Annotated in this window: 54 protein-coding genes and 1 pseudogene (1 of these 55 running past the window's edge); 35 read left to right on the plus strand and 20 right to left on the minus strand. The window is 67.8% G+C overall.

Annotation, left to right across the window (positions count from 1 at the left end):
- Positions 1-100 precede the first annotated feature (100 nt).
- Positions 101-622: a phosphotriesterase family protein gene (locus HD557_RS28125; RefSeq protein WP_196873643.1), complete on the plus strand. Its 522-nt coding sequence runs from the start codon at positions 101-103 to the stop codon at positions 620-622.
- A 123-nt stretch (positions 623-745) separates the two neighbouring features.
- On the opposite strand, the gene ald is transcribed toward HD557_RS28125, so the two are convergent.
- The 4 genes from ald to HD557_RS09040 are packed head-to-tail and all read right to left on the minus strand — an operon-like array spanning position 746 to position 5,390.
- Entirely contained in the window at positions 746-1,861 is a 1,116-nt protein-coding gene (ald, locus tag HD557_RS09025; RefSeq protein ID WP_196873644.1) for an alanine dehydrogenase, read from the minus strand.
- 13 nt (positions 1,862-1,874) lie between these two features.
- Positions 1,875-3,242, minus strand: a complete 1,368-nt coding sequence (locus HD557_RS09030) for an aldehyde dehydrogenase family protein (RefSeq protein ID WP_196873645.1) — start codon at positions 3,240-3,242, stop codon at positions 1,875-1,877.
- Positions 3,239-3,979, minus strand: coding sequence for a gamma-glutamyl-gamma-aminobutyrate hydrolase family protein (locus HD557_RS09035; protein ID WP_196873646.1), 741 nt, complete (start codon positions 3,977-3,979; stop codon positions 3,239-3,241). The genes HD557_RS09030 and HD557_RS09035 overlap by 4 nt, the downstream gene beginning before the upstream one ends.
- A gap of 37 nt (positions 3,980-4,016) precedes the next feature.
- Positions 4,017-5,390: an aminotransferase family protein gene (locus tag HD557_RS09040; protein WP_196873647.1), complete on the minus strand. Its 1,374-nt coding sequence runs from the start codon at positions 5,388-5,390 to the stop codon at positions 4,017-4,019.
- 312 nt (positions 5,391-5,702) lie between these two features.
- Between HD557_RS09040 and HD557_RS09045 the strand changes: the two genes are divergently transcribed.
- Positions 5,703-6,968, plus strand: coding sequence for a glutamine synthetase family protein (locus tag HD557_RS09045; RefSeq protein WP_196873648.1), 1,266 nt, complete (start codon positions 5,703-5,705; stop codon positions 6,966-6,968).
- 17 nt (positions 6,969-6,985) lie between these two features.
- Here the strand turns inward: HD557_RS09045 and HD557_RS09050 are convergent, their stop codons facing one another.
- Entirely contained in the window at positions 6,986-7,648 is a 663-nt protein-coding gene (locus HD557_RS09050; RefSeq protein ID WP_196873649.1) for a TetR/AcrR family transcriptional regulator, read from the minus strand.
- Positions 7,649-7,885: 237 nt separating this feature from the next.
- On the opposite strand from HD557_RS09050, the gene HD557_RS09055 reads away from it, so the two are divergent.
- Genes HD557_RS09055 through HD557_RS09075 form a run of 5 tightly spaced genes read left to right on the plus strand, consistent with a single transcriptional unit; the run spans position 7,886 to position 12,812 of the window.
- Complete coding sequence (locus tag HD557_RS09055; protein ID WP_196873650.1) at positions 7,886-9,160, plus strand: FAD-dependent oxidoreductase; 1,275 nt, start codon at positions 7,886-7,888, stop codon at positions 9,158-9,160.
- Positions 9,157-9,609, plus strand: coding sequence for a flavodoxin domain-containing protein (locus HD557_RS09060; protein WP_196873651.1), 453 nt, complete (start codon positions 9,157-9,159; stop codon positions 9,607-9,609). Before HD557_RS09055 ends, HD557_RS09060 begins: the two co-directional genes overlap by 4 nt.
- A 29-nt stretch (positions 9,610-9,638) precedes the next feature.
- Positions 9,639-11,132 carry an APC family permease gene (locus tag HD557_RS09065; RefSeq protein ID WP_196873652.1) on the plus strand — a complete coding sequence of 498 codons (1,494 nt, stop codon included), beginning with the start codon at positions 9,639-9,641 and terminating at the stop codon, positions 11,130-11,132.
- A gap of 26 nt (positions 11,133-11,158) precedes the next feature.
- Positions 11,159-12,400, plus strand: a complete 1,242-nt coding sequence (locus HD557_RS09070) for a cytochrome P450 (RefSeq protein WP_196873653.1) — start codon at positions 11,159-11,161, stop codon at positions 12,398-12,400.
- Positions 12,401-12,455: 55 nt separating this feature from the next.
- Entirely contained in the window at positions 12,456-12,812 is a 357-nt protein-coding gene (locus tag HD557_RS09075; RefSeq protein WP_196873654.1) for a cupin domain-containing protein, read from the plus strand.
- A 77-nt stretch (positions 12,813-12,889) separates the two neighbouring features.
- Here HD557_RS09075 and HD557_RS09080 read toward each other — a convergent pair whose 3' ends face one another.
- Together HD557_RS09080 and HD557_RS09085 are read right to left on the minus strand one after the other, a co-directional pair.
- Positions 12,890-13,657, minus strand: a complete 768-nt coding sequence (locus HD557_RS09080; RefSeq protein ID WP_196873655.1) for a FadR/GntR family transcriptional regulator — start codon at positions 13,655-13,657, stop codon at positions 12,890-12,892.
- 120 nt (positions 13,658-13,777) lie between these two features.
- Entirely contained in the window at positions 13,778-15,229 is a 1,452-nt protein-coding gene (locus HD557_RS09085; RefSeq protein WP_196873656.1) for an APC family permease, read from the minus strand.
- A gap of 312 nt (positions 15,230-15,541) precedes the next feature.
- On the opposite strand from HD557_RS09085, the gene HD557_RS09090 reads away from it, so the two are divergent.
- On the plus strand, positions 15,542-16,393 hold the full coding sequence (locus tag HD557_RS09090; RefSeq protein WP_231380237.1) for a patatin-like phospholipase family protein: 852 nt from the start codon (positions 15,542-15,544) through the stop codon (positions 16,391-16,393).
- 62 nt (positions 16,394-16,455) lie between these two features.
- Here the strand turns inward: HD557_RS09090 and HD557_RS09095 are convergent, their stop codons facing one another.
- Entirely contained in the window at positions 16,456-18,009 is a 1,554-nt protein-coding gene (locus HD557_RS09095; protein WP_196873658.1) for a PucR family transcriptional regulator, read from the minus strand.
- A gap of 113 nt (positions 18,010-18,122) precedes the next feature.
- Between HD557_RS09095 and HD557_RS09100 the strand changes: the two genes are divergently transcribed.
- The 7 genes from HD557_RS09100 to HD557_RS09130 all read left to right on the plus strand — a co-directional run bounded on the left by HD557_RS09100 (position 18,123) and on the right by HD557_RS09130 (position 25,790).
- Positions 18,123-18,755 (plus strand): DUF1989 domain-containing protein, encoded by a 633-nt coding sequence (locus HD557_RS09100; protein ID WP_196873659.1) that lies wholly within the window; start codon positions 18,123-18,125, stop codon positions 18,753-18,755.
- A gap of 11 nt (positions 18,756-18,766) precedes the next feature.
- Entirely contained in the window at positions 18,767-20,113 is a 1,347-nt protein-coding gene (locus tag HD557_RS09105) for an amidase family protein (RefSeq protein WP_196873660.1), read from the plus strand.
- Positions 20,110-21,237 (plus strand): oxidoreductase, encoded by a 1,128-nt coding sequence (locus HD557_RS09110; RefSeq protein ID WP_196873661.1) that lies wholly within the window; start codon positions 20,110-20,112, stop codon positions 21,235-21,237. Before HD557_RS09105 ends, HD557_RS09110 begins: the two co-directional genes overlap by 4 nt.
- Positions 21,234-22,103: a polysaccharide deacetylase family protein gene (locus HD557_RS09115; protein WP_196873662.1), complete on the plus strand. Its 870-nt coding sequence runs from the start codon at positions 21,234-21,236 to the stop codon at positions 22,101-22,103. The genes HD557_RS09110 and HD557_RS09115 overlap by 4 nt, the downstream gene beginning before the upstream one ends.
- Positions 22,104-22,297: 194 nt before the next feature.
- Positions 22,298-23,734, plus strand: a complete 1,437-nt coding sequence (locus tag HD557_RS09120; protein WP_196873663.1) for a cytosine permease — start codon at positions 22,298-22,300, stop codon at positions 23,732-23,734.
- 138 nt (positions 23,735-23,872) lie between these two features.
- A complete protein-coding gene (locus HD557_RS09125; RefSeq protein WP_196873664.1) occupies positions 23,873-24,412 on the plus strand; it encodes a VOC family protein in 540 nt (179 codons plus the stop codon).
- 103 nt (positions 24,413-24,515) lie between these two features.
- Positions 24,516-25,790: an MFS transporter gene (locus HD557_RS09130; protein WP_269210634.1), complete on the plus strand. Its 1,275-nt coding sequence runs from the start codon at positions 24,516-24,518 to the stop codon at positions 25,788-25,790.
- Here the strand turns inward: HD557_RS09130 and HD557_RS09135 are convergent.
- On the minus strand, positions 25,785-26,534 hold the full coding sequence (locus HD557_RS09135; RefSeq protein ID WP_231380956.1) for an IclR family transcriptional regulator: 750 nt from the start codon (positions 26,532-26,534) through the stop codon (positions 25,785-25,787). The two genes, HD557_RS09130 and HD557_RS09135, sit on opposite strands and share 6 nt — an antisense overlap.
- Before the next feature lie 94 nt (positions 26,535-26,628).
- Between HD557_RS09135 and HD557_RS09140 the strand changes: the two genes are divergently transcribed.
- The 6 genes from HD557_RS09140 (at position 26,629) to mobF (ending at position 34,384) form a co-directional block, all read left to right on the plus strand.
- Positions 26,629-28,041, plus strand: coding sequence for an MmgE/PrpD family protein (locus HD557_RS09140; protein ID WP_196873667.1), 1,413 nt, complete (start codon positions 26,629-26,631; stop codon positions 28,039-28,041).
- Positions 28,042-28,096: 55 nt separating this feature from the next.
- Positions 28,097-28,987: an isocitrate lyase/PEP mutase family protein gene (locus tag HD557_RS09145; protein WP_196873668.1), complete on the plus strand. Its 891-nt coding sequence runs from the start codon at positions 28,097-28,099 to the stop codon at positions 28,985-28,987.
- A gap of 1 nt (position 28,988) precedes the next feature.
- Positions 28,989-30,236, plus strand: a complete 1,248-nt coding sequence (locus HD557_RS09150; RefSeq protein ID WP_196873669.1) for a 3-isopropylmalate dehydratase large subunit — start codon at positions 28,989-28,991, stop codon at positions 30,234-30,236.
- Positions 30,236-30,799 carry a LeuD/DmdB family oxidoreductase small subunit gene (locus HD557_RS09155; protein ID WP_196873670.1) on the plus strand — a complete coding sequence of 188 codons (564 nt, stop codon included), beginning with the start codon at positions 30,236-30,238 and terminating at the stop codon, positions 30,797-30,799. Before HD557_RS09150 ends, HD557_RS09155 begins: the two co-directional genes overlap by 1 nt.
- Positions 30,732-31,436 carry an MBL fold metallo-hydrolase gene (locus HD557_RS28130; protein ID WP_307785740.1) on the plus strand — a complete coding sequence of 235 codons (705 nt, stop codon included), beginning with the start codon at positions 30,732-30,734 and terminating at the stop codon, positions 31,434-31,436. Before HD557_RS09155 ends, HD557_RS28130 begins: the two co-directional genes overlap by 68 nt.
- Before the next feature lie 302 nt (positions 31,437-31,738).
- The gene (gene mobF / locus HD557_RS09165) at positions 31,739-34,384 is read left to right on the plus strand and encodes a MobF family relaxase (RefSeq protein WP_307785569.1); all 2,646 of its coding nucleotides are present in this window, start codon (positions 31,739-31,741) and stop codon (positions 34,382-34,384) included.
- Between the two features lie 25 nt (positions 34,385-34,409).
- On the opposite strand, the gene HD557_RS09170 is transcribed toward mobF, so the two are convergent.
- From HD557_RS09170 to HD557_RS28940, 4 genes and pseudogenes are all read right to left on the minus strand, one after another.
- Positions 34,410-35,330: a nucleotidyl transferase AbiEii/AbiGii toxin family protein gene (locus HD557_RS09170; protein WP_196873672.1), complete on the minus strand. Its 921-nt coding sequence runs from the start codon at positions 35,328-35,330 to the stop codon at positions 34,410-34,412.
- Positions 35,323-36,057, minus strand: a complete 735-nt coding sequence (locus HD557_RS09175) for a type IV toxin-antitoxin system AbiEi family antitoxin domain-containing protein (protein WP_196873673.1) — start codon at positions 36,055-36,057, stop codon at positions 35,323-35,325. Before HD557_RS09175 ends, HD557_RS09170 begins: the two co-directional genes overlap by 8 nt.
- A 113-nt stretch (positions 36,058-36,170) precedes the next feature.
- On the minus strand, positions 36,171-36,650 hold the full coding sequence (locus tag HD557_RS28135; protein ID WP_231381683.1) for a hypothetical protein: 480 nt from the start codon (positions 36,648-36,650) through the stop codon (positions 36,171-36,173).
- Between the two features lie 33 nt (positions 36,651-36,683).
- Positions 36,684-36,935 (minus strand): annotated as a pseudogene (locus HD557_RS28940) (helix-turn-helix domain-containing protein); the annotation flags it as partial.
- Between the two features lie 79 nt (positions 36,936-37,014).
- Here HD557_RS28940 and HD557_RS09185 point away from each other — a divergent pair.
- Both HD557_RS09185 and HD557_RS09190 read left to right on the plus strand, forming a co-directional pair.
- Positions 37,015-37,263 (plus strand): helix-turn-helix transcriptional regulator, encoded by a 249-nt coding sequence (locus HD557_RS09185; RefSeq protein ID WP_307785570.1) that lies wholly within the window; start codon positions 37,015-37,017, stop codon positions 37,261-37,263.
- Complete coding sequence (locus HD557_RS09190) at positions 37,260-38,453, plus strand: tyrosine-type recombinase/integrase (RefSeq protein ID WP_196873676.1); 1,194 nt, start codon at positions 37,260-37,262, stop codon at positions 38,451-38,453. The genes HD557_RS09185 and HD557_RS09190 overlap by 4 nt, the downstream gene beginning before the upstream one ends.
- A gap of 117 nt (positions 38,454-38,570) precedes the next feature.
- On the opposite strand, the gene glnA is transcribed toward HD557_RS09190, so the two are convergent.
- Positions 38,571-39,992, minus strand: a complete 1,422-nt coding sequence (gene glnA / locus HD557_RS09195) for a type I glutamate--ammonia ligase (protein WP_008357364.1) — start codon at positions 39,990-39,992, stop codon at positions 38,571-38,573.
- A gap of 212 nt (positions 39,993-40,204) precedes the next feature.
- Between glnA and HD557_RS09200 the strand changes: the two genes are divergently transcribed.
- The 3 genes from HD557_RS09200 (at position 40,205) to HD557_RS09210 (ending at position 42,438) form a co-directional block, all read left to right on the plus strand.
- Positions 40,205-40,678, plus strand: coding sequence for an RDD family protein (locus tag HD557_RS09200; RefSeq protein ID WP_307785571.1), 474 nt, complete (start codon positions 40,205-40,207; stop codon positions 40,676-40,678).
- Positions 40,679-40,740: 62 nt separating this feature from the next.
- Positions 40,741-41,520 (plus strand): DUF6612 family protein, encoded by a 780-nt coding sequence (locus HD557_RS09205; protein WP_196873677.1) that lies wholly within the window; start codon positions 40,741-40,743, stop codon positions 41,518-41,520.
- Between the two features lie 75 nt (positions 41,521-41,595).
- Positions 41,596-42,438 (plus strand): class I SAM-dependent methyltransferase, encoded by an 843-nt coding sequence (locus tag HD557_RS09210; RefSeq protein WP_196873678.1) that lies wholly within the window; start codon positions 41,596-41,598, stop codon positions 42,436-42,438.
- On the opposite strand, the gene HD557_RS09215 is transcribed toward HD557_RS09210, so the two are convergent.
- From HD557_RS09215 to lipB, 3 genes are all read right to left on the minus strand, one after another.
- On the minus strand, positions 42,435-43,145 hold the full coding sequence (locus HD557_RS09215) for a DUF4191 domain-containing protein (RefSeq protein ID WP_196873679.1): 711 nt from the start codon (positions 43,143-43,145) through the stop codon (positions 42,435-42,437). The two genes, HD557_RS09210 and HD557_RS09215, sit on opposite strands and share 4 nt — an antisense overlap.
- 36 nt (positions 43,146-43,181) lie before the next feature.
- Complete coding sequence (gene lipA / locus HD557_RS09220) at positions 43,182-44,144, minus strand: lipoyl synthase (protein WP_196873680.1); 963 nt, start codon at positions 44,142-44,144, stop codon at positions 43,182-43,184.
- Between the two features lie 80 nt (positions 44,145-44,224).
- On the minus strand, positions 44,225-44,962 hold the full coding sequence (gene lipB / locus HD557_RS09225) for a lipoyl(octanoyl) transferase LipB (protein WP_196873681.1): 738 nt from the start codon (positions 44,960-44,962) through the stop codon (positions 44,225-44,227).
- 143 nt (positions 44,963-45,105) lie between these two features.
- Here lipB and HD557_RS09230 point away from each other — a divergent pair, with 143 nt between their 5' ends.
- Entirely contained in the window at positions 45,106-45,861 is a 756-nt protein-coding gene (locus HD557_RS09230) for a hypothetical protein (protein ID WP_196873682.1), read from the plus strand.
- Between the two features lie 103 nt (positions 45,862-45,964).
- Here HD557_RS09230 and sucB read toward each other — a convergent pair whose 3' ends face one another.
- On the minus strand, positions 45,965-47,800 hold the full coding sequence (sucB, locus tag HD557_RS09235; RefSeq protein WP_196873683.1) for a 2-oxoglutarate dehydrogenase, E2 component, dihydrolipoamide succinyltransferase: 1,836 nt from the start codon (positions 47,798-47,800) through the stop codon (positions 45,965-45,967).
- A 227-nt stretch (positions 47,801-48,027) separates the two neighbouring features.
- Complete coding sequence (locus HD557_RS09240) at positions 48,028-49,554, minus strand: leucyl aminopeptidase (protein ID WP_196873684.1); 1,527 nt, start codon at positions 49,552-49,554, stop codon at positions 48,028-48,030.
- Positions 49,555-49,633: 79 nt separating this feature from the next.
- Here HD557_RS09240 and gcvT point away from each other — a divergent pair, with 79 nt between their 5' ends.
- Genes gcvT through HD557_RS09280 form a run of 8 tightly spaced genes read left to right on the plus strand, consistent with a single transcriptional unit; the run spans position 49,634 to position 56,767 of the window.
- A complete protein-coding gene (gcvT, locus tag HD557_RS09245) occupies positions 49,634-50,776 on the plus strand; it encodes a glycine cleavage system aminomethyltransferase GcvT (RefSeq protein WP_231380238.1) in 1,143 nt (380 codons plus the stop codon).
- A 6-nt stretch (positions 50,777-50,782) separates the two neighbouring features.
- Entirely contained in the window at positions 50,783-51,040 is a 258-nt protein-coding gene (locus HD557_RS09250) for a hypothetical protein (RefSeq protein ID WP_008357346.1), read from the plus strand.
- A 29-nt stretch (positions 51,041-51,069) separates the two neighbouring features.
- Entirely contained in the window at positions 51,070-51,900 is an 831-nt protein-coding gene (locus HD557_RS09255) for a PhzF family phenazine biosynthesis protein (protein WP_196873685.1), read from the plus strand.
- 14 nt (positions 51,901-51,914) lie between these two features.
- A complete protein-coding gene (locus tag HD557_RS09260; protein ID WP_196873686.1) occupies positions 51,915-52,709 on the plus strand; it encodes a thymidylate synthase in 795 nt (264 codons plus the stop codon).
- Complete coding sequence (locus HD557_RS09265) at positions 52,699-53,190, plus strand: dihydrofolate reductase (protein ID WP_231380239.1); 492 nt, start codon at positions 52,699-52,701, stop codon at positions 53,188-53,190. The genes HD557_RS09260 and HD557_RS09265 overlap by 11 nt, the downstream gene beginning before the upstream one ends.
- Before the next feature lie 38 nt (positions 53,191-53,228).
- The gene (locus HD557_RS09270; RefSeq protein WP_196873688.1) at positions 53,229-54,167 is read left to right on the plus strand and encodes an LLM class F420-dependent oxidoreductase; all 939 of its coding nucleotides are present in this window, start codon (positions 53,229-53,231) and stop codon (positions 54,165-54,167) included.
- Between the two features lie 15 nt (positions 54,168-54,182).
- Complete coding sequence (gene dapA, locus HD557_RS09275; protein ID WP_008357336.1) at positions 54,183-55,070, plus strand: 4-hydroxy-tetrahydrodipicolinate synthase; 888 nt, start codon at positions 54,183-54,185, stop codon at positions 55,068-55,070.
- Positions 55,071-55,081: 11 nt separating this feature from the next.
- On the plus strand, positions 55,082-56,767 hold the full coding sequence (locus HD557_RS09280; RefSeq protein ID WP_008357333.1) for a ribonuclease J: 1,686 nt from the start codon (positions 55,082-55,084) through the stop codon (positions 56,765-56,767).
- Here HD557_RS09280 and HD557_RS09285 read toward each other — a convergent pair.
- Positions 56,764-57,050: the final stretch of a lysoplasmalogenase gene (locus HD557_RS09285; protein WP_196873689.1), read on the minus strand. Its footprint extends 379 nt past the window's final position; only the last 287 of its 666 coding nucleotides appear in the window; its start codon lies off the right edge, out of view — the gene reads right to left on this strand; its stop codon occupies positions 56,764-56,766. The two genes, HD557_RS09280 and HD557_RS09285, sit on opposite strands and share 4 nt — an antisense overlap.

Consider the following 57,050-nt stretch of genomic DNA (forward strand, 5'->3'; position numbering starts at 1 on the left):
ACCACTTCTGATGGTGTCTCTACCCGATCGAGGAGAGATGGTTTCTTGCAGCGTAGTGCGCGGTCTCGATCTCGATGGGTGTGAGGTCATCGATTGACCTGTGGGTGCGCTCGTGGTTGAACCAGTGTACCCAGTGCAGGGTCTCGATCTCGACGTGCTCGACGTCGCGCCAGTGTCGCTCACCCCGGCTTTGTCGCCGGGTCCAGATGGCGTGCTCGAGGGTGTCCAGGACGAGTTCGGTGGTCATCGATGTGGCGGCTCGCCAGCCCACGATCCAGCGGGAGAAGACCGTGAGTTCGGGTGCTACCTCGAGCTCGACATGTTCGGCTACCAGTCCGGCTACGAGCCGGAGGTCGACTTCACCTACCCGGCCGACGGCGAACGGGTCAGCGCCCTCGTCCGGATTGTCGAACTCGGCATGGCCGACCGTCTGCTGCTCTCGCACGATAACATCTTCAAGACCACTCTGATGACGTACGGGGGTCACGGTTTCGGCTACATCCACCGCGTGATCAAGCCCCGGCTCGAGCGTCGAGGGGTCGACGCCGACACGCTGGATCAAGGACTGGTCCGCAACGCTCAGTCGGTGCTTCCGCTTCGCATTCCCGAACCGCCGGAGTGATCTCGACAGTTGTTTGCGCACTGCGTCACCCGATGTAGTACGTCGGAGGTGGATCGAACACGGAGCGCCGGCCAGGTCCCGGGGGAGGGAAAGTGAGACCTGGCCGGCGCGGCATGGGTGAGCTCAGCCCAGAACGTCCTCGAGCGGCTCGGTGTCGATCCCGACAGCCTCGCCGACGGGCCGGTTGGTGAGCTTGCCGGCGTGGGTGTTGAGGCCGAGGGCGAGGGTGTGGTCGTCGCGGCAGGCCTGCTGCCAGCCCTTGTTGGCCAACGCCACGGCGTACGGCATGGTCGCGTTGGTGAGAGCGTACGTCGAGGTGTTCGGCACGGCGCCCGGCATGTTGGCGACGCAGTAGAAGGTCGAGCCGTGCACCTGGTAGGTGGGATCGGCGTGCGTCGTCGGTCGGGTGTCCTCGAAGCAGCCGCCCTGGTCCACGGCGATGTCGACGAGAACGGAGCCCGGCTTCATCTGCGAGACGAGCTCGTTGGACACCAGCTTCGGTGCGGCCGCGCCGGGAATGAGCACCGCGCCGATGACCATGTCTGCCTGACGGACCTGCTCGGCGATCGCCAGCTTGGACGACGCCAGCCCGTGGACTCGGTTGTTGTAGCGCCAGAACGACATCCGCAGCTTCTCGAGGTCGGTGTCGATCAGGGTCACGTCAGCACCCATGCCGAGGGCGATGTTGGCTGCGTTCTGCCCGGCCACCCCGGCGCCGATGACGACGACCTTGGCATTCTCCACGCCGCCGACGCCGCCGAGCAGGACCCCGCGCCCGCCTTGGGCCTTGAGCAGCGCGTGCGCCCCGACCTGGGGCGCCAGGCAGCCGGCCACCTCCGACATCGGGTAGAGCAGGGGCAGCGCGCCGGAGGGCAGCTGGACGGTCTCGTACGCGATGCCGGTGACCTTGCGCGCGAGCAGCTCCTCGGTGAGCGGCTTGTCCGCGGCGAGGTGAAGGTAGGTGAAGAGCACCTGTCCCTCCCGCATCCGGTGGTACTCCTCGGCCACCGGCTCCTTGACCTTGAGGATCATCTCAGTGCTGCCCCACACCTCGTCGGCGGTGTCGAGGATCTTGGCGCCCGCGCCGGCGTACTCGGCGTCGGAGATCGAGGAGCCGACGCCGGCCCCCGCCTCGATGACGACGTCGTGGCCGTGGGAGACCAGCTCGTTCACGCCGAGTGGCGTGATCGCGACCCGGTACTCGTGGTTCTTGACTTCCTTGGGGATACCGATGCGCATGTGCTTTCCTCTCTTACGCGTTCGGAGATGTGTTGAAGAAGACGTTCTTGACTTCGGTGTAGGCGTCGACGGCGTCCGGTCCGAGCTCGCGGCCCAGGCCCGACTGCTTGAAGCCACCGAACGGGGTCGTGACCCGAACGGAGCTGTAGGAGTTCACCGCCAGTGCACCGGCGGTGAGTCCGCGAGCGACGCGTAGCGAACGCGCCGCATCAGAGGTCCAGATCGAGCCGGCAAGCCCGTAGACGGTGTCGTTGGCACGGGTGATCGCCTCCTGTTCGTCGTCGAAGGGGAGGATGGCGACCACCGGTCCGAAGATCTCTTCGCGCGCCGCCCGATGGTCGTCCTCGATGGGGTAGAGGACCGTGGGCGGGAACCAGTAGCCGTCGCCCGAGGGAGCGGACCCGCGGAAGAGAACCGGTGCTGCCTCCACGTAGTCCGCGACGGTCATAGCATGGCCCGCTGAGATGAGGGGGCCCATCTGGGTGCTCTCGGCGAGAGGGTCTCCCACCCGCAGGTTGTCGACGACATCCTGGAGCTTCTCGAGGAAGAGGTCCAGCGCGGGTCGCTGGACGAACACCCGCGACCGAGCGCAACAGTCCTGACCGGAGTTGCCGAAGACGGCACCGGCCAGACCTTGCGCGGCGGCGTCGAGATCTGCGTCCGCGAAGACGAGCGCGGCAGACTTTCCGCCGAGCTCGAGCGTGACGCGCTTGATGCCGTCTGCCGCCCTTCGCGCGATCTCCTTGCCGACGGCGGTCGATCCGGTGAAGGCGATCTTGCCGATGGTGGGATGGTCCACCAGCTGGCGGCCCAACGTCGAGCCAGGACCGAGGACGACATGGAACAGGTCCTCAGGGAGGCCGGCAGCGACGGCCAGGTCCCTCAGCCGAAGTGCTGAGAGCGGGGTCATCTCGGACGGTTTGAGGACGACGGCGTTGCCCGTCGCGAGGGCCGGGGCCACCTTCCACGCAGCGATCGTGAGCGGATAGTTCCACGGTGTGATCAGGCCGACGACGCCGATCGGCTCGCGGAACGTCATGTCGACCCCACCGGCGACGGGGATGGTCTGTCCGAGGAGCCGTTCGGGCGCCGCGGCGTAGTAGCGGAACGTGGCTGCGGCTCCGGCGACGGCTCCACGTGCGTCGTTGATGGGCATCCCGACGTTGCGTGCCTCGAGGTGAGCGATCTCCTCGAGGTTCCGGTCGATCTCGGTGGCGATGGCCAGCAGGACCTGGGCGCGCGTCTGCGGTGTCTCGCTGGCCCACTTCCGCTGGGCGGACGACGCCCGCGTGACCATCGCGTCCAGGTCGGACGGGGCGGTCTGCTCGAGCGACTCCAAGATCCGCTCTGTGGCTGGCTCGATGACGTTGATAACACTCATGACAGTGGTCCTCGGGTGGTCTGGGTCGTGGTGGACACGAAGTGGGTGAGGGCGTGTTCGAGCTCGACGGCCTCGGGGTGCCACTGCACGCCCAGGACGTACCGGGAACCGGGCCACTCCAGGGCTTCGGGCAGTCCGTCGGGCACGGAGCGCGCGGTGACGACGGCACCCTCACCGAGGACGTCCACGCCCTGGTGGTGATGGGAGTTCACGACCTGGACCCCGCTACCGGACAGCGCGGCAGCGTGCGTGTCACAGTCGACCTCGACATCGTGAAAGGTCTCGTGGTCGAGTCGTCCCGGGCTGCGGCGGTGATCTGCGAAGCCTGCGTCGGGAAGATGCTGATGCAGGGTCCCGCCCATGGCGACGTTGAGGATCTGCATGCCTCGGCACACCCCCAGGACTGGTACGTCACGACGCATCGCCTCCCGTACGAGCGCCAGCTCGAAGGCATCGCGCAGCGGCTCGGTTGCCTCGGTGCGCTCGGTTCGGGGTGCGCCGTACGATGCCGGCTCGACATCGACGCCGCCGATGAGGAGAAGGCCGTCGATACGGTCGACCAGAGGGGACGGGCGATCGACGCCACTCTGATCGGGGAGCAGGCCGATCGCCATGCCGCCGGCGGCGTGGATCTTGTCGAGATACGTGGAGGGAATCAGCGCTGCCTGCTGGTGCCAGAAGCCCCATTGGGCTGCTTCGAAGGCCGCGCAGACGCCGATGACGGGTGGATTGACCATGTGTTGCTCCGAACTGGAAGAGGTGCGGGCCGGCTGGTCACGCGATCTCGTTGGCGAACTTGTCTTCGGCCTCGGTGAGGCACCGGTCGACGATCTCGATCGCGCGCTCGGCCTCACTTCGGGTGAGGACGAACGGCGGGGCGAGATGCAGTACGTCCCAGACCCGCGTGACCAAGCCCTCCTCCTGGGTTCGCAGAGCGAGGAACTTGATGAACGGATGCGACGTGCCCCAGGCCTCCTTGGTCGTCTTGTTCTTCACGAAGTCGATGGCGCACAGCAGGCCCATGCCTCCGCGGACGTCGCCGACAGTCGGGTGGCTGCGCAGACGCTGGGCCAGCTCGAACAGATAGCTTCCGATCTCTGCCGAGCGATCGACCAGGTTCTCCCGCTCGAGGATCTCGATGTTCTTCAGCGCGGCCGTCGCGGCGACGGCGTGGCCGCCGAAGGTGATCAGGTGGTTGAGAGCCTGGCCCGACGGGCGGAAGTCGTCGAAGATCGAGGACCGAACCGCCACGGCGGCGATGGGTGCGTATCCGCTGGACAGGCCCTTGGCCATGGTCATGATGTCGGGCACCACGCCGTAGTGCTCTGCTGCGAACATCTTCCCGGTGCGTCCCCAGCCGGTGATGACCTCGTCCATGATCAGCAAGACGCCGTACCGGTCGCAGATCTCGCGCAGCATCTGCCAATAGGTCGGGCTCGGCAGGTGCGTACCGTTGGCCACCGAGATCGGTTCACCGATGACCGCGGCGACGTGCTCGGGGCCCTGGGCCAAGATCTCCTGCTCCACGTAGCGTGCGCACATGATGTCGCCCGCCTCGCCGTCGAGCCCGAAGTCGTTGCGGTAGTGGTTGGGGTTCGGAACCTTGCTGACCCCGGCCATGAAGGGGCCGAAGTACTTCTCGCTGGCGCTGCCGGTCAAGCTCGCGGCGCCGAAGGTGGTGCCGTGGTAGGAGCCTCGGCGAGCGATGATCTTGTAGCGCTTCCCGTAGCCGCGCATCACCTGGACCTGCTTGGCGATCTTCATCGCGCTCTCGACCGCCTCGGATCCTCCTGAGCAGAGGAAGACCCGATCGAGGTCGCCCGGCGTCAGCGAGCTGATCTTGTCCGCGAGCGCGATGTTGGCCGGGTTGGCGGCGTTGGACGCGGCGGTGTAGGCGAGCCGTCCGGCCTGCTCGGCCATCGCCTCGCCGATCTCCGTCCGTCCATGACCTGCAGCGACGACGAACAGCCCGGCCAGTCCGTCGATGTACTCCTTGCCGCGGGCATCGATGAGGGTGGAGCCGTGGCCTTCGACGAAGACTCGGAGCCCACCGCTCGCGAGCTCGCTCCACTCCAGGTCGTTGCTGTGCAGCCACAGGTGCTCCAGGGCCTGCGCCTCGAGCCGCTCTCCGGTGTTCTGTGAAGTCATGATGTTCTCGTCCTTCCAGCCAATGCCCGCCATATTGGATTGAGTGATGCTCCATTAGTACTCACGAAACACGACTGGAGTCAAGAAAAGATCTAAGTCTCCGGCTCCGGATGTCCGCGCCGTCGAGAATCGATTGCTAGATACGACTGCAGTCGCGTATGTTGGAACGCCAATCGATCCTTTTGTGGCGGAACCTCACTCCGCTGTCTGCGATCCCAGGGAGGCGCCTTGTCTACACAGCTGTTCGGCCATCACGGGCTGGATGCGACGAACCACTCGGAGGAAACGCCTGGCTCACGGGCCGGCGCACCGGTGGACGCGCGCTCCGTCGTCCTGCTCTTCCCCGATGTCAACGGCAACCTGCGGGGCAAGATGCTCGATCCGTCGGTCCTGCACTCGGAACAGGCGCGCGGAGCAGGTCTGCCGACCACCGACCTCATGCTTGCTGTCGACCCCGTCGACGAACCCATCACTACGCTGCCCAGCAGGGGGATCAACGCAGGATCGAAGGACCTGCTGCTGCGCCCCGACCCGTCGACCCTCCGCCCGCTGCCTTGGTTCGACAGCTCGTACGTGCTGCTCGGTGATCTTCACGAGCAGGACGGCACCCCGTGCGCCATCAGTCCGCGGCAGGTGCTGCGACGTACGCTGGGAGCGCTGGCGGATCGTGGCCTCGAGGTCAGAGCGGCTTTCGAGTTCGAGTTCCGGCTGTTCCGTGCGGACAGCTGGCAGCCGGCGACGACGGGGCTGAGCTACAGCCCGTTGGCCCTGTCTCAGATCAGCGAGTTCATCACGACGTTCCGAGCATTCGCCGACGAGCTCCGACTGGGGCTGTCGGTGCTGCACAGTGAGGGCGCGCCTGGGCTGATCGAGGTCAACGTCGAACCTCAGAGCGGGCTGCAGGCCGCGGACACCGCTGCCTTGTTGCGTTTGGCGGCGATCGAAGCCGCTGCCAAGCATGGGTTGCGCGCCAACTTCATGGCCAAGCCGGTCGCGCACGAGGAGGGTTCGAGCGCCCACGTGCACTTCTCCCTGTGGGACCACGCGGGCGCCAACGTGCTGAGGGCATCTCGTGACGATCCTGATGACGAGCTCTTCCGCCGCGTCGCCTGGGGCGTGCTCGAGCACCTGCCGGCTCTCAGTCTCCTCTACAACCCGACGATCAACTCATACAAGAGACTCGTCCCCGGCTACTTCGCGCCGGTGAGCGCCGCATGTGGTCCTGATGACCGGTCGTTCGCCCTTCGCGCTCTGCTCAAGACACCGGACTCCAGCCGGTTCGAGCTGCGACGACCTGGCGCGGACTGCAACCCGTACCTGGCTCTGGCGGCGATCGCGGCGTCGGTTCGGCTGGGGCTCGACGAGCAGGTTCCGCCGAGCCGTGACCGGCTCGACGACCATGATGAGGCGCTGCCGACGAGTCTCGAGGCGGCGTTGTGGGAGTTCCGGCAACGCGACACCCGCCTGGACGATGCGCTCGGCGCCGAGTTCTGTACGCACTACGTGCGCACGCGCGAATGGGAGCTGCACGCGTGGCAGAACGCGGTCAGCGAGTGGGAACGGCAGCGCTATGCGTAGCCGGCATCGCCGGACGGCTACTCCCCGGAGAGGCCGGCGAAGTAGTTCAAGAGCATGCTGCGTGCTTCTTGGATCACGGCGGGGTCGCCCGAGGGGTCATCGAGGAAAGCGAACTGGCACAGACGTTCGAGACTGTGGATGGCGACCGCGCACTGCAGATGCGTCAGGTCGGTGAACAGAGGCGCGTACGAGCGGAACTGAGCCACGAGCAGCTCGGCGATGTCCTCGATCGCCAAGAGGTCCAGCTCGCGTGCTCTCTGGGTGAGGTTCTGACGAACCCAGAGCTCTCTTATGAGTGGAACCCGGTGCTCTTCCACGTAATAGTCGACGAGGATGTCGATGATGGCGGTCCATCGCTTCCCGGTGCGGTTCTCGAGGGCCACCTCCAGATCGCCGACCGACTGCAGGATCCTCTGGTAGGCGAGTTCGTCGAGCACGCTGGCGGGCGATTCGAAGAAGGCGTAGAAGGAACCTCGGCTGACGCCGGACTTGTCCAGCAGAAGCGTCGGTGACTTCACCACGGCCTCGAAGCCGACTTCCTCGACCAGGTCGGCGGCGATCGACAGGACCTGATTGACCATCGCGCGCGAGCGCTCCTGCAAGGGGACCTTTCGAAGTCCGCCGGCCAACGGATGATGCCAGGTGTTGCCGACAGTTGCGCTCAGAGACCCCGCGGTCAACGATCCTCCCCTGTTCCGCTCTACGGACCGCCGCCGGGGCCGCTGTCGACCCGCGATCACAGTCCACTTTCTCCCATGACGCTAACAGGTTAACGCGACCAGAGTCGCGATGGGGGTTTGTAAAACCGAGGTTGCGTCTCTTGACGAGCCCGGCGGGCGGGAATAACGTCGATAAGACACGACTGAAGTCGCGTCTCTGGTCCGAGTTTGTCGCAGGTCTACTCCTGAGGATGAATCATGTTGGATGCGAACAGCACGCCGCCGACGGTGGCTATCATCGGTAGCGGCCCGTCGGGCTGTTACACCGCCCAGTTCCTGGCGAAGGGGATGCCTGGTGCGGAGATCACCGTGTTCGAGTCGATGCCGACTCCGTACGGGCTCGTCCGCTACGGGGTGGCAGCCGACCACCAAGGGACCAAAGGCGTCACGCGGCAGTTCGACCGGCTGTTCACCCGGGCGGGCGTGCGCTTCGCCGGCAACGTCGCCATCGGTCGCGACATCGACTTCGAGGTTCTGGCGCGCTCCTTCGACGCCGTGGTGCTGGCGACCGGCCTGCCCCTGGACCGCCCGCTGGGGATCCGCCAGGACGCACACGCCCGCGTCCTCGGCGCCGGGGCGTTGCTGCGTACTCTCAACGGGTATCCCGTCGACGTCCTCGGCCGCGATGACCACGGCCGGCACGTCTCGCTGGGCCGCCACCTGGCGGTGGTCGGACTCGGTAACGTCGCGATCGACGTGCTCCGGCTGCTCGTCAAGCCGACCGCCGACCTTGTCGGCACCGACATCGACGACATCTCGCTCCACGAGCTGCGCCCGACACCACCTTCGACCGTCGATGTGATCAGCAGATCTGGTGTCGAACGGGCGAAGTGCGACGTGGCGATGCTGCGCGAGCTCCTCGCTCTGCCGAACGCGCACGTCGAGGTCACCGGTCTACGCCCGGACGACTGCGGACCGGCAGCGGAGCTCCTGCGTGCCCACACGCAAGCTGCCGGCGCGGGTGTCTCTGCGGAGCACCCCACGCAGGTACGTCTGCACTTCGGCTGTGTTCCGGAGGCGATCGATCATCGCAACGGCAAGGCACTCGTACGAGCCACGACCGTCGATTCCCAGCCGGTCGAGCTGGCTGTGGACACCGTCATCACGGCCATCGGGTTCACGCACGACAGCGCGGATGATCCAAGCGGCCCCACCGAGAGCTGGTCCGGCGTGAACGTGTACCGCGTCGGATGGTTGGCGCGCGGAGCGAAGGGAACGATCGCGGAGAACCGCCGGCATGCCCAGGACGTGGCAGCCACCATCATCCAGGACTTCGCGATGGGTCGGCTCCAAGCATCCCGGCCAGGGTTCCGCGCGGTCGGCTCGCTCCTCAGCGACCGCATCGTCGACTTTGCCGACTGGCAGCGGATCGACGAGGCGGAGCGGCAGTCCGCGCCCCCGCAGCGCTGCCGTCTGAAGATCACCAAGCTCGACGAGATGCTCCTCGTCGCGGACAGGAAGGCCAACGCATGAACGCAGCAACAATCCTCTACGGGACCGAGAGCGGCAACTCCGAGATGGTCGCGGAAGACGTCGGCGATGCTCTCCGTGACCGGGGAATCGCGGGCGAGGTCTTCGCCATGGATGAATACCCGGTCGACGAGCTCAGCCACCAGGAGCTCGTCATCTTGATCACCTCCACGTATGGCGAGGGCGAGCTGCCGGTCGGGGCGCTGCCCTTCTTCGAGGCGCTGGATGCCGCGAGCCCGAACCTTTCGTCGACTCGTTTCGCGGCGTTCGGCCTCGGCGACAGCACGTACGAGACTTTCAACCGGGGCATCGCGGCCCTGGTCGACACCTTCATCGGTCTCGGGGCCGAGCAGATCGGAGAAACCGGTCACCATGACGCCGCCACCGGACTCGACGCCTCCGAGGCCGCGGTCAGCTGGATCGACGACGTCTTCGCCCCCGAGCGGGCTTGATCGCCACGCACCCTCACAAGGAGACCGAAATGACCGACAACAAACTGGCGGGGGAGACGCCGCCGACGTCACCCAATGCCCCCGCACACGGACACGCCGAGCTCTCGGGTCGCATGGGCGTTGCGCCGCTCATGCTCACCGTCCTCGCATTCTCCGCCCCGATCGCAGCGGTGGCGGGCTTCATCCCCTTCACGATCATTCTCGGCGGCGAGGGCGCCACGCTCGTCTTCGTCTTCGCCACCGTGCTCATGCTCTTGTTCGCCGTCGGGTACGTCACGATGACGAAGAGCATCCCGAGGCCGGGCTCCTTCTATGCGTTCATCAGCGCCGGCTTGGGCAAGGTGGTCGGGCTGGGCGGCGCCTTCCTGGCATTGGCTGCGTACCTGCTCATCCTGAGCGGGTGCTACGTGTTCACCGGACTCTTCGTCACAGAGTTCATCAACAGCCAGGGCGGACCCACCACGCCCTGGTGGGTGTGGGCAGCTCTGTCCTGGGCACTCGTCAGCGTGCTGTGCTATTTCCACATCGAGGTGTCGGCCAAGATCCTCACCGTCGCGATGGCCTTGGAGGTCGCGATCGTGATGATCTTCAACCTCGCTGTGCTCGCACGTGGCGGCGGACCGAACGGATACTCGGCCGATCCCATCACTCCGTCCACACTGTCCCAAGGCGATGTGAGCTTGGCGCTGCTGTTCGCCATCATGATCTTCCTGGGCTTCGAGGCGACGGCGCTGTTCCGCGACGAGGTCCGCGATCCCGACCGGACCATCCCGCGCGCGACGTACGGCGCCGTCCTGTTCGTCGGCACGCTCTACATCCTGTCCTGCTACCTGCTGACGACGGCGTACGGCGATGGTGCGGTGCAGGCCGCCACGGACTCGCCGAAGTCGATGTTCGCCGATGCCATCGGCCAGTTCGCGGCCCCGATGTTCAGTGACCTGACCTTCGTCTTCATCATCACGTCCGAGCTCGCGGCGGCGATCTCGGTCCACAACGTGACGTCTCGCTATACCTACAACCTCGGCCGCGACCAGGCCCTGCCGGCGGCGCTGGCAAAGGTCCACCCGAGGCATGCCTCGCCGTACCGCGCCTCGGTCGTGGTGGCGGCCGTCGTCGCTCTCGTGCTGGTGCCGCTTGGGCTCGGGAACACGACCGGCATCGGTCTGGACGCGCAGCTCTTCGGTCTCGGCACCGTCGGAGTCCTGGTCCTGATGACTCTGGTCAGTCTGTCGGTCATCGTGTGGTTCGGCCGTGAGCCGGCGCTCGCCGGCGCGCACTGGTTCAAGTGTTTCGGTGCACCTGGCCTGGCCGTCGTGGCTCTCGGCGCGACGGTGGTGTTCGCGGTACTGAACTTCGAGCTCGTGGTCGGTGGCCCGCCGGGCCAGAACCTCGGCCTGCTGGTGGTGCTCGCCGCCTTCCTCGTCGGTGGCTCACTGCTGGCCGTGTACTTCCGGCAGTTCAAGCCGGAGATCTTCGCGAGGCTCGGCCGCGCCGAGGGTTCCGAAGTCGAGAGCGTCTCCTGACAACCGATCGAGAGGACGAGAACGAGATGAACATCTTCAGCACGCCTGCAGCCGAACGCGGGGTCGGGACGGTCACCGGTACGACGACGGACTGTCCACGCGCGGCCGACTACTTCCCGTGGAAAGACCCTGCGCTCCGGGAGAACCCCTACCCCTTCTACGCGCGTGCCCAGGCCGAGGCACCGGTCACCAGAGACGAGGACGGCACCATCGTCCTGACCAAGTACGACGACCTCATGCACTACGGGCGACTGCCTTCTGTGGTGATCCGGCCCGAGTGGGGGAAGGCCGGAGCCTGGAGCATCCTCATGGACATGGCGCTCGGCCACGATGAGCCCGAGCACACCCGACTGCGACGCCTGACGAGCAAGTGGCTCACGCCCAAGCAGATCCGGGAGTGGGTGAAGATCACGGCATCCATCACCGACGAGATCCTGGATCGCATCGGTGACGACGGCCTCGTGGACGGCTCCGATCTCGCCGTCGAAGCGACGCATCGCACGATCTGTCGGGTGCTGCAGGTTCCAGAGGACGAGATCGACAACGTACGTCGCTACATGCGCCAGACGATGCCGGTGCTCAGCGCGGTTCCTGATGCGGCCGACTTCGAGGAGTGCGAGCGTGCCCACCGCTACCTACGAAGCCGCACGGCGGAGCTCATCGAGCACGCCAGGGCGCATCCCAACGACGGTCTGCTGAGCTACCTGCTGGGCCTGCAGGACACCGGGGAGATGAGCGAGGAGGAGGTCTTCGCGACGGCGCTGTTCTTCTACTTCGTGGGCCACATGGACGCGAGCTACCTCATCTCCTCCGGCCTCCACCTGTTCACGCGCCGACCTGATGTCTACGACGTGTTCCGGGGCGATCCGGAGTCTCGGCAGGCGATTCTGAGCGAGCTCGTCCGGTTCGACGCGCCGGAGCCGGTGGTGACCCGGGCGACCACCGAAGACCTGGTCATTCGCGGCGTACACGTTCCCGCAGGGACGTCGCTCAGGCTGCTGCTCGGTGCGGCCAATCGTGACCCGGAGGTCTACGACAACCCTCACGAGTTCGACTACACACGGCCGCCCGAGCAATCGCGGAACCTCACCTTCAGCTTCGGTACGCACACCTGCCAGGGCCGCCTCCTGGCAGAGGCCGAGATCCGTGTCGTCTGGGAGCGCATCGCCGCGCGGTACTCCCGGATCGAGCTCGAGTCTCCTCCGCTGATGAAGAACACCGACGCCTCACGGCACTACTGGACGCTGCCGCTTCGGCTGCACCGCTAGTCGGACGACGAACCATCCCGCACGAAGATCGAACCAAGAGAAGGAGACACTGACGATGACAACGACCCCATCCATTCCCACCGTGGTGATCACGGACGCGCGTGACATCGAGCTCGAGGACTGGGGCCCGCTACCCGAGGCGACCGGAGCGCCCATGCGGACCGCGGGGAAGAAGCTTTGGGAAGGCGACGGCGTGCTCGAGGTCGGCCTCTGGGAGTGTGAGCCCGGGCCCTCCCGCTGGGTCTTCGAGACCAACGAGTCGATCACGATGCTGTCGGGCCGCATGGTCGTCACCGAGGACGGCGGTGAGCTCTACGAGATCAAGGCCGGCGACAGCGCTGTCTTCCCTCGCGGCTGGACCGGCCTCTGGGACATCAAGGAGACCGTCTTCAAGGTGTACACGGCCTTCTGACCCGGAACGCGGCAAGATGACAGCGCCTTCGGGGCCGGCGAACGCTTTGCTGGCCCCGAAGGCGCTTCTCCTGGGCCTTACGAAGTCGCGATGGTGCGCTGCTTCAAGGACGACAAGAGCTTCTCCACGCTCCACGTGCTTCGTTGGAGGTGGATCCGCATGGCACTTTCTGCGGTCTCCGGCCTGCCGGCCTCAACGGCAGTCAGGATGGCGCTGTGCTCCTCGATCGTCGCGTCGTGGAACGCTCCACTCTCGGGCAGCAGAGCGAGCGCGGGGTGACAGCACTGCCGGGCCTCCTCGATCCCTTCGACGAGGAATGGGTTGGCAGTGATGTTGGCCAACGTCAGGTGGAACACAGCATCGCTTCTCATGAAGGCCGCGTCATCAGCGGCCTCTTGCAGCGCCGAGTGTGCCACCGTCAGTTGCTCGAGCTCGCCGGCGGTGCGGCGCTCGCCGGCAAGCCTCGCCACCAGTGGCTCCACCAGGAGGCGGTACTCCATCGCGTGACGGATCTCGTCACGCTTGTCGATGGCGAGCGCGATGACTTCGCGAAACCTGAGCTCATCATCGCTCGCGCCACGTACGAACGCCCCACCGTTGCGCCCACGGCGCCGCTCGATGAGGCCTTCGCTCTGTAGCTGCTTGAGCGCGTTCTGCACCGGGGTGCGGCCGACACCGAGCAGCTCGGCGAGCTCACGCTCGGAGGGCAGCGATGACCCAGGTGGCAGCAATCCAAGACGGATCTCTCGCCGGACCAGATCCTCGACATATCGATTTGCATCTACGTCCGGGGGAGGCACGCCAGCACGCCCCCTGGCTCGGTCGAGTAGCGTCAGGTTCTCCATCGTGCGTTCTCCGTGACGTCGGGTGAGTCGTGCGGACGCCGCGAATCTGCTCGACTCAATGGCGTACTAAGTGATCCTTTCTAGCACGTCGCGTCGACAGGGGCGCGGTGGTTGCCGCCATCAGGGCTCGTAGGTCTCCCGCTCGGTGCGGAAGTACGGGACGCGCCGAACGTAGGCTCCGACGATGAGCGCGAGGACCCCGACGGCACCTATCCCAGCGAGAGTCCACTTCGAGGCGGCGGTCAGGTCACCTATGGACAGGATGGCGATGTAGGCGAGGACGGCTGCCGCTGCGACGGGAAGGACGCCTACGAGCAACGCGTCCGTGAAGCTGCGGGTAAGCAGCCGGCGGTAGTACCACGTCATGGTGACTGCGGTCGCAGCGTAGAACAGGGCGAAGAGGACGCCGACGGTTCCCAGCGCGGTGTCGAATGCCCCTGCGACGCTGGACAGCGACACGTAAAGCCAACAACCGACGATCGCAGCGGCGCCGAAGATCGTGGTCGCCACGGCGGGCGTATGACGACGCGGATCGATCTTGCCGAGGATCTTCGGCAGGACGCGGTCCCTGCCCATCGAGTAGGAGATGCGCGCCGCCGAGACGAGGCATGCTTGCGTCGTTCCGAGGATCGATAGGACGATGGCGAGCGCCATCAGTTTGTCCCATGGCTCTCCGACGAGTTCGCCTGCGATGAACACGAGGGCGGACTCGCCGGCTTCCTCGATGCCCGAGCGCGGGGCAGCGCCCTGCAGCGTGATGATCATCGTGGTGTAGATGACACCGAGGATGGCGACGGCGATCAGTCCCGCGTTGCCGGGATTGGTCTCCGGTCGCTCGGTCTCTTCGCTGATGTAGATCGCGGTGTCCCACGCCGCGAACAGATAGACCGCGAGCAGCATTCCGGCCACAAGGCTGCCCTCGCCCCCGACACCGGAGAGGGAGAACCACTCCCAGGAAGGTTGCACCGTGCCCTCGCGCTGCTGGATGAACACCACGACCACACCAGCGATGCAGAAGCCGGCGAGGATGGAGTACTCGATCGCCGCGATGATCAGTTGGAATCGGGCGCTTGCGCGCATCCCGTAGACGGCTGTCGCAGTGACAGCCCCGCCGAGGAGCGTCGCCGAGATGATCTCGCCGATGGCGCTCGACGTGTCAGCGACGCCGAGCATCGTGAGCACGGCGGGGCCGATCGGGAGAATGTCGCTGATCGTGGCCAGGACGAATGCGGCGAGCATCGTCCATCCGACGAGGAAGCCGAAGTACGGATGGACCGCCCGTGCAACCCAGGTGAAGGCGCCGCCGGTGTCTTGCTCCCATAGATTGAGCCGCTGGTAGGCAAGAGCGATGGCCAGCATCACCGCAGTTGTGAGCAGCACGGCGACGCCACCACCGTATGCCGAGGCGACGATGAGTGGACCGATGGCGAGGGCAGTGGCTTGGCCAGGTGCTGACGCCGCGATCGCCATGATCGTGCTCGCCGCGAGGCTGACGGCACTACGCTCGAGCGCCGGCGCCTCCGCTGTCGGGGAGGCGGGCAGTCCCGTCGAGTCGATTCCCGGTGTCTCCATGGCTCAGCCCCTCCGGGAACGGCGCATCATCGGCAGGCTCCGACACATGGTGGCCGAGTCTGCTGTCCTGTCAGGCTTCGTTGCGGTGTAGATGGTCATCGTCACGCCCCTTAAATGGAGTCTGATAGACTCAGTTTTGTAACGGAAGCCGAGATTGGCTGTCAATACCTGCGTTGCATGCCCGACGGGCCAGAGGAAAAGGTTGTGGACGAGTCCATTACGCCGAATCGGCTCTGATTGGATCAGGCTCGGGGCGGATGAGCCGACTGCATCCTGAGTAGTTCCCGAAGTCACGCGAAGCGAGGAGTTCCTATGTCAGATTCCACTCGATCGTCCTCACGGGCACTTGTGCTCGGCGGGGGCGGAGTGACGGGCATCGCCTGGGAAGTCGGTGTTCTCGACGGGCTCCGCTCTCGAGGAATCGACTGGAACAGGGCGACCTCGATCATCGGAACCTCAGCCGGATCATTTGTCGGTGTTGCGGTCGCCAGCGGCTACGACCTGCACAAGTTGTACGGCGCTCAGCTGGCGCCTGACGACAACGAGGTGGACGTCGCGGCGTCCGAGGCGACGATGGCGGCTTGGTGGGACGCGCTCGAGGAGGGCGGTGATGATCCAAGGAAGGTCGGCGCGGCGATGGGCCGGATCTCCAAAGCAGACCCGGAACCTGTTCCAGCGGCCGTCCGGCGCAGGGTCGTCGCCTCGCGTCTGGTTGCCGATGACTGGCCCACGACTCTGAAGGTGACCGCGATCGACGCCGACACCGGGGAGCTTCACTTGTTCGACGCGAACTCGGGTGTTCCGCTCGCCAACGCGGTCGCTGCCAGCGGGGCGGTCCCTGGCGTCTGGCCGATCGAAAACTTCCAGGGCCGTTTCTGGGTGGACGGCGGCATGGTCTCCACCACGAACGCGCGCCGAGCTGCCGGGCATGACCGAATCGTCATCCTCGCGCCGATGCCTGCCGGTTACGGGCAGATTCCCGGCGCCGTAGCAGACGCCGATTCGCTGGCTGAGCATGCCGAGGTCTGTCTCATCACACCGAACGAATACAGCATTGAGGCTATCGGCCCGAACCCTTACGACCCCGAACGCCGTGCGGCCGCAGCGCAGGCCGGCTGGGCACAGGGTGAGGCCTTGGCTGACAAGGTTTCCACGGTCTGGTAGGAGTCGCTTTGAGGCCCCGCGTGCCTTGAAGCAAGCGCGCTGCGAGGCCGGGCTCAAACAGGTCAGGTGAGCGCGTCGGCCTGGAGGGCGAGAAAGAGATCGACTCTGCCGGCGGTGGTCCTTACGTCCCGATGCGTGAGCTCGGTGAGTTTCGCCAGTCTGTTGCGGAGCGTGTTGACGTGGATGTGCAGCCGGTCAGCTGTGGCTCCGTAGTGACCGTCGAGCTCCAGGAACGCGCGGAGCGTGGATTCGAGGTCCCGGTTGCGGTCCTGTGCTCGAAGCTCGCCCAGTACGCCGCGGGCGAACCGGGCGAGCGTCTCGCGCTCGAGCATCGCGAGCAGCAGCCGGTGGCTGTCGACGTCGCCGAACTCCTGCACCACCGGCCCGTCCGGCTGTGCCTGCATGGCGCGGTACGTCTCTCGGGCCTGCATGAGGATGACGCCGAGGCCGACAGAGGTCGGGCTCACGCCACCGATCGCGACCAGGGCGCGGCCTGAGTCGCGGGCACGGGAGAGCCTGCGTTGCAGCTCCTCGCCGACGGTGCGAAGCGACCTCCGCTCTGCTCTCGGCCAGGAGACGAACGCGATCGTCTCCCGTGACCCGCCGGTGACCAGGGAGGCGAGTCCCTGGTCGAGGAGGAGGTCGGTGACCGCCTCGGCGTCGTGCGAGATCTGTCCAGTGCCAGTGGACGGCCCTGCGATCGCCAGGACCGCCACCGGACTGGTCGGATCGACGCCGAAGGCGCGCAGGCGTTCGGCGGCATCGGTATCCCGGGTGGATCCCGCCTGGACCATGTCGAGGACCTCTGCTGCGAATCGCTGCTCGATCGCGTGCACGGCCTGTTGCTTGGCTGCTTCGAGGCTGAGGTAGGTGCCGGCCTGCTCGAGGGCCGTCACCTCGTCGGGCAGCAGCTCCTTGTAGCGCCGGAGGCAGAAGAGGCCTGCCTCGACGTCGGCGACGGCGGTGACGAGGAAGATCGAGGCCGTCGTCCCGTCGAGGTCGGCCTCGAGGGGAGGTGGGTGTCGAGTCAGTGCGCGCGTAGCGTCTCTCAGCTGGGCGGGGGAGAGGCTGGCGTTCACACTGGCGAGTTGGCGGCCCGTCCGGTCGACCACGACCAGTGGGAGGTCGTGCTCTCGTCGTACCACCTGGAGGATCCCGGCCGCTCCCGCCCCGCGCGAGATCGCCGAGGCCAAAGCTCCGGTGCGACGTACGGTCCCGGAGAGGTCGCTGAGACGCGATTCCGCGAGTAGTGTCGCCGCTGCTCGGGTGACTGCGGTGAAGGGCACCTCGACGGAGATCTCCGCGAGCGGCATTCCGGCTCTCCTACATGCCTCGATCAGCTCAGGCGGGGTGGCGGGGGTCTCCTTGCGCAGGCCGAAGACGATGCCGGCGGCGTCCGCGCGATGTACGGCGTCGACGAAGGACGTCGGGTCGGCCTCGTCGAGCCAGACCCCGTTGGTGAGGACCAGCTCACCGGGACGGACGTACGGCCCCGGGTCGGCCAGCTCGGTGTTGTGCAGCCAGAGCAGCTCTCGATCAGCGCCCTCTCCGTCGCCCGGAACGAGCAGGGTGAGTTCGAGATCAGCCTGCTGCAGCAGGCGGCGTAGCGACAGCATGGATGTGATTATCCACTGCCGTCGCGGTCATGTCTGTTGACATCTCCAATGACTGGGGCATGCCGATGCGGGTTTTCTAGGAGCTCGACCAGTACGTCACTGAAGGGACCCTCTTGACCGCCATCACCCTCGTTGCGCGCACCGGCCGGGCCTTCCGGCTCGGTGTCGGTGACTCGATCACCATCGTCAACCTGTACGGCCAGCAGGTGGTCGACACCTGGGCGATCAGCCCCGTCGACCCGTCGACCGTGCTCTCGATGGCCCACACCCGGATGGCGACCGGCAAGCTGGCCGTCCAGGAGGGGGACGTCTTGGTCGACTCCGACCGGGAGCCGATGGTGCTGCTCGAGTCAGACACGTCCGAAGGTCGCCACGACACCCTGATTCCGGCGTGTGACCCGGCCCGATACCGGCAGCTGGGCGTCGTCGGCCATCACGACAGCTGCGCGGCCAACTTCCGTGATGCGCTGCAGGAACTGGCCGTCCCGCTGCCGAGTCAGGTCCCCCAGCCCCTCAACCTGTTCATGAACGTCCCCGTGGCCGGCGACGGCACCCTCGTCATCGAGCCCCCGATGAGCCGCCCGGGCGACCGCGTCGCGCTGCGTGCCCTCCAGCCGCTCGTGCTGGTGCTCTCGGCCTGTCCGCAGGATCTGGCGCCGACCAACGGTGCGCATCACGCGCCCCGTGATGTCGAGCTGCTTCTGCGGCCGTCCTTCGACCAGGTGGGCGGGCTGCCGTCGTCATGATCGCCGAGACGATGTCGAGATACGGTCGGCTGGAAGGCACACCGGCGGACGCGCTCGACGACGTTCTGCGCTGCCTCCTGGACCAGGAGCATGTGTTCACGCGTCTGCTGGCCGACGAGGCGCGCGAGCAGGCGGCGGCGTCCACAGGTCGCTGGCGAGATGGCCGTCCAGCCGGACGTCTCGACGGCGTTCCTGTCGCTGTCAAGGACTGCATCGACGTGGTCGGCGTGCCCACGACGAACGGGTCGGTTGCCAATGCGTCGTCGGCGCCGGCCGCTCGCGACGCGACGATCGTCGATGCGCTGCGAGCGAGCGGCGCGGTCCTGATCGGGAAGACGAACCTCAGCGAGCTCGCATTCTCGGGGATCGGGACCAATCCGCACTTCGGATCACCGATCAACCCCCTCTCGCGCGACGAGCCGCTGATCACCGGAGGGTCCTCCTCGGGGTCTGCGGCAGCGGTCGCTTCGGGGTACGTCGACGTGGCCCTTGGCACCGACACCTCGGGGTCGGTCCGGGTGCCGGCCGCGTTCTGCGGGATCGTCGGCTACAAGGCATCCGAAGGTCGCTTCTCCCGCCAAGGCGTACGGCGGCTCTCGCCCACCTTGGACAGCATCGGCTTCCTCACTCCGACCGCGGCAGACCTTGCCTACGTTGTCGCCGCTCTCGATCCGCGTACCGGATCTGCAGGTCTTCAGGCGGCGCCCAGGCAAGCACGGTTGGTGGTGCCGGACGACGAGGTGGTCGCAGACGTGGCTCCCGAGGTGGCTGCCTGGTTCTGCGAGGCAGTGGAGGAGGTCGCCGGGCTCGAGGGTGTTCGAGTCGAGCGGCGTCGTCTGCCCGTGCTCGCCGAGGCCCAAGAACTGATGGACCGTCACGGGACCCTGGTCGCGGCCGAGGCCTTCACCGAGTACGGCCGACTTCTCCACGCGTCGACGGAGGGGTTGCTCGATCCCGCCGTTGCTCGCCGGCTTCGTGTCGCGGCAGGCGTTGTTTCCACCATCGGCCCGGTGGGTGCGCGGATGATCGAGCTGCGGCAGCGGGTGGCGGTCGAGCTCGACGGCGCCCTGCTGCTGTGCCCCACGGTCCGTGATGCTCCGCCGGCGGTCTCGGTGGTCACCGCCTCGGCGGACGCGTTCGATCGCTGGAACGCTCGGATCCTGCGTACGACCATGCTCCTCAGCTATCTCGGCATGCCTGGTGTGAGCGTGCCCCGAGGCAGCGGCCGCAGGCGGGGCCTCGGCTTCCTTGTGTCTGCGCCTGCTGGCCACGACCACGACGTCATCCGGGCAGCCCGGCTGCTCGACGACATGCCCAAGCAAACGTCCCCAAGAGAACAGATAGGAACTGTCCGATGACCGACACCCCCGACCGACACCCAGCTCTCCAGGCCCGCTCGCTGGGCTCGATGGATCTCGCCAACCGGCTCGTCGTCGCGCCGATGACACGCATCTCAGCGACGCCCGAGGGCGTGCCCACAGGGCTGATGGCCGAGTACTACGCCGAGTTCGCTGCAGGTGGGTTCGGTCTCGTCATCACCGAGGGCATCTATCCCGATGCGGCGTACAGCCAGGGGTACCTGAACCAGCCGGGTCTGGTCACCCAGGAGCATGTCGCCGGGTGGCGAGCCGTCACCGACCGGGTGCATGCCCAGGGAGCCCGCATCGTCGCCCAGCTCATGCACGCCGGTGCGCTCTCTCAGGGCAACCCCCACCGCGAGGAGACGTTGGCGCCGTCGGCGGTCCAGCCACGCGGCACCATGATGCCGGCGTACGGCGGCAGTGGTCCATGGCCGCTGCCGCGCGAGGCCACCGGCGACGACATCGCCGAGGTGGTCGAGGGTTTCGCCGCTGCTGCCCGCAACGCCGCCGAGGCGGGCTTCGACGGCATCGAGGTGCACGCCGCCAACGGGTATCTGCTCGACCAGTTCGTCACCGAGTACACCAACCGGCGGACCGACGACTACGGAGCCTCGACAGCCAACCGCATCCGACTGACCGCGGAGGTCGTCGAGAGGATCGCCGCGGAGGCGCCCGAGGGCTTCACCGTCGGCGTCCGGGTATCGCAGACCAAGGTCAACGACGTGGTCTATCGCTGGTCGGGCGGTGCCGAGGACGTCGTCGTCATCGCCGAGGCTCTCGCGAAGGCGGGCGCCCACTACATCCATGTCGCGAGCGAAGGACGGTCCTGGTTCGAAACCGCTCAGCTCGACGACGGCTCGACCGTCACCGGGCTGATAAGCGAGATCTCGGCGCTCCCGGTCATCGCCAACGGTGGCATGCACAAGCAGGACCAGGCGGCACGCGTGCTGACCGAGGGACACGCCGACTTCCTGGCCATCGGCCACGCGGCGCTCGCGAACCCGGACCTCCCGCGTCGGCTGGCCAGCGGCGAGGAGCTGTCCGAGTTCGACCCGGCGATGCTGAGGCCGAGTGTCACAATCGAGTCCAGCATCCGGTGGCGACAGGCAGGTCGAGCATGAACAGCGAGGCGTGGCGCGGGACGGTCGCCGCGGTGGCGACCCTGACGTTCGACGTCGATGCCGAGACTCCCGTCCTCGCCGCGGGCGGTCGCTACTCCCGACACCTGACCACGATGTCGCACCAGGCTTACGGGCCCGATGTGGGAGTGCCGCGGATCCTCGATCTGCTCGACGACCTCGAGGTCCCGGCCACCTTCTTCGTCCCCGGCTGGGTCGCTGAGAAGCGACCTCGGCTGGCAGCGAGCATCATCGAGCGAGGGCATGAGGTGGCACATCACTCCTACAGCCACCGGACCGCGACGGAGATGTCGGAGCAGGCCCAGCGCGACGACTTCGAACGAGCGCTTGCGGTGTTCGAGCGCCAGGGCATCGAGGTGACCGGATATCGCGCTGCCATGTGGCAGACGACCTCCACCACGATGGAGCTGTTGGCCGAGCACGGCATGTCCTACGACTCGTCGATGATGGCGGACGATCGTCCCTACCTGCTCAAGCTCGGTGACACCGATGTCGTGGAGCTGCCGGTCCACTGGTCGCTCGACGACTGGGAGCAGTACGCCTTCCTGCCCGAGCCTGTCGTCGGCGGCATCATCGAGGCGCCGTCGAAGGTCTTCGACATGTGGCGCGACGAGCTCCAGGGGATGAGCGAGTACGGCTGCCTGTTCAACCTGTGCCTGCATCCGTTCCTCACCGCGCGGCCGGGCCGGTTGGCCGTCGTGCGACGTCTGGTCGAGTGGGCGCGCGATCGCGGTGACATCTCTTTCGAGAGGTGTCGTGACGTCGCGGCTCGTGTGGCGGAGGTCGGCGGCGTACGTGAGGTCTATCCGGCCCACACCGAGATCGACCCGAACACCTATCCGGACTGACGGTCCAACTGCACCAAGCAGGCCATCCATGGCGCCTGGCGGGCTTCCCGCCGGGCGCCTTTCTGCTGTGCTCGCGCACGGACCCGCGGCCGATGAGAATGTACAGCGAGAACGCCTAGATGCTGTGTGAATGTCCACTGACGGCCATGCGGGGCCAGTGATTCAGTGGCGGTCATCACATCAGGAGGATCATCATGACCAATCCGCCATCGGCCTCGTCCGGCGACACCGAAGCAGTGCCGTTCGATGCCCACGGTATCGGCCCCATTCCCGCCGAGTCCCGCGACTCGACGCCGACAGAGCAGTTCTGGATCTGGTTCGGCGCGAACCTGGCGCCGATCAACTGGGTCTTGGGCGCCCTCGGCATCGTGCTGGGTCTCAGCCTGCTCGAGACCATCCTCGTCGTGGCGATCGGCAACGTCGTCGGCTGTGCGCTCTTCGGCCTGTTCAACGTCATCGGTCACCGCACTGCGGTGAACCAGATGGTGCTGGGGCGTGCGGCGTTCGGGCGGCGCGGCAGTGTCGTCCCTGGCCTGATCCAGGGGCTGCTCACCATGGGCTGGGTGGGCGTCAACACCTGGGTCGTCCTCGACCTTGCGCTCGGGGTTCTCGCGGAGCTCGGCGTCGAGGGCGGCGTCGTCCTCAAGTACGTCGTCGCGGCTGTGATCATGCTGACCCAGCTCGGCCTCGCCCTGTATGGCTTCTACGCCATCCGTACCTTCGAGAAGTACACGGTGCCCGCCACCGCGGTCGTGATGGTCATCATGACCATCGTGGCGCTGTCGCAGGTGAGCATCGACTGGACCACCGGCCAGGCGACCACGACCGCCGACAAGGTCACCGCGATCACGCAGCTCGTCACCGCGATCGGCGTCGGCTGGGGCATCTCGTGGATTCCCTACTCGGCGGACTACAGCCGCTTCGTACGCAAGGACGCGACCGACAAGTCGGTCTTCTGGGCCGCGGCCGCAGGAATGTACGTCCCGACCGTCTGGCTCGCCGTGCTCGGCGCCTGCCTTGCGAGCGCCGGCAACGGAGGTGACCCCGCCGAGCTTGTGATCGCGACCTTCGGTGTGCTGGCCATCCCGGTCCTCTTGCTGATCATGCACGGGCCAGTCGCCACGAACATCCTCAACCTCTACTCCTGCTCGCTCGCGGCGCTCTCGGTCGGCGTTCGCGCCACGCGCTGGAAGGTCACGCTCGTAGCCGGCGCCGTCGCATCCGCCGTGCTCGTCGTCTTCGTCAGCGCTCACAGCTTTGCCCATGCCTTTGACCACTGGATGGTGTCGATCCTGGTCTGGATCAGCCCGTGGGCCGCCATCGTGCTCGTGGACTTCTTCGTGATCCACCGGGGGCGGCTCCAGGTCGCCGACCTCTACCGCGACGATGCGGACTCGCCCTACGGTTCGATCAACAAGGCCGGCATGGTCAGCCTCGCGTTCGGCATCCTCGCCGGCTGGGCATGGCAGTACGGCATGGTGCCGGTCATGCAGGGGCCGCTTGCCCGGCTGATGAACAACACCGACCTGTCGTGGCTGTCGGGAGGGCTTGTCGCTGGTGTCCTCTACCTGGCCTTGGCACGTCGTGCCGCGGTGGCCGAGCCGCTCGGCATGGCCGAGACGGCGACGTAGCGGCACGGGCGCCGAAGCTCAGGTTTCGATGGGCTCCACAGATCAAGCAATGTGCCGGCTGTCGGCCGGTCTACGAACGTACGAGAGGATCACATGTTCACGTCAGACCCCTTGCCCACGGTGTTGAGTGCCTCCACGATGAGCAACACCTTCCTCGGCGACCTGATCGAGGTCTGCTTCGCCACGGAAGACTGCTCGCGGACCATGCAGGGAATGGTCCGCCTCGGGATCGGTCCGTGGCGCGTCTACACCTTCGACGGGTCCAGTGTGGCCGACCGTGAGTACGGTGGTGAGCCCGCCGACTGGGCGCTCAAGGTCGCCTTCGCCGATGTCGGGGACATCGCGTTCGAGATCATGCAGCCGCTGTACGGGCCGTCGATCATCCGCGAGTTCCTGGACAGCCACGGTGAAGGCGTCCACCATCTCGCCTTCGACTGTGGCGAGGCTGCATGGGACAGTCGGGCTGAGGAGTTTGCCCGACGTGGATTCCGGTGCTCGCAGGCAGGCAGGTTCATGGACAGCAACGCCTTCGCGTTCTTCGACACCGAAGGTGCGACGACCACGACGTTCGAGACCTACACGATCCCGGAGGGGTTCGTGTGGCCCGAACCCGACGAATGGTTCCCTGGGCCTCCGCCCGCAGGGGAGGCGCCAGTCGTGCGTGAACAGCGCTCGTAGGCCATAGGCTGGCTTACTTTCTCCTGGCGCAAGTGGGCAGGCGCCGCAAAGGTGACGTGCGTCACGATTCCGCAGTCCCATCTACCGACTGTGAGGCCACCGAATGTCCACTGGTTCTTCTCTCGCTGCGACTACCCGATCCGCTGAGCGGCTCCCGGCTCGGGTCGTCTTCCTGATCGCGTTGGCGATCTATGGCCAGGAGGTGGTGTGGAACTTCTACGACGCCCAGGTGCCTGTCGAGCTACGCCGATATATTGGTAGTGCTGCGGTGATCGGCTTGGTGATGGGCCTGGACAACGTGCTCGGAGTCGTCATCCAGCCGTGGATGGGGTTGGTCTCCGACCGCCGGGTCCGGCGGCGCGGCGGCCGACTCGTCTACGTCGTCGTGGGAGCGCCGCTCGCCGCCATCCCGTTTGCGCTGATGCCTCACGCGCCTAATCTCATCGCCTTGGTGGTGTGCATCGTGTTGTTCGCCGGCATCGCGAACGCCTACAAGCCGGTTAACGAGTCCCTTCTCGCCGACTACGTCACTCCGGGTCTCCGGGCCCGTGCGAATGGGTTCGTCAAGCTCGGGACCGCGTTGACCGTCGCGACCTCGGCGGTGATCAGCATTGTCCTCGTCGACGACCATCCTGACCTGGCGTTCGTGGTGCCGCCGGTGCTCATGGTCCTGGTGCTGTGGGCGGCGGCTGCAGGTCTGCGGTCGCAGCAGCGGTGGGACCAGGTCGACCAGGGTCGAGGCACGGAAGTCGAATCCACGCGATCGCCCTCGATCCGGGCGCTCTACGCCGACCTGCTCACCCGCGCTGGCCGGCCCTGGCTGCTGCTGGTGGTCGGCATCATCGGCTTCAACGGCGTGTGGCAGGCACTGCGTGCGCTCTTCACGATCTACGGAGTCGAGGTCCTCGACGTCACGCGGGGGCAGGCCGGGGGGATTGCCCTGATCGGCGCGGCCGCATTCATCCTCGCAGCCGTGCCGATCTCTCGCCTGAGCCGTCGTTACGGGTGCATCGGGATGATCCGGCGCGGGCTGATGACCTTCATCGTCGGGATGATCGTCGGGGGCATCTCGACCTCGCTGCCGGTCGCGGTGCTCGGGTTCTCGATCGCGGCCGTTGGGTTCGCCTGCTTCGCCATCAACGCCGTGATCGCCCTGTGGGAACTGGCTCCCGAACCGGGGCTGACCGGTGTCTATACGGGTCTGTACGCAGTGGCCTACACGGTCGGCGCGGCATCAGGCCCGGCGGTGCTTGGCCTGGTCGTCGACCTCACCTCGTGGCGTCTGATGATGCCAGGGGCAGCCCTGCTTGCCTGCCTGGTCCTGCTGGTGTACCTCCGCTTGGAGCGGCACCCAGCGGTTCGCGGGATGGAGTCATAGGTCGAGCGCATCGACGGTAGCGCTCGCTTGCGGGCCGAGGATCCTGCTCAGCCGTGGTGCCAGTTCCTGGCACGCGGCGAGCAGGATCCGTGACATCCCCTCCAACCGTTCCCTGGGCAGATCTGCAGCGTCGCCGGCCAGCGAGATCGCGCCGAGGACGACCTGGTCGCTGCTGTCCTGTGCCAGCAACGGGGCCGAGATGCCGTTGATGCCGGGATGGTTCTCCTCGTAGGAGGTCTCATATCCGCGGTCGCGGATGGTCTCCAGCCTCTCCAGCGTGGCCGCATCCGGGGCGAGGCCTCGGACCTCGTCGGCCGGCAGGTGAGCCAAGATGGCCCGGCCGCTGGCGCCGACGGCGAGGGGCGACCTCTCGCCGAGAATGCCGTGTGGCTCCCGCAACGGTCCGCTCTGCGAGGGCACGCCGAGAACGAGTACGCGGTGGGCGCCCGAGCGCAGGTGAAGCACCGCTGCCTGTCTGCTGACGGTCGCCAGCCGAGTGATCACCGGGTAGACGGCCCGAAGGAGCTGTGGTCGGGGGCCGACCAGTGTCGCCAGGGCCAGGGATCGGCTCCCGATGCGATAGCCGGAGCGGCCGAAATGATCGACGTAGCCGTCGCTCTCGAGCGCTCTCAGGACACGAAAGGTCTGGGACTCCGAGAGGCCTGCCCGCGCTGCGATCGCGCCGAGCGTCGCGGGCTGCCGCATCCCGGCGAGTATCTCCAAGACCTGGAGTCCGCGCGTCATGGTGCTCACGCGCGGAAGCATAATGTGACCCTGCTACTTGCGGATAGTGAAAGTAACCTGGCGCTGCCGAACCGCCGAACGGCTCAATGGGCGCATGACGAGAGCCAGCAATCCCGACGGCATCACGGGCCGTCTGGTCTCCTGGGTGGAGAGTCTGACCTGGGACGCCATCCCGGAGACCGTACGCACCCGAGCCACTCATCTTCTGCTCGACGGCGTCGCGTGCGCACTGGTGGGCGCGCAGTTGCCGTGGTCGCGGGTCGGCACGGAGGCCGTCCTCGGGCTCGAGGGCGCCGGCGAGGTCCCGGTGATCGGCACGGGGCAACGCACCACTGCTGTGGGGGCTGTGCTCCTCAACAGCAGCTTCATCCAGGGCTTCGAGCTCGACGACTTCCACCCCCTCGCCCCGTTGCACAGCGTCTCGTTGCTCCTGCCGGCCCTGCTGTCCACGGCCGCCCAGACCGGCGGAGCGAGCGGGCGCGACCTGCTCACCGCGGCGGTGGCTGGCTTCGAGGTCGGTCCCAGGGTGGGCCTCGGGCTGGGTGGCACCGAGATGCTCTCCCGAGGCTGGCACTCGGGGGCCGTCTTCGGCGGCATCGCGGCCGCGATGGCGGCCGGGCGGCTCCGCCGGCTCGACGCCGCTCGGCTCGAGGACGCGGTCGGCTTCGCGGCGACCCAGGCCTCAGGGCTGATGTCGGCCCAGTACGAGGCCATGGGGAAGCGGATGCAGCACGGGTTCGCCGCCAGGAACGGCTTCTACGCCGCTGGCCTCGCGGCTGCCGGCTACACCGGGATCGACCAGGTCCTCGAACGCGACTACGGCGGCTACCTGGCCGTCTTCGGGGAGGGCCACACGACCGCACCTGACGCCGTCGTCGACGGCCTCGGCGAACAGTGGGAGACCACCGTGATCATGGTGAAGTCGTGGGCGGTGATGGGCGGACTGCACGGCTCCGTCCAGGCGGCCCAAGCGCTTCGTCCGCGACTGGCGGGACGCGACGTCGAGCGGATCGAGATCCGCGTCGGCGACGTCGTCTACCACCACGGCTGGTGGAAGCCGGAGCGGCCGCTGACCGCCATCGGCGCCCAGATGAACGTCGGCTACGCCACCGCGGTCACCCTGCTCGACGGCACCGCGCTGCCTGAGCAGTTCACCGCAGAACGCCTCGACGCCGACGACGTCTGGGCCCTGCTCGACCGAACGAGCGTCGACCACGACCCCGGCATCGACGAGCTGCCGGGCATCGAGCGCTTCCAGACCCACCTCACCGTCACCCTGACCGACGGCAGCACCGAGACCGAGTCGGTGATGGCACCGCACGGCAACCCGAGTGACCCCGTCACCAATGCCGAGATCGTCGCCAAGTTCCACGCCCTGGTCGACCGTGTCATTCCGTCCGAACGCGCCCGAGCCATCGAGGAGGCAGTTCTCGGTCTCGCCGATGCCGAGGACATCACGACGCTGGTCGAGCTTCTCGCTCAGCCCGTCGGCCGAGCGCTCGACTGAGTCACCGAACAGCCTCGCAACCAGAGCACCCATCGCCCGAAGGAGTCTCACCACGATGACCACCACCCCTGCCCGCGCACGGCTGCGCGACCTCCTCGACAGTGGCGAGCTGATCGTCGCTCCCGGTGTCTACGACGGCATCAGCGCCCACCTGGTGAAGCGCACCGGCCATGCCGCCGCCTACCTGACCGGGGCCGGCGTCGCGGTCGCCGGCCTCGGCCTACCTGACATCGGTCTGGTCACCCAGACCGAGATGGTCGAGCGGATTCGGGTGGCGGTGCGCGCACTCGGCGACGTACCGCTACTCGCCGACGCGGACACCGGCTACGGCGCCCCGATCAACGTCGTACGCACCGTCCGGGAGTACGAGGACGCCGGCGTCGCCGCGATCCAGCTCGAGGACCAGGCCTTCCCGAAGAGGTGCGGTCATCTTCCGGACAAGGAGCTCGTCTCGACCGACGACTTCCGCCGTACGCTCGGCGCGGCCCTGGAGGCGCGGGCCGACGACGACATGCTGCTCATCGCCCGTACCGATGCCCGCGGCCCGCTCGGCCTCGACGAAGCGATCGCCCGTGCCAACGCCTACGCCGCCGACGGCGCTGATCTGCTCTTCGTCGAGGCCCCGCAGAGCGCGGAGGAGATCGAGCAGATCGCAGCCGAGGTGAAGGCACCGTTGCTGCTCAACCTCGTCATCGGAGGGCTCACCCCCGAGCAGTCCGCCGAGCGCCTTCAGAAGCTGGGCTTCGCGGTCGCGATCCACCCCTCCGCGGTCCTCGCGCACTCGGCCCTCGGTGCCCTGTCCGCGCTGTGTCAGCTGCGCGGGACGCCGGTCGACGAGTTCCTGCTCACCAAGCCCGAGGACTTCTTCAACCTGGTCGGCATGCAGGAGTGGTTCGCGATAGGCGAGAAGTACCGCCCCGCGGCCACGACCGAGGCGAGGGCTTGAGATGGGGATGACGATGATCGAGCGGATCCTGGCCCGCAAGGCCGGCGTGCCGCAGGTGTCGGCCGGCGACACCGTCACCGTGGACGTCGACATGACGGTCCTCATCGACCTGCAGTTCGCCACCATGTGGCTGCAACCGCTGAAGATCGCCGACCCCGACAAGGTGGCGATCGTGATGGACCACGCCGTCCCCGCACCTACGATCAAGGACGCGTCGGGAGGTCCGCACGCCCGCAGGTTCGCTGCCGACTTCGGTATCAGGCACTTCTACGACGTCGGCCGCCACGGGATCTGTCATCAGGTCATCGCCGAGAACGGGCTCGCCCGCCCGGGCGAGATCCTGGCCTGCACCGACAGCCACACCTGCGCGGGCGGGGCCTACAACACGGCCGCCCGCGGGCTGGGGCCGGCCGAGGTGTACTCCATCCTGTGCACGGGCCGCACCTGGTTCCAGGCCTCGCCTACGATCCGCTACGAGTTCACCGGTTCGCTGCCGGCCGGAGTGAGTGGCAAAGACGTCTTCCTCCACATCGCCAACGAGTACGGCGATGCGACGAACAGGAACCTCGAGTACGGCGGCCCGGGACTGGCCTCGATCCCGCTGCACGACCGCCGCACCATCGCCACCCAGGGAGCGGAGATCTCCGCCGACTTCTCCACGTTCGAGTACGACGACGTGCTCGAGGCGCACTTCGGAGTGCTCGGTGTCGACGACTTCGAGCCCACCTATGCCGACCTGGACGCCGCCTACATCGAGACGCGACCGATCGACCTGTCCGCGCTCGTGCCTTATGTCGCCCGCCCCGGCACAGTGTCCCGCAACGGGATCCCCGTCACCGACCTCGAGCCACGCAAGATCGACCAAGCCTTCATCGGCTCGTGCGCCAACGGCCAGTTGGACGACCTGCGCATCGCGGCCGAGGTGCTGCGCGGCAAGCAGGTCGCCCCGGGCGTACGGCTCATCGTCACGCCTGCGAGCCAGCAGGTCTACCGCGACGCGATGCGCCTGGGTTTCCTCGAGGTCATCGCGGAGGCGGGCGGCGTCGTCACCAACGCCACCTGCGGCGCATGCTTCGGCTACCACATGGGTGTGCTCGGTCCGGGCGAGGTCTGCGTGACCTCCTCCACGCGCAACTTCACCGGGCGCATGGGATCCCCCGAGGCGGAGATCTACATGGCGTCCCCAGCGACCGTCGCCGCATCGGCGGTCGCCGGCCACATCATCGACGCACGCGAGGAGATCGTCTGATGGCATCACTGTCCGTCAATGGACGAGTCTGGGTCTTCGGCGACGGCCTCACCACCGACGACATGTATCCGCCCGATGCCATGAAGCTGGACCTGCCCGAGGCCGCAAAGATGGTGTTCTACAACGTACGTCCCGACTGGACCGCCCAGGTGGAGGCGGGAGACATCGTGGTCGCCGGGAGGAACTTCGGCCTCGGATCCTCACGACCGGTGGCCGCGCTGTTCAACCAGCTCGGCGTGTCCGCCCTCATCGCAGAGGAGTTCAACTCACTGTTCTTCCGCAACGCGGTCAACGCCGGACTGCCCGCGATGACCGTCCCCGGCGCGACCAGCAGCTTCACCGACGGTGACCAGGCCACCCTGGACCTGCGTACGGGGGAGTGGCGCAACGACACGACGGGCCGGGCCGGCACGGTGCCGGTGCTTCCCGACCTCGTCCTCGAGATCGTGGCCAGCGGCGGCATCCTGCCACGCCTCGCGGAACAGGGCTACGTCGATCCCGGGCTCGCCGAGCTCCTGCGCTCGCCATCCGTGGCAGCGGCCGGCCAAGGCAGCGGCGCGTGAGGGCGCTGGCGCCCGGCATCCTCCGGACCCCACCCGCGGCGATGGCGACAACTGCTTCCTCGTCGAGGAGGAGGACGGCTACACGCTGGTGGACGTCGGCTGGAAGAGCGCGCCTGCTGTCATCGGAGCGGCCCTCGCGGAGAACCGCAGATCGTGGACCGACGTCCGGCGCATCGTGGTCACTCACGCCCATCCCGACCATGTCCGCGGACTTGCCGAGGCCACGACGCGGTCCGGCGCTGAGGTTCTCATCCATCGGCTGGACGCTTCGTGGCTCACGTCCGGAAGGGTCCCGCGCTCTGGCCGCTCAAGCGTTCTCGGGCGAGCGATCGACTCCGTGCCGCTGCTGCACTGGCAGCCCGTCCCGGCCACGCGGACCGTGGCCGACGGAGACCTGGTCGGCAGCTTACGAGTCATCCACACGCCTGGGCACAGCCCAGCACACGTCGTCCTGCACCATGAGCGCAGCAACGTGCTGCTCGTCGGCGACGCGGTCTTCCACCGCAACGGACTAGCGCTCGGCCGCGACGCGCTTGCCGCTGATCCGGTCACCCGCGACCAGCAGTACGCCAGGCTCCCTCGGCATGCGGTTGCGGTCGGCTTCGCCCACGGTGCCCGCTCCCAAGTGCATCGGTAGCCACTTTCCATCGCTGGCTGACACGGGCCGCTCGCCGACCGGCGGCTGGTTCCTCGTAGTCCGATGGCCGCACTACGACTTGCTTGCTCGCGATACCCAGCGTTGGACCTGTGATGCGCTCGAGTTCCACGGTTCTCGACGGGCCGTGACGGACTCTGAACTCGTCCCGCGGAGAAGAAGGAAACCCCTCCAAACCGGTCGGCACGCATGCTATGAAGGTCAGTGGAAAACCCAGGTTTGACCTGCTGGTATGTGGTCATCGATGGTTGTTGACGGAGGGCTGAGAAGGTGTGCATGGCGGGGTGAAGTTCTACACCGGGCGTGCGGTGGACGCGCGCCGGTATGTCGAGGCGGACAGCTTCGGTGCTGATGACTACTACCTGGGGGAGGGCTCCGGAGTGGCCGATCGCTACGTGGTCTCCGGTCGCAGGGTCGCGAAGGCGTCGGCGATGGATGCGGAGATGTATGAGCGCTGGGTTGGCGGCTTCGACGTCACGACGGGGGAGGCGAAGGGGCGGCTGCGCAAGGAGGGGGTGAAGTTCGTCGAGGTCGCGGTGAACGGGCCGAAGTCGTGGTCGCTGGCTGCGGCAGCGCACCCGGATGTGTCGGTGGCCTACGACGTGGCTCAGCGTCGGGCGGCGGAGCAGATCCTGTCTTGGGTCGGTGAGAATGCGACGACACGGGTGGGACCCTTGGGGCGGCAGGTGCAGGTGCCGGTGGAGGAGCTGGAGGCTGCGGTGGTGGCGCATCGTACGTCGCGGGCTGGTGATCCGCACTGGCATCTGCATCTCCAGGTCAACGCTCGGGTGTGGGCGCAGGGCAGATGGCGGGGTCTGCATACGGTCGGGTTTCGGGAGAGCATCGCGGCGATCAATGGGATCGGGCATGCGGCGGTGATGACCGACCCGGGGTTCCGGTCTGCACTGGTCGCGCACGGCTATCACGTGGATCCGGTCTCTGGGGAGATCGTCGAGCTGGAGGCGTACGGGGAGGCGTTCTCGGCGCGGTCGAAGCAGATCGGGCACAACATGGATCGGTACGAGACCCAGTGGCGGGGTGAGCATCCAGGGGAAGAGCCGGGTCCGCGGCTGCGGCAGGTCTGGGATCGTCGGGCGTGGGCCGATGAGCGGCCGGACAAAGTGGTCCCTACCTCGGGGGCAGCGTTGGAGGAGCACTGGTGCAACGAGCTGGCGGAGCTCGGTTTCCGGCCGCCGCGTCACCGGGTCGAACTGTTGAGGCCGTGGCCGGGGATGCTCGACCGTGACGCGCTGGCGGCGGAGGGGCTGTGCCGGTTGGGTGCTCGTCGGTCGGCGTGGAGTCGGGCCGATGCTCGTGGTGAGGCCGAGCAGCTGATCGTGGAGAGCGGGCTCGTCGTCGACGCCAGTGTCCGCGCCGAGTTGGCCGAGGATCTGACTGCTCGGATCGTTGCCGGCTCGGTGCCGTTGGTCGGACGTGAGGACGTCCCGGTCGACGTACGTTCCTTGACGTCGCCTCGGGTGGTCGCGGTCGAGCGGCACCTGGTGCGGCGCTTCGCCGGTAGAGCCGATGAGCCTGGACGGCGTGTGGATCTTCGACAGGCTCGGCGCGCGATCGCCGGACTTGGCCGGGATCAGATCGCCGCGGTTGAGCACCTGGCGGGTAGTGAGCAGTTGGTGGTGATCGAGGGTGCTGCTGGGGCAGGGAAGACGGCCGCGCTTGCGGCCGCCCGGAGGATCCAGCGGTTGCAGGGGCGGGAGATGGTGGTGGTCTCACCGACCCTGAAGGGCGCCAAGGTCGCTGCCGGTCAGGTCGGCACCTCGGCGTATTCGGTGGCCTGGCTGCTGCGGCAGTATGGGTTCCGGTGGGACGACCATGGGCACTGGGAGCGGGTCGAGTCCTCCCCGCACCGGGCTGCCCGGTTGCAGCGTGGGGACCTGCTGGTGGTCGATGAGGCTGGGATGCTCGACCAGGACAGTGCGGTCGCACTGGTCAAGATCGCCGACCTCACCGGGGCTCGTCTGGCGTTGGTCGGGGACCGGCATCAGTTGCCTGCGGTGGGTCGGGGTGGCGTACTCGATCTTGCCTGCCGCTACGCCGGTGGTCATGTCGACTTGGATGGGGTGCGGCGTTTCGCCGACCCCGAGTACGCCAGGATCAGCCTGGCTATGCGGGCAGGGAAGCGGTCTGAAGCGGTCTTCGACCGGTTGATGGCCCGCGGTGAGATCGTCGTGCACGCCTCCGAGGTCGAACAGATCGCCGCGCTCGCTGACATCGCAGCCACCGCAGGGGACGAAGAGGTCGCGGTCGTGGCTGACACCCGCGACCAGGTCGCCAGGATCAATGGCCTGGCCCACCGAGAACGTATCGCTGTGCTTGACCCGAGTGGCCGGTTCATGACCAGGTCGGGGGAGCGGATCGAGGTCGGTGACCGGGTCGCGACCCGCCGCAACGATCCCGATGCCGATGTTGCCAATCGAGAGACCTGGACCGTACGCCAAGCTGACCGCGACGGCGTCGTCCTCCATGGTGGGGCCGGGCGTCGCCGGGTGTCGTGGGACTACGCCCGAGAGCATCTCGACCTCGCGTACGCGACCACGGCCTATGGCGTCCAGGGCGAGACCGTCTCGGTCGCCCACGTCGCGGTCGGCACCCACACCACCGCTTCCTCGGCATACGTCGGGATGACCCGCGGCCGCGATCGCAACGTCGCCCACCTCGTCGCCGACTCTATCGAGGACGCCCGGCGTCAATGGGTCGAGGTCTTCGACCGTGACCGCGCCGACCTCGGACCTGCGCACGCTGCTCAGCGTGCCGCTGAGGACATCGAGCGCTACGGATCCGTTGGTCCGAGGCGAAGGGCCGGGCGCCATATCGTTCGGCAGGACCGCGGCCGACGAGCTGCAGACGTGCTAGGGCTCGACAGGCCTACGTCGTCAACGCCGTCACCTGGGCCGAGCATCGGCTTCTGAGCAGCTGCAGTGCCGCACGTGAGGCTCAGTCGGCGTGAGTCCAAGCGCGGGTGCCTGCGTGCCACGTGGACTCCGACACCGAGCCGGTCAACGCTGGATCGACGAACGCCCCGACCAGTCCGATCGCGTGGTCAACGGTCCGGTAGTCGGCGCAGTAGGGCACGTTCTTGGCCATCTTGGCATAGGCAGGTCCCCAGCTGCTCGGGACGACGAACCTGTTGATCGGTTCCATCTGGCGCAGTCGTGTCTCGTGGGCGATGGCGGTCTGCAAGGCGCTGCCGGAGACGTCTTGGGTGGTCGCGAGGACGACGAGATCGACGAGGTCCTTCTCCCGACTGGACGGTCGGCCGTGGTAGTCGGCCATCGTGGCGCAGACCTTGTCGGCGATCTGGTCGACGACCGGATAGAGCCGATAGGGATGGCTGGTCAGCCGCGGCAGCGCGAGCCCGCTGGCGGGGGTCGCGGAGGTGACGGGTGCAGTGACACCCACCCCGACAGCGAGGTCGATGTTGACCTGCGTCTTCTTCTGAGCTCCGATGTAGACGTCGAAGGAGACGCGGTAGCCATCGGTGTAGGGCTGCTCCTCGCCGCCGATCGAGGCCTGATGGCCGGTGTAGACGAAGCGGAAGTGGTCACCCAGGTCGACGCTGGCGAGTCGGCGAAGGTCGTCGAGAGCCTGGTCGAGGGTGAAGCCCTCACGGTAGAGATCGATGTCCAGCGTCGAGCGGGTGGACGGCACGCGAGCGAGCATCCCGGTTCCACCCTTGAGGATCCATTCGGACTCCTCTCCTTCGGAGAAGACCCGGCTGAGGAAGCGACGGAAGTGTTCGATCCGAATCCGCTCGTTGATGGTCAACGAAGGATCGGCAGCCGAGGCTGCACGCGCAGCGTCCTTGATTGCTGCTTCGACGCCGGCGGATGCGGCGTACGGCTTGGGGTCAGCCAACGTTCTCGACCTTCCTCGCGACCTCTGCCAGGGTCGCGTACGTCGGGGACTTTGCGAGCCGGCGAGCGAGTGAGTCGGGATCCAGTCCGGCGCTCGTCAGAAGGCGTTCGACGAGGCCGTTGCCGTCACCGCTGCGGATGCCGTTGCGGGCTGCCAGCGGCGCGAGCATGTCGGCTAGCACCGTGGTGTCGAGCGCCGCCTTGTTGACGGCGTCCCGAAGGACATCGGCGACCAGGCTGAGATCGGTCCGCGCCTCGACGAGGTCCGCGACCGTCCGCTCGACTGTGGTCACCGGCAGTCCTTGGGCGATGGCGACCTCATTTTCCGTCAGGGATCGTTGGCGGTAGTGGATCTCGGCCCGTTGGGTCTGTCGGCGCTGTCTGGTGGTGAACTCGTGCCGGTCAGCAGGGATGTCACCCAGCCCGTGGAGGCGAGCAGCCGAGGCGCCGGAGACGGTCACTCCGGCGGCACCGTCCCTGAGGCGATCGCTTGCGAATCGCGCAGGCTCGGTGCTCAGCCACGCGGCGCGCAGGTCCTCGAACTCGTCGCTCGGCGCGCCAGCATTCCGGTAGACACCATGGGCCAGCCGTACGAGGTGACCGGCGGCTGCGAGGCGAGACATCTCGAGCCGCGTGACTCCAAGCGCCCGGGCTTGCCCAGAGGTGACCATGCCCCACTGGGAGGCGGTCCCCTCAACAAGCTCCACTCCAGCCTCGGAACCCTTCATGCTTGGATTGTATCTTCCTGAGTGATACTTTCCAAGAATAGTGTGCTCCTGTTGCATGAGATGTGGGTCCGGGCGGCGCCGGCGTATGTCGCTACATCATCGAGGTCTGCGTGTCAGCCCCAGGGGTGGCCATTGACGGGATCGACCCGGCGTTTGACGTGTGATGGTGGCTCTGTCGGGGACTCGGTCGGCGAGGCCGTTGGAGGCAGCGGCTCGTATCCACGGATCTGAGCGGTCTCGGTGCCGTCGGGACCGAGACCGCGAGTGAAGCCGAGGTCGAAGATATCGACGGTCTTGGTGGGAGTGGCGCGGACGATCGCCGGCGTCCAGCTCACCCGGATCTCGTCAGGCAGGTCGAGCTCGTCCCAGAGGTCGACGAGCAGAGCGCCGTCGAGCCATCGGAGCATCGAATGCGGGAGTCCCCAGCGGATCAGGATCTCGTACGCCCGGGCGCGGTCGGTGCGGTCGCTCAGGTCCCAGTCGGTCTGGCTGGTGTGGTTGACCATGTCGGGCACGTGCAGGATCACGAAACAGGTGGGCGGTCCCACGTTCCACAGCATGTTCGGGACCCAGAACGCTTCGACACCGGGCATCGCGCATTGGGTGAAGTCGACATGCGCGCGGAGTGAGAGCTCGAGGCCGGTGGCGTGAAGGATCCGCTCGGCGACCTTGAGAGCCGGAGACTTCGCCCCTCGTTCGTACGCCGACAGCGTGGCCTGGGACGTGCCTGCCCGCTCGGCGAGCTCGGTCTGGGTGAGGCCAGCGACTCGTCGGGCCGCCTGAAGAAGTCTGGTTCCCTCGATCGCATCAGGATATCCGATCGGACCTGCACCTTCGATCGGATCTAAAACTGGGGTCCGCTGGGGACCCCTGCACACCTACCTCCTGCACATGGCTCGCCGCTGACGGCTGATGCCGGTCAGGGCGATCCGCATCCAACTACAGGTAGGAGACATCGTGACTACGACTCACATTCCGTTCCCGGAGCGCGACTCCGAGGAGCTTCTTACCCTGATCGAGACCGCCGAGATCCTCAGGGTTCCGGTCAACACGCTGCGCTGGTGGCGCCAGCTCGGTTCCGGCCCGCGCTTCTTCAAGATCGGACGCCGTCTGGTTACCACCGTCGGCGACGTCCGCGCCTACATCCGCCAGCAGCGCCGAAATGGCTGGCCGGGCAGCCGACACGACGGGCCGGGTGCGGCATGAACGGCTCGAACTATCGTTCCCAGCGGGGCGGCGTCGAGGACCGCTGGCGCAAGCGTGTCAAGGACGAGCAGGGCAACACGATCGAGGTCCCGTCCGCGATTGCCGGCACGGTCACCCGCTGGCGTGCCCGTTACGTCGACCCCGCCGGTGAGGAACGCACCCGTCACTTCGCACGCAAGGTCGACGCCCAGACATGGCTCGACCAGCAGATGGCCTCGGTCATCCGTGGCGACCACGTCGCGCCCAAGGACGCCAAGCTCACCGTCGGTGAGTGGGCCGACAAGTGGCTCCAGGGCTATGGCACCAGACGCAAGTCCACCGTGACCCAGGCCAAGACGCACCTCAATCTGATCAAGGAGACCTTCGCCGCGGTCCCGCTCAGCGCGGTTCGCCCCTCCGATGTACGTGCCTGGACGGCTGTCCTCAAGGCCGAGGGATACTCCACGTCTTACGTCTACGCGCTCCACTCCCGGCTCTCACAGCTGTTCACTGACGCCGTCCACGACGGACTCGTGGTCCGGACCCCGTGCTCGCGGCGTACGTCGCCGGGCATGGGCCGACAGCGGCCGTACGTCGCCACCACCCAGCAGATCTGGCGTCTGTACGAGCTGGTGCCGATCGGCGTTCGGCCCGCCATCCTGCTCGGTGCTCATGCCGGTTTGCGGCTGGCTGAAGCCGCCGCGCTTCGGCCGGGTGACGTGGACTTCAAGACCGCGGTGATCAACCCGGCAATCCAGTGGCCTGACGAGCCGCTCAAGTCGGAGACGAGCCAGACCGCCATCCCGATCCCGACCCAGATGGTGCGGGAGCTGGCGACCGCGGTGAAGAGCGCTCGTGGGCGCAGCATCCTGACCGACGAGTGGGGAAACCCGGCGAGCCCGTGGACCATCGAGCGGGCGATGCGCGCCGCGCGCAGGCAGGTCCGTGGCTTGCCGGAGGACTTCCGCTTCCACGACCTGCGCCACTACTTCGCTTCGCTGCTCATCGCTTCCGGGGTCGACGTCAAGATCGTGCAGGCACGGCTCCGGCACGCGTCGGCCAAGACGACCCTCGACACGTACGGTCACCTCTGGCCCGACCGCGACGACACCTCCCGGGCTGCGGTGGCGAAGGTTTACGCCCTGCGTCCCGCGACTCATATTGACCGACCCTCGCCGCATTCGCAGGATCCGCCGGGGAGGTCGATCTGAGCTCTGACGGTTCTCCTGCGGAATCCCTGCGGAATCTCGGCCCTAACAACCAAACGAAAGTGGCCCCTGAACCTGCAAACCTGCAGGTCAGGGACCACTTGCAACCTAGAACGAATTCTAGATGTCGTAGTAGAGCTCGAACTCGTGCGGGTGCGGGCGGAGCTGGATCGGGAGGATCTCGTCGTTGGTCTTGTAGTCGATCCAGGTCTCGATCAGGTCGGGGGTGAAGACGTCGCCCACGGTGAGGAAGTCGTGGTCGGTCTCCAGCGCCGACAGGACGGCACCGAGGGAGGTCGGCACCTGGTTGATCTCGGCCATCTCGTCCGGCGGAAGCTCGTAGATGTCCTTGTCGATCGGCGCGGGCGGCTCGATCTTGTTCTGGATACCGTCGATGCCGGCGAGGAGCAGGGCCGAGAAGGCGAGGTACGGGTTCGAGGACGGGTCCGGGAACCGGGTCTCGACGCGCTTGGCCTTCGGGTTGGTGCCGGTGATCGGGATGCGGACCGCGGCGGAGCGGTTGCGCGAGGAGTAGACCAGCGAGATCGGAGCCTCGAAGCCCGGCACCAGGCGGTGGTAGGAGTTCACGGTCGGGTTGGTGAACGCCAGGACCGACGGGGCGTGCTTCAGGATGCCGCCGATGTACCAGCGGGCCATGTCGGAGAGGCCGCCGTAGCCGGTCTCGTCGTAGAACAGCGGCTCGCCCGCGTTCCAGATCGACTGGTGGACGTGCATGCCCGAGCCGTTGTCGCCGAAGACGGGCTTCGGCATGAAGGTGACGGTCTTGCCGGCCTGCCAGGCGGTGTTCTTGACGATGTACTTGAACTTCATGACATCGTCGGCAGCCTTGAGCAGGGTGTCGAACTTGTAGTTGATCTCGGCCTGGCCGGCGGTGCCGACCTCGTGGTGGGCGCGCTCGACGAGCAGGCCGGAGGCCTCGAGGTTCTTGACCATGACGTCGCGCAGGTCGGCGAAGTGGTCGGTGGGGGAGACCGGGAAGTAGCCGCCCTTGTAACGGGTCTTGTAGCCCAGGTTGTCCGAGCCGTCGGGGTTCTTGTCGGCGCCCGAGTTCCACCAGGCCTCGACCGAGTCGATCTTGTAGAACGACTCGCCCTCGGAGGTGTTGTAGGCGACCTTGTCGAAGATGAAGAACTCCGCCTCGGGGGCGAAGAAGGCGGTGTCACCGATGCCGGTCGAGGCGAGGTACGCCAGCGCCTTGCGCGCGATGTTGCGCGGGTCGCGCGAGTAGGCCTCGCCGGTGATCGGGTCGTGCACGAAGTACATCAGCGCGAGGGTCTTCGCGGTGCGGAACGGGTCGATGTAGGCAGTCGTGACGTCCGGGTACAGCGCCATGTCGGACTCGTTGATCGCCTGGAAGCCGCGGATCGACGAACCGTCGAAGGCCATCGGCTCCAGGTTGAACGACGACACCGGCACCGTGAAGTGCTGCTGAACGCCGGGAAGGTCGACGAAACGGATGTCGACGAACTCGACCCCCTCGTCAGAGATGAACTTCAAGAGCTCGTCGTCAGTGCTGAACATCAATCCTCCTTGGCTCACCCGGGCGGGAAGAGCCAGATAGGTCTCTCGCGATCGAGGCCAGGTCCTCATGGACCTGACCGTGCCACGCAAACTACGAAGGGACGGTTGCACAGGAGTGTCGCAAATGTTTCAGGCATGTAACAGGTTGTGTGATTTGATCGGCAACCATCCCGATCTCATCCCTCAAGACGTTGCCGCCTACGCTTGCCGGTGTGACCAGTTCCGCCACCCCTGTGACGCCTACTCTGCCTTATCCGACCGCGAGCTGGGGCAGGCGCGTCCTCGCGCTGTTCATCGACTGGCTCGCGTCGTCGCTGGTGGCGTCGGTCTTCCTCGGCGTACGCGCGCTGCCGTTCGGGTCGCTGCTCGCCGGTGTCGACCCGCGGCCGAGCGACAACCTGTGGATCCTGGTCGTCTTCGTCGTGCAGACGGCGGTCTTCACCACGCTCGGTGGCGGCTCGTTCGGCAAGCTCGTCACCCGGCTGCGCACGGTGCGGGTGTCCCCGGGGGAGCCGGACGTACGTCCGCCCGACCCGCTGCGGAGCATCGCCCGTCAGATCCTGGTCGTGCTCGTCGTGCCTCCGCTGGTCTTCCGTCCCGACCGGCGTGGTCTGCACGATCTGGCGGCGGGCACCGCGACCGTCACGCTTCAGACCTATCGACACGTGTTTCGCCGGGTGAGTTGAGGCGTTTCCGAGGGTAGGTTGGAGCGGTCCGCCGTAGGAGCGGAAACACGAAGGGAAGCTCAATGACGCACAACCGTACTCTCGGGCCACGTGGCCTCTGGCGCCGCGCCGCAGTGGCGGGCGTGCTGGCCGTATCGCTCTCGGGCCTGGTGGCCTGTGGCGGTGGTGGGGCCGGCGGCGCCAGCGAGGGTGACAAGGTCTCGGCCGAGGACATGACCGAGGTCATGAAGAAGGCCACCGACATCGACACCGCCCACTTCACCACGAAGATGGACGCGAAGGTCTCCGGCCAGGCGGTCTCGATGACCGGCGAGGGCGACATCCGCAAGGAGCCGCCGGCCCAGCACTCCACCATGAAGATGAGCGGTGGCTCGATGGACATGGACCTCGAGACGATCCTGGTCGACGAGAAGATCTACATCAAGGGCATGATGGGCGACTCGTGGATGACCGCGAGCGCCGACGACCTCGCCAAGATGGGTGGCACCAGCCTGGAGTCGATGAGCAACCCGCTCGCCTTCTTCGACGGCATGGAGAAGTCGATCAAGTCCTCCAAGTTCGAGGGCGAGGAGAAGCTCGACGGCACCGACACCAAGCACTACAGCTTCACCGTCGACTCCGCGAGCCTGGCCAAGAACATGGGTTCGGACAGCGCCAGCGGCATGCCCGAGACGATCGAGCAGGACATCTGGGTCGACGGCGACGGCCTGCTCCGCAAGGCCGAGGTCGGCATGGGGGACATGGGCACCGTCGAGATGGTGCTCACCAAGCACGGTGAGGACGTGACCATCGAGGCGCCGCCCGCCGACCAGGTCACCGACATGCCGAGCATGGCTGGCTGACAGCCCGATCTCGTACGCAGCAGGGCCGGACCCGAACGGGTCCGGCCCTGTGTCGTCTCGTGGGACCGTGGTCGCATGACTCTCGACCCCGAAATCACGCGCCAGATCGAGGCCAACCGAGCCAACTGGGACGCCCGGACGCCGATCCACGTCGCCAGCGACTTCTACGGCATCGACGGGTCCCGGCCCGCCGAGTCCTGGTTCGCCGACTACGAGTGGACCGACCTCGGTGACCTCGCCGGCCGCGAGGTCGTGCACCTGCAGTGTCATCTCGGCACCGAGACGGTCGCCTTCGCGCAGCGTGGTGCGGTGGCGTACGGGCTGGACATCTCGGCCGAGGCGGTGGCCGCCGCTCGCCGGATCGCGGAGCAGCGGGGTCTGGCCGTCGACTACCACCGGGCCGACGTCCACGACGCCGTCGAGGTGCTGGGTGCGGGCCGGTTCGACGTCGTCTACACCGGCAAGGGCGCGGTCTGCTACCTGCCCGACATCGACCTGTGGGCGCGGGTGGTGCACGACCTGCTCAAGCCCGGCGGGTTCGTCTACCTCGCCGAGTTCCACCCGCTCCTCGACGCCCTCGGCGAGGTGCCGGAGCCGGGTCACGAGGACTCCCTCGAACTGCGCCACGACTATCTCTCAGGGCGAGGCGCGATCGCCAAGGAGTCGACCCACACCTACACCGACGGCCCGGCGCTGGGCACCGCCACGACGGCGTACGAATGGCGCCACGGGGTCGGCGAGGTCGTCACCGCCCTCGCGGGGGCGGGGCTGCGGATCGAGGTCGTCCGCGAGGACGAGCGGCTGCCGTGGCCCCGCTTCCCGTCGATGGTGGCGGGCGAGGACGGCTGGTTCAGGCTGCCCGAGCAGGCGCCCCGGATCCCGTTGCTCTACGCGATCCGGGCACGCCGCGCTGATTAACGGCCGCGGAGGTTGCCGCGCATGCCCTTCATCGAGGTCGGGACGGGGCCCTTCGGGATCGGCATGGTGCCACGGGTGGCGTCGACGGCCTTGAGCCGGTTGATGATGTCGGTGATCTCCGGGCCGGCGACCTTGCGGCCGAGCTTGGTGACGTGCCTGGTCAGCTGCGGCAGCGGCACCTCGTCCTCGCCGTTGCCGGCGACGACGGTCGTGATCGGCACCTCACCGAGGACCCGGGCGTGGTTGCGCTTGGTGCTGGCGAGCAGCGAGCGGACCTTGCTCGGGCTGTTGCCCTCGCCGACGAGGACGACTCCCGGAGGACCGACCACGCGGTGCACCAGCGTCTGGCTGCGCGGCTCGACACCGACGGCCTGGGTGACGGTCCAGCCGCGGCGGAGCATGGTCAGGGCTGCGTACCCGCCGCCGACCTGACCCTCGAGGCGGGAGTACATCACCTTCTGCGCACGCCGCGAGAAGACCACCATCGCGGCCAGGAGGCCGGCCAGGAGGGCGCCGACGATCGTGAAGATCCAGGAGAAGATGCCCTCGCCGGGCAGGAGCCAGAAGATCACGCCGGCCACCGCGGCGACGACCACGAAGATCGAGACCAGGATCAGGCCGATCTTGGGGTCTGACTGCTTGGTGAGCTTGTAGGTCTCCACCATCTGCTGGCGGCGACTCATGCTGCTCGGGTCGGTCTGGGACATCTTCCTCTTTCAGTCTTCAGAAATTCGTACGCTGCCTCAGGCTGTGGTCTCGACAGGCTCGACCACCGAGGCGGTGCGTGCCTCGATTGCCTGACGGTACAGCCGACCGGCGCGGTAGGACGAACGAACGAGCGGTCCGGACATGACGCCGGAGAAGCCGATCTCCTCGGCCTCGGCCTGGAGCTCGACGAACTCCTCGGGCTTGACCCAGCGCTCGACGGGGTGGTGACGCACGCTCGGGCGCAGGTACTGCGTGATCGTGATCAGCTCGCAGCCGGCGGCGTGCAGGTCGCGCAGCGCCTCGGAGACCTCCTCGCGGGTCTCGCCCATGCCGAGGATCAGGTTGGACTTGGTGACCAGACCGAAGTCGCGGGCCTGGGTGATCACGTCGAGGCTGCGCTCGTAGCGGAAGGCCGGGCGGATCCGCTTGAAGATCCGCGGCACGGTCTCGACGTTGTGGGCGAGGACCTCGGGACGGGACTCGAAGACCTCCTCGAGCAGCTCGGGGATGCCGTTGAAGTCGGGGATGAGGTTCTCGACGCCGGTCTCGGGGTTGAGCTCGTGGATCTGCTTGACCGTCTCGGCGTAGAGCCAGGCACCGCCGTCGGCGAGGTCGTCGCGGGCGACGCCGGTGATCGTGGCGTACTTCAGGCCCATGGTCTGCACGGACTCGGCCACGCGGCGCGGCTCGTCGCGGTCGAGGTCGGTCGGCTTGCCGGTGTCGATCTGGCAGAAGTCGCAGCGGCGGGTGCACTGGTCGCCACCGATGAGGAAGGTGGCCTCGCGGTCCTCCCAGCACTCGAAGATGTTGGGGCAGCCGGCCTCCTGGCACACCGTGTGCAGGCCCTCGGACTTCACCAGCGCGGTGAGCTCCTTGTATTCCGGCCCCATCTTCGCTTTGGTCTTGATCCACTCCGGTTTGCGTTCGATCGGAGTCTGCGCGTTGCGGACCTCGAGACGGAGGAGCTTGCGACCTTCTGGGGCAGGAGCTTGAGTCACCCCACCAGCCTACGCCGGGGGAGGGTGGAACCCCGAAGCCAGGCGGTTACTGGACGGTCACTCCGCTTCGGTGCCTGGGGTCAGGTCAGGCTGGGGGAGAGCAGCGGAACTCGTGGAGTCTTGGCCGGGTCGGGCTTGGGCTCCAGGCTCGGGCCCTGCTCGTAGTCGCGCCAGGAGAGCATCTCGGCGATCTGCGCGTGGAGCACCGGCATCGCCTCGGCGTTGCCGATCTGCCGGCCCGCCTCGATCGAGAGGGTGGTCACGCCGGCGTCGGAGATCCCGCACGGCACGAACCGCTCGTACCACCCCAGGTCGACGTCGCAGTTGAGCGCGATGCCGTGCATCGTCACGTGCTGGCTGACCCGCAGCCCGATCGCCCCGACCTTCCGCTCCAGGCGGCGAACGCCGTCCGGGGTCTCGCCCGCGGGCAGCCACACGCCGCTACGGCCCGGGACCCGGTAGGCGGTGACGCCGAACTCGGCACAGGTGCGGATCATCGCCTGCTCCAGGCGGCGTACGAAGTCGACGACCTTGACCTTCTCGGGCAGTCGCACGATCGGATAGGCGACGATCTGGCCGGGGCCGTGGAAGGTGACCTCGCCGCCGCGGTCGACGTCGATCACCGGCGCACCGCCGGGATCCGCGGGGCGGTCCTCCGGCTTCGTACGCTTCCCGGCGGTGTAGGTCGGCGGGTGCTCGAGCAGCAGCACGGTGTCGGGCTCTTCGCGGTCCACGACGCGCTGGTGGATCTGCTTCTGCAGCTCCCAGGCGTCCAGGTAGTCGATCGTCCCGACCTCAACGAAGCGCAGCTCTGTCACACCCGAGATCGTACGCCGGGCCGGATAACGGTTTGGCGATAACCCCGCGGGGGTAAAGAGATTGTGCACAGAATGCGTCTGTTTCGGCTGGCCGCGCTCGGGAGCGATCGGTCATCGGATCAGTCTTGAAAGGCACACCAGACGTGCGTACCACCCAGAACCGGCGCCGCCTCGCGGCCGCCGTCCTCGTCCTGGCCACGACCGGCGCTCTCGCGGCGTGCGGAGCCGGCGACGAGGGAGACAAGAACACCAAGGCTTCGGCGTCCGAGGCGACGCCGGACTTCGAGAAGGGTGCCAAGCTGACGGCTGACGAAGCCCACAAGGTGCTCGATGACGTCATGAAGGGCACGAGCACGGCGCGTTACGCCGTCTCCATCGAACCAGCCGGCGGCAGCGAGGCGATCGAGGGGAGCGGGAGCGGAGAGATCCAGATGGATCCGCTCTCGGTCCGGGCCACCGGGACGGTGACTCAGGACGGGGAGACGATGGATCTCGACTACGTCGTTCTCGGCGAGGACGAGATCTACTCCAAGATCGAGGGCGAGTGGGCCAAGAACGGACTCGCGGCATTGACCGTCCTTGCGCTTCCGCCGGCGAGCACGGTCATCGAAGCGACGCGCGCAGCGATCGAGCCGAGCAGCACGGTCTATGTCGGTCAGGAGTCGATCGACGGCGTCGACGCGGCCCACTACACCTTCACCTCCGGTGAAGAGTCCGAGGCCGGCACCGAGGAGCCGGTCGATCTCTACGTCGGCTCGGGTGACCGGCTCATGCGCGTGTTCATGAAACTCGAGGACATCGCGACCATCACGTACGACCTGTCCCACCACGGCGAGAAGGTGACGATCGAGAAGCCCGACGGCGAGATCACGGACATGACCGACATGAATCTCGGCTGATCCGACCCCTGTCACAGCCGGGTGGGCACCGGCGTCGCAGATGCGTCGCGGCGCGGTCCGGATCGGACCGCGCCGCGACGTACTGATCGTTGGTCCAGCCAGCTCAGATCTCGAACTGAGCGGCCTCGAGACGCTTCTTCACGTCCTGGAGGAAGCGGCCGGCGTCGGCGCCGTCGACCAGGCGGTGGTCGTAGGTCAGCGCGACGTTGACCATGTAGCGCACCGCGATGGTCTCGCCCAGGTCCGGGTCGTCGATGACGACCGGACGCTTCACCACAGCACCCGGGCCGAGGATGGCGACCTGCGGCTGGTTGATGATCGGGGTGTCGAAGAGCGCACCGAACGAGCCCAGGTTGGTGATCGTGAAGGTGCCACCGGAGAGCTCGTCCGGCGTGATCTTGTTGTTGCGCGTGCGGTCGGCGACATCGGCGATCTTCTTCGCGATGCCCGCGATCGACAGGTCACCGGCGTCCTTGACGACCGGGGTCAGCAGACCGCGCTCGGTGTCGACGGCGAAGGCGATGTTCTCGCGGTCGTAGTAGGTGACCGTGCCGGCCTCGACGTCGATCCCGGCGTTGAGCTTCGGGTGCACCTTGAGCGCGTCGATCGCGGCCTTGGCGAAGAACGGCAGGTAGGTCAGCTTGACGCCCTCGCGCTGCAGGAAGCCGGCCTTGTTGGCGTCACGGAGGCGGGCGATGTTGGTGACATCGACCTCCATGACCTGGGTCAGCTGGGCCGCGGTGTGCAGCGACTCGGTCATCCGCTCGGCGATCACCTTGCGCAGGCGCGAGATCTTCTCGGTGGTGCCACGCAGCGGCGACGGGGCCGCCGGAGCGGCGGCGGGAGCGGCGGGGGCCGCCGGAGCCGCGGCTGCTGCCGGAGCCGCGGCCGGAGCCGACTTGGCGGCGGCCGCCTGGAGGATGTCCTCCTTGCGGATGCGGCCACCGACACCGGAACCCTGGACGGTGTTGAGGTCGACGTTGTGCTGAGCGGCGAGCTTGCGCACCAGCGGGGTGACGTAGCCACCGGGCTGGATCGCCGGGGAGCTGTCGGTGGCCGGGGCGGCGTGGGCCGGGGCTGCGGGAGCCGGAGCCGGGGCTGCCGGAGCCGGGGCTGCCGGGGCGGGCGCTGCCGGAGCCGGGGCGGGCGCAGCAGGCGCGGGCGCGGCGGCGGCCGGAGCGGGCTCGGGGGCCGGAGCAGGAGTCGGCTCGGGGGCCGGCTCGGGAGTGGGCTCGGGAGCCGGGGCGGCCGGCGCAGGCGCGGCGGCCGGGGCGGCGCCGGCGTCACCGACGAGCGCGAGCACGGCGCCGACCTCGACGGTCTCGTCCTCGGCGACCTTGATCTCGAGCAGGGTGCCGGCCACGGGCGAGGGAATCTCGGTGTCGACCTTGTCGGTGGAGACCTCGAGCAGCGCGTCGTCCACGGCCACCGTGTCGCCGACCTGCTTGAGCCAGCGGGTGACGGTGCCCTCGGTGACCGACTCGCCCAGCGCGGGGAGAGCGACCTCGGTGGCGTTGCCACCGGCGGCGGGCGCCGGAGCGGCAGGCGCGGCCGGAGCGGCGGGCTCGGCAGGCGCCTCGGGCTCGGCCGGAGCGGCCGGGGCGGCGGGGGCCTCGGGCTCGGCGGCAGGAGCGGGAGCGGCGGCCTCGGCGGGCTCGGCCGCGGGCGCGGCGGGCTCGGCCGGGGCGGAGCCGGCCTCGTCGGCGGCACCGATGACGGCGAGCAGGCCACCGACCTCGACGGTGTCGTCCTCGGCGGCCTTGATCTCGAGCACGGTGCCCGCGACCGGGGAGGGGATCTCGGTGTCGACCTTGTCGGTGGAGACCTCCAGCAGGGCCTCGTCGACCGCAACGGTGTCGCCGACCTGCTTGAGCCAGCGGGTGACGGTGCCCTCGGTGACGGACTCGCCGAGTGCCGGGAGAGTTACTTCGGTGGCCATGGGTTCCTTCGTTCTACGTCTGTTCGTTGCTCTACTTGTATGTCCGGAAACGCGCGCCGTCACCACCGGGCCGCAGGCTCGGTGAGGAGACTCTGTGAGAAGAGAGGCGCATCGGTCTGGGCCGACACCTGCCCGACGCACGCATGGTGCCGCCGGACGGGCGGCCAAGGGCGTCGATCACGGGCCCATCTTGTCACTACCCCCGCAGCGCTGTGTCAACCGGACCACTACTGATCGGTAGCCATCTCGCGTACGTAGTCCACCAGTGTTGCCACCGCCACACCCGTGCCTCCGGGAGTCTGATGGCCCGAGGCGCCCCCGCTGTTGAAGGAGGGTCCGGCGATGTCGAGATGGGCCCAGGGAAGGCCGCCGGTGAACTCGCGCAGGAACGCTGCTGCGTAGAGGCCACCACCCCAGCGGATCCAGTCGTGCTGGTTGAGGTCGGCCACCTTGGAGGAACGGATCCGCTCGTCCATCCATTCCGGGATCGGCATCGGCCACATCTGCTCCCCGGCGACCTCGGCGGCGGCGAGGATGCGCTCGACGACCTCCTCGGAGCCGAGCACGCCGCTCACCTTGTCGCCCAGCGCCATCACCATGTGGCCGGTGAGCGTAGCCACGTCGATGATCACGTCGGGGGAGACCTCGGTGGCCCGCACCAGCGCGTCGGCGAGGATCATCCGCCCCTCGGCGTCCATGTTGGAGACCTCGACGGTCGTGCCGCCGTAGTGGGTGACGACGTCGCCGGGCCGGTAGGAGGAGCCGGAGACCATGTTCTCCGCCATCGGCACGAACGCGGAGACCTTCACCGGAAGCCCGAGACGGGCGATCGCGAAGGTCGCCTGGGCCACCGCGGCGGCCCCGGCCATGTCCGACTTCATCGTGGACATCGAGCTGCCCGGCTTGATGGTGAGGCCGCCGGAGTCGAAGGTGATGCCCTTGCCGACCAGCGCGATGTGGCCGCGGGCGTCGTCGGGGGAGTAGGTCAGCTCGACCAGGCGCGGCGGAGCCGCCGAGCCCATGCCCACGGCGAGGATGCCGCCGCAGCCGAGCTCGGCGAGCTGCTCCTCGTCGTAGACGGTCGTCTCGACACCGTCGACCAGGCCGGCCACGTGCTCGATGGCCTCGGCGAACGCCGGTGGAGTCAGGTCGGCGGGCGGGACGTTGACCCACTCGCGGGTGCCGGCGATCGCCTGGGCGAGGATCTGCGCCTGCTCGAAGGCGGTGACCGCGTCCGTACGCCGCGCGATCGGGCTTAGGACCGCGACGTCGCTCGGGCCCTTGCTCTCCCCGCCGGACTTGCCCGAGCCCGACTTGTAGGCGGTGTAGGTGTAGCCGCCGAGGAGGTAGCCCTCAGTGACCGCACGGACCAGCTCGGGGGTGTCGGCGGGCAGGGCCACGGCGACGGAGGTGGCGTTGGGCACCGAGCGGGCGGCGGCACCGGCGGCGCGGCGTACGGCATCGGCCGAGTAGGTCCCGTCGGCATCGGCCTTGCCGAGACCGACCATCACCAGGAGCTGGGCGCCGATCTCCTCGCCCGCGGGCAGCCGGGTGACCTCGCCGGCCTTGCCGCTGACGCCCAGGGTGGCCAGCATCCCGCGCCACCTGCGCCCGTAGGCGGCCTTGACGTCCTCCGCGCCCGTCGTGACCTCGACGTCCTTCCCGCCCTGGCCGACGCCGACGACGATGGCCTCGGCACGGGTCTTGGCGGGAGAGGCGGTACGCAGCGTGTAGGTGATGTCAGGCAGGGTCACGCCGTGCAGTCTAGGTGTGGCACGCCGGAGGAGGGGCCACGGACCGGGCTGTGTCGACCAGGTGCGATAGGTTCGCAGCATGGCTGATGAGACCTCCATGGGGGGCGGGTCGGAGCTGCTCCAGTCCCCTCTGCACACAAAGCACCAGGAACTCGGTGCGAAGTTCGGTGAGTTCGGCGGCTGGTCGATGCCGCTGGAGTACTCCGGGGTCGTCAAGGAGCACACCGCCGTACGCGAGGCCGTCGGTGTCTTCGACGTCAGCCATCTCGGCAAGGTCATGATCAGCGGTCAGGGTGCCGCCGAGTTCGTCAACGCCTCGTTCACCAACGACCTCGGCCGGATCAAGCCCGGCAAGGCGCAGTACACGCTGTGCTGCGACGAGGAGACCGGCGGCATCGTCGACGACCTCATCGCCTACTACCGCGACGACGAGCACGTCCTGATCGTCCCCAACGCCGCCAACACCCCCGAGGTCGTACGCCGGCTCCAGGCTGCCGCGCCCGCGGGCATCACCCTCACCGACCACCACCGCGACTACGCGGTGCTCGCCGTCCAGGGGCCGAAGTCCGACGAGCTGCTCGAGGCTGTCGGGCTCCCGGCCGGCCACGAGTACATGTCCTTCGTGGAGGCCGCCGCCCGCGACGTGCTCGGCGACGAGATCGGCGTGGTCGTGTGCCGCTCGGGCTACTCCGGTGAGCGCGGCTACGAGCTGATCGTCGCCAACGAGGCCGCCGAGGCGCTCTGGGACGCGCTGCTGTCCCGCGGTGAGGCGCTGGGCGCGCTGCCGTGCGGCCTCGGCGCCCGCGACACCCTGCGCACCGAGATGGGCTACCCGCTCCACGGCCAGGACATCACCCTCGACGTCACCCCCAACGAGGCCGGGCTCGGCTGGGCCGTCGGCTGGAAGAAGGAGGCCTTCTGGGGCCGCGACAAGCTCGTCGCGGAGAAGGAGGCCGGCCCGAAGCGCGCGCTGCGCGGCATCGTCGCCGTCGGCCGCGGCATCCCACGGCCGCACATGACGGCGTCGCTGACCGCCGACGTACCGGTCGGCGAGGTCACCTCCGGCACCTTCTCGCCCACGCTGAAGAAGGGCGTCGGCCTGGTGCTTGTCTCGACCACCGTCAACCCCGAGGCCGAGATCGGCATCGACGTACGCGGCCGCCGCGAGATCTTCCAGCTCACCAAGCCGCCCTTCGTCCCGTCGCACGTGAGGGAGGGCTGAGTCCGCATGAGCATCCCGGACGTACCTTCGGTGTTCAAGCAGCCCACGGCAGCCGAGCGGCCGTGGTGGTGGCAGCTCGTCGACGCCTCGGGTGCCGAGGTGGCGGTCGACGGAGAGCTCGCCGGCCAGCGCTTCGCCAACCAGAGCGACGCCGAGTCGTGGGTGGGCGAGGTCTGGCAGGACCTCCTGGACGCGGGCGTGGCCGCGGTGGTGCTCTTCGAGCACGACCGCCAGGTCTACGGCCCGATGAAGCTGACCGCCTGACCCCGTCTCCCGACGGATAGGGTCGGCGCGTGAGTGCCTTTGAGTTCCGCCAGGTCGACGTCTTCACCAACGAGCCGCTGCTGGGCAACCCGGTAGCCGTCGTGCACGGGGCTGACGGCCTCACCGACGAGCAGATGGCCGCCTTCGCGCGGTGGACGAACCTGTCCGAGACGACGTTCCTGCTGAGCCCCACGGACCCGGCCGCCGACTACCGGCTGCGGATCTTCACGGTCGGTGGTGAGCTGCCGTTCGCGGGCCATCCGACGCTCGGCTCGGCGCACGCGTGGCTGGAGGCGGGCGGCAAGCCCCAGGGCACCGACCTGGTGCAGGAGTGCGGCGTCGGGCTGGTCGAGCTCCGCCGCGACGGGCGGATCGCCTTCGCCGCGCCCGAGCTGCTCCGCGGCGGCGAGGTCGACGAGGAGACCCTCGGCGCCATCGCGAAGGGCCTGCAGATCGACCGGGGCGACATCCTCGACGCGCGGTGGTGCGACAACGGGCCGGGCTGGGTCGGCGTGATGCTCGCCGACGCGGAGGCGGTCCTGGCCGTCACCCCCGACCACGCCGCCCTGGGTGACCACAAGGTCGGGCTGGTCGGGCGCTACCCCGAGGGCAGCGAGTGCGCGGTCGAGGTCCGGGCGTTCTACCCGGCCGACGGCGTCGCCTTCGAGGACCCGGTCACCGGCTCGCTCAACGCCGCCCTCGGGCAGTGGCTGGCGGGGTCGCTGCTCCCCGATGCGTACGTCTCGTCCCAGGGGACCGTCATGAAGCGCAGAGGACGGGTGTACGTCGAGCGGACGCAGGACCAGGTGTGGGTGGGCGGAGACACACTGACCGCCATCCGCGGGACCGTCGAGCTCTGACCTAGGCTGGGGCCGTGCAGTCCTACCTTGATCTGTTGACCCGCATCCTCGACGAGGGCGTGGAGAAGTCCGACCGCACCGGGACGGGCACGATCAGCGTCTTCGGTCACCAGACCCGCTACGACCTGGCCGAGGGTTTCCCCCTGCTGACCACGAAGAAGATCCACACCAGGTCCGTCTTCGGTGAGCTGCTGTGGTTCCTGCGCGGCGACACCAACGTGCGCTGGCTCCAGGAGCGCGGCATCACGATCTGGGACGAGTGGGCCGACGAGAACGGCGATCTGGGCCCGGTCTACGGCTACCAGTGGCGCTCCTGGCCGACGCCCGACGGCCGTCACGTCGACCAGATCGCCCGGATCATCGACCAGATCAAGCAGGACCCGGACAGCCGCCGCCACATCGTCACCGCCTGGAACCCGGCCGACATCGACGACATGGCGCTGCCGCCGTGCCACACGCTGTGCCAGTTCTACGTCGCCGACGGCAAGCTGAGCCTGCAGCTCTACCAGCGCTCCGCCGACGTGTTCCTCGGGGTGCCGTTCAACATCGCCTCCTACGCCCTGCTCACCCACATGGTCGCCCACGTGACCGGCCTGCAGCCGGGTGAGTTCGTGCACACGCTCGGCGACGCCCACCTCTACAGCAACCACGTCGAGCAGGCGCGTCTCCAGCTCACCCGCACCCCGCGGCCGCTGCCGACGCTGCACCTCAACCCGGACGTCAAGGACATCGATGCCTTCGACCTCGACGACATCACCGTCGAGGGCTACGACCCGGCTCCCGGCATCAAGGCCCCCGTTGCCGTCTGAGGCGGCACCGGGGCGGGTCGTGATGGTCGCGGCCGTCGCCGACAACGGCGTCATCGGCAACGGCCCCGACATCCCCTGGAAGATCCCCGGCGAGCAGGCCGAGTTCAAGGCGATCACGATGGGTCACACGCTCGTCATGGGCCGCACCACCTTCGAGTCCATCGGCCGCCCCCTGCCGGGCCGCACGACGGTCGTCCTGACCACCGACGAGGACTGGGCCTACGACGGTGTCCTGGTCGCCCACGACATCGAGTCCGCCCTCACCCTGGCCGCGGCCGAGCAGGGCGACACGGTGATCGCGGGGGGAGCACAGGTCTACGCCGCTGCTCTCCCTTACGCCACCGAGCAGGTCATCACCCGGGTCCATCTGAGGCCGGAGGGCGACGTCCTCTACCCGCCGTTCGACGAGACCGAGTGGGTCGAGACGAGGCGCGAGCCGCACGAGGCGTACGACCGGGTGTTCCTCACCCGTGCTCCCTGACGCGCGAGTAGCCTCGCCGTCCCTCTAAGGTAAACGGCATGGAGCTGCGCATCTTCACCGAGCCCCAGCAGGGGGCGTCCTACGCCGACATCCTCGCCGTCGCCCAGAAGGCCGAGGAGCTCGGGTTCGGAGCGTTCTTCCGCTCCGACCACTACCTGAAGATGGGGTCGGTCGACGGGCTGCCCGGACCGAGCGACGCCTGGACGACGCTCGCCGCCCTGGCCCGCGACACGAGCACGATCCGGCTCGGCACGCTGGTCACCTCGGCGACCTTCCGCCTCCCGGGCGTCCTGGCCATCCAGGCCGCCAACGTGGACGACATGTCCGAGGGCCGGGTCGAGCTCGGACTGGGCGCGGGCTGGTTCGAGGAAGAACACGCGGCGTACGGGATCCCGTTCCCGGCGCTCGGGGAGCGCTTCGACCGGCTCGAGGAGCAGCTCGAGATCATCACCGGCCTGTGGGCGACCGAGCCGGGGGAGACCTTCGGCTTCGAGGGGAAGCACTACACGATCACGGACAGCCCGGGTCTGCCGAAGCCGGTCCAGACCGGTGGCCACGCCGGCTCGATCCCGGTGATCGTGGGCGGCGGCGGCAAGAAGCGTACGCCGACGCTGGCCGCGACGTTCGCCGACGAGTTCAACGCCGCGTTCGTCTCCGTGGAGGAGTCGCAGGCGCTCTTCGAGAACGTCGGGCGCTTCGTCGAGGCGGCCGGTCGTGACGACTCGATGATCTACTCCGCCGCCCAGGTGCTCTGCGTCGGGCGCGACGAGGACGAGCTCGCCCGGCGCGCGCAGGCGATCGGCCGCGAGCCCGCCGAGCTGCGTGAGAACGGCCTGGCCGGGACCCCGGACGAGGTGGTCGCCAAGATCAAGCGGTTCGAGGACGTCGGTGCCAGCCGGATCTACCTCCAGGTGCTCGATCTGAGCGATCTCGACCATCTCGCACTCGTAGCCGACGAGGTCATGCAGCGCGTCTGACGATAGTCTGTAGCCATGACTGATGCTCCCTTCGGCACCGTGCTCTCAGCACTCGTCACGATCTTCAACGACGACGGCTCGGTCGATCTGGAGCAGACCCAGAAAGTCGCCAAGCACCTGGTCGATCACGGCCACGACGGCATCGTCGTCTCCGGCACCACCGGTGAGTCGCCGACCACCACCCCGGCCGAGGACGGCGAGATCCTGGCGGCCGTCAAGGACGCCGTCGGCGACCGCGCCAAGATCGTGGCCGGCATCGGCACCAACGACACCCGCACCAGCGTCGAGCTCGCCAAGCAGGCGGCCTCGGTCGGCGCCGACGGCCTGCTGCTGGTGACGCCCTACTACAACAAGCCGGGCGAGCGCGGCATCCGCGAGCACTTCCGCACCGTCGCCTCCGCCACCGACACCCCCGTCATCCTCTACGACGTCCCGGGCCGCACCGGGTCCCCGATCACCCTCGACACCTATCGCGAGGCGATCACCTGGGACACCGTCGTCGCGGTCAAGGAGGCCGCCGGCGACTTCCCGCGCGGCACCCGCCTGCTCGACCTGGGCTACTCGATCTACTCCGGTGACGACGCGCTCACCCTCGCCTGGCTGGCGCACGGCGCCGTCGGCGTGATCAGCGTCGCCGCCCACGTGCTCGGCGACCAGACGCGGACGATGATCGACGCCTTCGCGGCCAGCGACATCGAGACCGCCCGCAAGACCTATGCGCGGATGCTCCCCGCGATCGACGCCATCATGGGCGTCCCGAACTACGGAGCCACCACTGCCAAGGCCGCTCTCGAGCTGACCGGCGTGATCGACAACCGCAACGTGCGAGGGCCCCTGGTGGCGCTCGACGACGACGAGGTCGAGGCGCTGCGAGCCGGGCTGGAGGCCTCTGGCCTTCTCTAGAAGGAATGCCTTTGTCTCACCCACACCCGGAGCTGACCGAACCCGGCAAGCTCCCCAAGGGCGGCCTGCGGGTCACCCCTCTCGGCGGCCTCGGCGAGGTCGGCCGCAACATGACCGTCTTCGAGTACGACGGCCGGCTGCTGATCGTCGACTGCGGCGTGCTCTTCCCCGAGGAGCAGCAGCCCGGCGTCGACCTGATCCTGCCCGACTTCGGTCCGATCCGTGACCGGCTCGGCGACGTCGAGGCGCTGGTCCTGACCCACGGTCACGAGGACCACATCGGCGCGACGCCCTACCTGTTGCGCGAGCGCCAGGACATCCCGCTGGTCGGCTCCGAGCTGACCCTGGCCCTGCTCGGCTCCAAGCTCCGTGAGCACCGCCTGCGCGAGACCGTCCAGCACAAGGTACGCGAGGGCGACACGATCAGCTTCGGGCCGTTCGAGCTCGAGTTCGTCGCCGTCAACCACTCCATCCCGGACGCGCTCGCGGTCGCGATCCGTACCGGCGCCGGACTGGTGCTGCACACCGGTGACTTCAAGATGGACCAGCTGCCGCTGGACGGCCGGATCACCGACCTGCGCGCCTTCGCCCGGCTCGGCGAGGAGGGCGTGGACCTGTTCCTCACCGACTCCACCAACGCCGAGGTCCCCGGCTTCACGACCGCCGAGAAGAAGATCGCGCCCGCGATCGAGCAGGTCTTCCGCGAGTCCGACCAGCGCATCATCGTGGCCTGCTTCGCCTCCCACGTGCACCGCGTCCAGCAGGTGCTGGACAGCGCCGTCGCGCACGGGCGCAAGGTGGCGTACGTCGGTCGCTCGATGGTCCGCAACATGCAGATCGCCGCCGACCTGGGCTACCTGCACGTGCCCGAGGACGTCATCGTCGACGCCAAGGAGCTCGCCGAGCTGCCGCCGGAGCGCGTCGTGATGGTCTCGACCGGCTCGCAGGGCGAGCCGATGTCGGCGCTGTCGCGGATCGCCAACGGCACCCACAACTTCGTCCACATCGAGCCGGGCGACACCGTCCTGCTCGCCTCCTCGCTGATCCCGGGCAACGAGAACTCGGTCTACCGGGTGATCAACGGCCTCGCCCGTCTCGGCGCCAACGTGGTCCACAAGGGCAACGCGCTGGTGCACGTCTCCGGCCACGCCAGCGCCGGCGAGCTGCTCTACTGCTACAACATCGTCCGCCCGCGCAACGTGATGCCCGTCCACGGCGAGGTGCGCCACCTGCTCGCCAACGGCGACCTGGCCCGCCAGACCGGCGTGGAGAGCGTCGTCTACGCCGAGGACGGCGTCGTCGTCGACCTCATCGACGGCAAGGCCGAGATAGCCGGCAAGGTCGAGTGCGGCTACGTCTTCGTCGACGGCACCACCGTCGGCGACGTCACCGAGTCCGAGCTCAAGGACCGCCGCATCCTCTCCGAGGAGGGCTTCGTCTCGATCATCGTCGTGGTCGACTCCGTCAACGGGGTGGTCTCGAGCGGACCCGAGATCCACGCCCGCGGCCACGTCTGGCCCGACAACGCCTTCGACCCGATCAAGCAGCCGATCGTCAAGGCGGTCAACCGCGCCATCTCCGAGGGCGCGACCGACACCTACCAACTGCAGCAGGCCATCCGGCGTACGTTCGGGCGCTGGGTCTCCAGCACCCACCGCCGGCGTCCGATGATCATCCCGGTCGTGATCGAGGCCTAGGAGAGCTGTAGCAGCACTCCGGCCGTGATCAGCGCCTGGCCGACGTGGTAGGTCGTCATGATCGCCACGTCGGTCAGGCGCGGCGGCTCGTTGCCGTGCTCGGCGAGGTTGAGCCCGATCAGGGTGTCGCTGATGACGAAGACGAGCGCACCCGCGGCGATCCACACGCTCCCGGTCAGCCAGGCGAGCACGAGCATGGTGGCGATCACGAGCGAGTACGCAGCCAGCGCCGCCGCCACCGGCGTACCGCCCATCCGGCGGGCGCCCCGGAGCACCCGCCCCA

The sequence above is a fragment of the Nocardioides luteus genome, from assembly GCF_015752315.1.
Lineage (GTDB): Bacteria > Actinomycetota > Actinomycetes > Propionibacteriales > Nocardioidaceae > Nocardioides.

Coding starts and splice junctions, on each gene's coding strand:
- HD557_RS28135 (WP_231381683.1), bottom strand. CDS start 36,650: ATGCCCGGTGTCGAAGCGTTCTGGGTCCCGAACATGCTGTGGAACGTG.
- HD557_RS09110 (WP_196873661.1), top strand. CDS start 20,110: ATGACCGACACCCCCGACCGACACCCAGCTCTCCAGGCCCGCTCGCTG.
- HD557_RS09055 (WP_196873650.1), top strand. CDS start 7,886: ATGTTGGATGCGAACAGCACGCCGCCGACGGTGGCTATCATCGGTAGC.
- HD557_RS09250 (WP_008357346.1), top strand. CDS start 50,783: ATGAGCATCCCGGACGTACCTTCGGTGTTCAAGCAGCCCACGGCAGCC.
- HD557_RS09175 (WP_196873673.1), bottom strand. CDS start 36,057: ATGAAGGGTTCCGAGGCTGGAGTGGAGCTTGTTGAGGGGACCGCCTCC.
- HD557_RS09145 (WP_196873668.1), top strand. CDS start 28,097: ATGACCACCACCCCTGCCCGCGCACGGCTGCGCGACCTCCTCGACAGT.
- HD557_RS09115 (WP_196873662.1), top strand. CDS start 21,234: ATGAACAGCGAGGCGTGGCGCGGGACGGTCGCCGCGGTGGCGACCCTG.
- HD557_RS09120 (WP_196873663.1), top strand. CDS start 22,298: ATGACCAATCCGCCATCGGCCTCGTCCGGCGACACCGAAGCAGTGCCG.
- HD557_RS09155 (WP_196873670.1), top strand. CDS start 30,236: ATGGCATCACTGTCCGTCAATGGACGAGTCTGGGTCTTCGGCGACGGC.
- HD557_RS09070 (WP_196873653.1), top strand. CDS start 11,159: ATGAACATCTTCAGCACGCCTGCAGCCGAACGCGGGGTCGGGACGGTC.
- HD557_RS09105 (WP_196873660.1), top strand. CDS start 18,767: ATGTCGAGATACGGTCGGCTGGAAGGCACACCGGCGGACGCGCTCGAC.
- HD557_RS09205 (WP_196873677.1), top strand. CDS start 40,741: ATGACGCACAACCGTACTCTCGGGCCACGTGGCCTCTGGCGCCGCGCC.
- HD557_RS09210 (WP_196873678.1), top strand. CDS start 41,596: ATGACTCTCGACCCCGAAATCACGCGCCAGATCGAGGCCAACCGAGCC.
- HD557_RS09270 (WP_196873688.1), top strand. CDS start 53,229: ATGGAGCTGCGCATCTTCACCGAGCCCCAGCAGGGGGCGTCCTACGCC.
- gcvT (WP_231380238.1), top strand. CDS start 49,634: ATGGCTGATGAGACCTCCATGGGGGGCGGGTCGGAGCTGCTCCAGTCC.
- HD557_RS09035 (WP_196873646.1), bottom strand. CDS start 3,979: ATGGTCAATCCACCCGTCATCGGCGTCTGCGCGGCCTTCGAAGCAGCC.
- HD557_RS09080 (WP_196873655.1), bottom strand. CDS start 13,657: ATGGAGAACCTGACGCTACTCGACCGAGCCAGGGGGCGTGCTGGCGTG.
- HD557_RS09090 (WP_231380237.1), top strand. CDS start 15,542: ATGTCAGATTCCACTCGATCGTCCTCACGGGCACTTGTGCTCGGCGGG.
- HD557_RS09140 (WP_196873667.1), top strand. CDS start 26,629: ATGACGAGAGCCAGCAATCCCGACGGCATCACGGGCCGTCTGGTCTCC.
- HD557_RS09125 (WP_196873664.1), top strand. CDS start 23,873: ATGAGCAACACCTTCCTCGGCGACCTGATCGAGGTCTGCTTCGCCACG.
- ald (WP_196873644.1), bottom strand. CDS start 1,861: ATGCGCATCGGTATCCCCAAGGAAGTCAAGAACCACGAGTACCGGGTC.
- HD557_RS09040 (WP_196873647.1), bottom strand. CDS start 5,390: ATGACTTCACAGAACACCGGAGAGCGGCTCGAGGCGCAGGCCCTGGAG.
- HD557_RS09060 (WP_196873651.1), top strand. CDS start 9,157: ATGAACGCAGCAACAATCCTCTACGGGACCGAGAGCGGCAACTCCGAG.
- HD557_RS09190 (WP_196873676.1), top strand. CDS start 37,260: ATGAACGGCTCGAACTATCGTTCCCAGCGGGGCGGCGTCGAGGACCGC.
- HD557_RS09130 (WP_269210634.1), top strand. CDS start 24,516: ATGTCCACTGGTTCTTCTCTCGCTGCGACTACCCGATCCGCTGAGCGG.
- HD557_RS09065 (WP_196873652.1), top strand. CDS start 9,639: ATGACCGACAACAAACTGGCGGGGGAGACGCCGCCGACGTCACCCAAT.
- glnA (WP_008357364.1), bottom strand. CDS start 39,992: ATGTTCAGCACTGACGACGAGCTCTTGAAGTTCATCTCTGACGAGGGG.
- HD557_RS09095 (WP_196873658.1), bottom strand. CDS start 18,009: ATGCTGTCGCTACGCCGCCTGCTGCAGCAGGCTGATCTCGAACTCACC.
- HD557_RS09150 (WP_196873669.1), top strand. CDS start 28,989: ATGGGGATGACGATGATCGAGCGGATCCTGGCCCGCAAGGCCGGCGTG.
- sucB (WP_196873683.1), bottom strand. CDS start 47,800: ATGGCCACCGAAGTAACTCTCCCGGCACTCGGCGAGTCCGTCACCGAG.
- HD557_RS09135 (WP_231380956.1), bottom strand. CDS start 26,534: ATGACGCGCGGACTCCAGGTCTTGGAGATACTCGCCGGGATGCGGCAG.
- HD557_RS09085 (WP_196873656.1), bottom strand. CDS start 15,229: ATGGAGACACCGGGAATCGACTCGACGGGACTGCCCGCCTCCCCGACA.
- dapA (WP_008357336.1), top strand. CDS start 54,183: ATGACTGATGCTCCCTTCGGCACCGTGCTCTCAGCACTCGTCACGATC.
- HD557_RS09030 (WP_196873645.1), bottom strand. CDS start 3,242: ATGAGTGTTATCAACGTCATCGAGCCAGCCACAGAGCGGATCTTGGAG.
- HD557_RS09215 (WP_196873679.1), bottom strand. CDS start 43,145: ATGTCCCAGACCGACCCGAGCAGCATGAGTCGCCGCCAGCAGATGGTG.
- HD557_RS09075 (WP_196873654.1), top strand. CDS start 12,456: ATGACAACGACCCCATCCATTCCCACCGTGGTGATCACGGACGCGCGT.